At 43.9% G+C, this 41993-nt stretch carries 37 protein-coding genes (1 of these 37 only partly in view); 21 read left to right on the forward strand and 16 right to left on the reverse strand.

The window, feature by feature from the left end; genetic code table 11:
- The 8 genes from WHS38_09490 to WHS38_09525 all read left to right on the forward strand — a co-directional run.
- Positions 1-9, forward strand: the final stretch of a protein-coding gene (locus tag WHS38_09490; GenBank protein ID MEJ5301207.1) for a regulator of G-protein signaling domain-containing protein. The gene continues 1707 nt to the left of window position 1, outside the view; the window shows 9 of its 1716 coding nt (coding positions 1708-1716); the start codon falls outside the window, past its left edge; it ends in the stop codon at positions 7-9.
- Positions 6-407, forward strand: coding sequence for a type III secretion system chaperone (locus tag WHS38_09495; protein ID MEJ5301208.1), 402 nt, complete (start codon positions 6-8; stop codon positions 405-407). Before WHS38_09490 ends, WHS38_09495 begins: the two co-directional genes overlap by 4 nt.
- A 26-nt stretch (positions 408-433) precedes the next feature.
- Positions 434-1564 carry a type III secretion system translocon subunit SctE gene (sctE, locus tag WHS38_09500; protein MEJ5301209.1) on the forward strand — a complete coding sequence of 377 codons (1131 nt, stop codon included), beginning with the start codon at positions 434-436 and terminating at the stop codon, positions 1562-1564.
- Between the two features lie 22 nt (positions 1565-1586).
- Positions 1587-2036: a type III secretion system chaperone gene (locus WHS38_09505; protein MEJ5301210.1), complete on the forward strand. Its 450-nt coding sequence runs from the start codon at positions 1587-1589 to the stop codon at positions 2034-2036.
- 21 nt (positions 2037-2057) lie between these two features.
- On the forward strand, positions 2058-4568 hold the full coding sequence (locus tag WHS38_09510; protein MEJ5301211.1) for a hypothetical protein: 2511 nt from the start codon (positions 2058-2060) through the stop codon (positions 4566-4568).
- A gap of 83 nt (positions 4569-4651) precedes the next feature.
- Positions 4652-4780: a hypothetical protein gene (locus WHS38_09515; GenBank protein MEJ5301212.1), complete on the forward strand. Its 129-nt coding sequence runs from the start codon at positions 4652-4654 to the stop codon at positions 4778-4780.
- A gap of 83 nt (positions 4781-4863) precedes the next feature.
- Complete coding sequence (locus WHS38_09520; protein MEJ5301213.1) at positions 4864-5313, forward strand: type III secretion system chaperone; 450 nt, start codon at positions 4864-4866, stop codon at positions 5311-5313.
- 21 nt (positions 5314-5334) lie between these two features.
- Complete coding sequence (locus tag WHS38_09525; GenBank protein MEJ5301214.1) at positions 5335-7788, forward strand: hypothetical protein; 2454 nt, start codon at positions 5335-5337, stop codon at positions 7786-7788.
- Between the two features lie 77 nt (positions 7789-7865).
- Here WHS38_09525 and WHS38_09530 read toward each other — a convergent pair whose 3' ends face one another.
- From WHS38_09530 to WHS38_09545, 4 genes are all read right to left on the reverse strand, one after another.
- Entirely contained in the window at positions 7866-8615 is a 750-nt protein-coding gene (locus tag WHS38_09530; protein ID MEJ5301215.1) for an ABC transporter ATP-binding protein, read from the reverse strand.
- Positions 8612-9604, reverse strand: a complete 993-nt coding sequence (locus WHS38_09535; GenBank protein MEJ5301216.1) for an iron ABC transporter permease — start codon at positions 9602-9604, stop codon at positions 8612-8614. Before WHS38_09535 ends, WHS38_09530 begins: the two co-directional genes overlap by 4 nt.
- On the reverse strand, positions 9601-10611 hold the full coding sequence (locus tag WHS38_09540) for an ABC transporter substrate-binding protein (GenBank protein ID MEJ5301217.1): 1011 nt from the start codon (positions 10609-10611) through the stop codon (positions 9601-9603). Before WHS38_09540 ends, WHS38_09535 begins: the two co-directional genes overlap by 4 nt.
- Positions 10612-10686: 75 nt before the next feature.
- Positions 10687-12720, reverse strand: a complete 2034-nt coding sequence (locus tag WHS38_09545) for a TonB-dependent receptor (protein ID MEJ5301218.1) — start codon at positions 12718-12720, stop codon at positions 10687-10689.
- A 721-nt stretch (positions 12721-13441) separates the two neighbouring features.
- On the opposite strand from WHS38_09545, the gene WHS38_09550 reads away from it, so the two are divergent.
- The 3 genes from WHS38_09550 (at position 13442) to WHS38_09560 (ending at position 14665) form a co-directional block, all read left to right on the forward strand.
- The gene (locus tag WHS38_09550; GenBank protein ID MEJ5301219.1) at positions 13442-14056 is read left to right on the forward strand and encodes a hypothetical protein; all 615 of its coding nucleotides are present in this window, start codon (positions 13442-13444) and stop codon (positions 14054-14056) included.
- Between the two features lie 12 nt (positions 14057-14068).
- Entirely contained in the window at positions 14069-14440 is a 372-nt protein-coding gene (locus WHS38_09555) for a pyridoxamine 5'-phosphate oxidase family protein (GenBank protein MEJ5301220.1), read from the forward strand.
- Positions 14441-14506: 66 nt separating this feature from the next.
- Positions 14507-14665: a hypothetical protein gene (locus WHS38_09560; protein ID MEJ5301221.1), complete on the forward strand. Its 159-nt coding sequence runs from the start codon at positions 14507-14509 to the stop codon at positions 14663-14665.
- An 87-nt stretch (positions 14666-14752) separates the two neighbouring features.
- Here WHS38_09560 and WHS38_09565 read toward each other — a convergent pair whose 3' ends face one another.
- The 3 genes from WHS38_09565 to WHS38_09575 are packed head-to-tail and all read right to left on the reverse strand — an operon-like array spanning position 14753 to position 19607.
- Entirely contained in the window at positions 14753-17581 is a 2829-nt protein-coding gene (locus tag WHS38_09565; GenBank protein ID MEJ5301222.1) for an HD domain-containing protein, read from the reverse strand.
- Positions 17571-17909 carry a P-II family nitrogen regulator gene (locus WHS38_09570; GenBank protein MEJ5301223.1) on the reverse strand — a complete coding sequence of 113 codons (339 nt, stop codon included), beginning with the start codon at positions 17907-17909 and terminating at the stop codon, positions 17571-17573. Before WHS38_09570 ends, WHS38_09565 begins: the two co-directional genes overlap by 11 nt.
- 48 nt (positions 17910-17957) lie before the next feature.
- Positions 17958-19607, reverse strand: coding sequence for an NAD+ synthase (locus tag WHS38_09575; GenBank protein MEJ5301224.1), 1650 nt, complete (start codon positions 19605-19607; stop codon positions 17958-17960).
- A 209-nt stretch (positions 19608-19816) separates the two neighbouring features.
- Here WHS38_09575 and WHS38_09580 point away from each other — a divergent pair, with 209 nt between their 5' ends.
- The gene (locus WHS38_09580; protein MEJ5301225.1) at positions 19817-21307 is read left to right on the forward strand and encodes a cation diffusion facilitator family transporter; all 1491 of its coding nucleotides are present in this window, start codon (positions 19817-19819) and stop codon (positions 21305-21307) included.
- Here the strand turns inward: WHS38_09580 and WHS38_09585 are convergent.
- Complete coding sequence (locus WHS38_09585; GenBank protein MEJ5301226.1) at positions 21273-22325, reverse strand: radical SAM/SPASM domain-containing protein; 1053 nt, start codon at positions 22323-22325, stop codon at positions 21273-21275. The two genes, WHS38_09580 and WHS38_09585, sit on opposite strands and share 35 nt — an antisense overlap.
- Before the next feature lie 512 nt (positions 22326-22837).
- On the opposite strand from WHS38_09585, the gene WHS38_09590 reads away from it, so the two are divergent.
- Together WHS38_09590 and WHS38_09595 are read left to right on the forward strand one after the other, a co-directional pair.
- Positions 22838-24817: a hydantoinase/oxoprolinase family protein gene (locus tag WHS38_09590; protein ID MEJ5301227.1), complete on the forward strand. Its 1980-nt coding sequence runs from the start codon at positions 22838-22840 to the stop codon at positions 24815-24817.
- Positions 24817-26391 (forward strand): hydantoinase B/oxoprolinase family protein, encoded by a 1575-nt coding sequence (locus WHS38_09595; GenBank protein MEJ5301228.1) that lies wholly within the window; start codon positions 24817-24819, stop codon positions 26389-26391. Before WHS38_09590 ends, WHS38_09595 begins: the two co-directional genes overlap by 1 nt.
- A 66-nt stretch (positions 26392-26457) precedes the next feature.
- On the opposite strand, the gene WHS38_09600 is transcribed toward WHS38_09595, so the two are convergent.
- The gene (locus WHS38_09600; protein ID MEJ5301229.1) at positions 26458-27300 is read right to left on the reverse strand and encodes a hypothetical protein; all 843 of its coding nucleotides are present in this window, start codon (positions 27298-27300) and stop codon (positions 26458-26460) included.
- On the opposite strand from WHS38_09600, the gene WHS38_09605 reads away from it, so the two are divergent.
- Positions 27267-29435, forward strand: a complete 2169-nt coding sequence (locus WHS38_09605) for a transglutaminase-like domain-containing protein (GenBank protein ID MEJ5301230.1) — start codon at positions 27267-27269, stop codon at positions 29433-29435. The genes WHS38_09600 and WHS38_09605 overlap by 34 nt on opposite strands.
- A 70-nt stretch (positions 29436-29505) precedes the next feature.
- Here WHS38_09605 and WHS38_09610 read toward each other — a convergent pair whose 3' ends face one another.
- From WHS38_09610 to WHS38_09620, 3 genes are read right to left on the reverse strand one after another with little or no spacing between them, the layout of a single operon-like run.
- Positions 29506-30336: an energy transducer TonB gene (locus WHS38_09610; protein MEJ5301231.1), complete on the reverse strand. Its 831-nt coding sequence runs from the start codon at positions 30334-30336 to the stop codon at positions 29506-29508.
- Positions 30311-30703 (reverse strand): biopolymer transporter ExbD, encoded by a 393-nt coding sequence (locus WHS38_09615; GenBank protein MEJ5301232.1) that lies wholly within the window; start codon positions 30701-30703, stop codon positions 30311-30313. The genes WHS38_09610 and WHS38_09615 overlap by 26 nt, the downstream gene beginning before the upstream one ends.
- Complete coding sequence (locus WHS38_09620) at positions 30700-31317, reverse strand: MotA/TolQ/ExbB proton channel family protein (GenBank protein ID MEJ5301233.1); 618 nt, start codon at positions 31315-31317, stop codon at positions 30700-30702. The genes WHS38_09615 and WHS38_09620 overlap by 4 nt, the downstream gene beginning before the upstream one ends.
- A 355-nt stretch (positions 31318-31672) precedes the next feature.
- Between WHS38_09620 and WHS38_09625 the strand changes: the two genes are divergently transcribed.
- From WHS38_09625 to WHS38_09650, 6 genes are read left to right on the forward strand one after another with little or no spacing between them, the layout of a single operon-like run.
- Positions 31673-32452 (forward strand): ParA family protein, encoded by a 780-nt coding sequence (locus WHS38_09625; GenBank protein ID MEJ5301234.1) that lies wholly within the window; start codon positions 31673-31675, stop codon positions 32450-32452.
- 2 nt (positions 32453-32454) lie between these two features.
- Positions 32455-33399: a ParB/RepB/Spo0J family partition protein gene (locus tag WHS38_09630; protein ID MEJ5301235.1), complete on the forward strand. Its 945-nt coding sequence runs from the start codon at positions 32455-32457 to the stop codon at positions 33397-33399.
- Positions 33380-33823, forward strand: a complete 444-nt coding sequence (locus WHS38_09635) for a DUF3842 family protein (protein ID MEJ5301236.1) — start codon at positions 33380-33382, stop codon at positions 33821-33823. Before WHS38_09630 ends, WHS38_09635 begins: the two co-directional genes overlap by 20 nt.
- Complete coding sequence (gene cobU, locus WHS38_09640) at positions 33816-34406, forward strand: bifunctional adenosylcobinamide kinase/adenosylcobinamide-phosphate guanylyltransferase (protein ID MEJ5301237.1); 591 nt, start codon at positions 33816-33818, stop codon at positions 34404-34406. Before WHS38_09635 ends, cobU begins: the two co-directional genes overlap by 8 nt.
- Positions 34407-34409: 3 nt before the next feature.
- A complete protein-coding gene (cobS, locus tag WHS38_09645; protein MEJ5301238.1) occupies positions 34410-35153 on the forward strand; it encodes an adenosylcobinamide-GDP ribazoletransferase in 744 nt (247 codons plus the stop codon).
- A 23-nt stretch (positions 35154-35176) separates the two neighbouring features.
- The gene (locus WHS38_09650) at positions 35177-36175 is read left to right on the forward strand and encodes a biotin--[acetyl-CoA-carboxylase] ligase (protein ID MEJ5301239.1); all 999 of its coding nucleotides are present in this window, start codon (positions 35177-35179) and stop codon (positions 36173-36175) included.
- A 4-nt stretch (positions 36176-36179) separates the two neighbouring features.
- On the opposite strand, the gene dksA is transcribed toward WHS38_09650, so the two are convergent.
- The 4 genes from dksA to WHS38_09670 all read right to left on the reverse strand — a co-directional run bounded on the left by dksA (position 36180) and on the right by WHS38_09670 (position 41699).
- Positions 36180-36542, reverse strand: coding sequence for an RNA polymerase-binding protein DksA (gene dksA, locus WHS38_09655; protein MEJ5301240.1), 363 nt, complete (start codon positions 36540-36542; stop codon positions 36180-36182).
- A 113-nt stretch (positions 36543-36655) separates the two neighbouring features.
- A complete protein-coding gene (gene moaC, locus WHS38_09660; GenBank protein MEJ5301241.1) occupies positions 36656-37147 on the reverse strand; it encodes a cyclic pyranopterin monophosphate synthase MoaC in 492 nt (163 codons plus the stop codon).
- 77 nt (positions 37148-37224) lie between these two features.
- Entirely contained in the window at positions 37225-39303 is a 2079-nt protein-coding gene (locus WHS38_09665) for an ATP-dependent DNA helicase (protein ID MEJ5301242.1), read from the reverse strand.
- A complete protein-coding gene (locus WHS38_09670) occupies positions 39303-41699 on the reverse strand; it encodes a PBP1A family penicillin-binding protein (GenBank protein MEJ5301243.1) in 2397 nt (798 codons plus the stop codon). Before WHS38_09670 ends, WHS38_09665 begins: the two co-directional genes overlap by 1 nt.
- Positions 41700-41993 lie beyond the last annotated feature (294 nt).

Raw genomic sequence — 41993 nt, forward strand, 5'->3', positions numbered from 1 at the left:
CATCAATGATTGCGGAAAGAACAGGTGGAGTCCTGAAGGAATTTGGCGAAGAGGCAGGCATCGAGGGGTTAAGTCTGGACGAAAGAGGATATTGCTGTCTTTTCATCAACGATACGGGCATAAACCTTGAGATAGACGAAGAAAGGGAAACCCTTTTTCTATACGCTTACCTGGGAGATCTACCTGGAGAAGGAGAAAGGCTTTCTCTTTACGAAACCCTTCTTGAGGCCAACACGGTAAATTTCGCCCCTGGAGGAGGAACCATCGGTATTGACACGGAGCAAAATGTAATTGTTCTCTCAATGGCAATGCCGGCAGTAGATTTGAATATCAACTCCTTCAGCAGGACAATGGAGGAAATCGTTCATCAGGTCCAGCAATGGCGAGAAAGACTTAATAACTTATAAACCAAAGCAAGAAAGGACAAAAAGCAATGGTAGATAATGTAAAAGGTGCCTCCATAGGAAGCACCACCATGACAACGGAAGCCACAGAATATGATAGCTATGTGGCAGAGGCATCGAAAAAACTTCTCACTTTAATTGATCAGGACCCTTCAATAGGAGCTGGCACTGGAAGTGACGAGACGGACAAACCGTCTCTCACCCTGCCGGGGGTTTCTGTCCTCGATGTGGCAAACATGCTTGCAAGCATAAAAAGTCAAATAAATGAATCCCTTACGGGCATTGCAAAAACAAACATCGAGAAAAACAGGGCCGATCAGCAGCAAAAAACTCAGGAAAGAATTAAACAGTTGGAAGAAGCCGCTGAAGCCATGCACAAGGCCAATACCTGGGGCACTATAGGGAAAATACTTGGCTGGGCCATTCCAGCTTTGATGGTTGTTACTGGAGCAGCCCTCGCCATAGCAGGTGCAGTGGTCCTTGCCACCGGTGTGGGAGCTGCCGCAGGTATTGCCCTTCTGAGTATTGGAGCCTCCCTCATTGCCGGAGGTGTTGTAGGGCTCGTGGCGCAGACCCTTCAAGAAACAGGAGCTGCAAAGGCTATCATGGACTGGATGGCTAGCAAGTTCGAAGAGATGGGCATGAGCAAGGAAGCGGCCATGTGGACATCTCTTATCGTCTATCAGGTAGTTGTTATGGCTATCATGATAGCCGCCAGTGCTGGAGCCGGTCTTGCTGTAGGATTTATCGGAGGACTTGTAGGTGGTGGCGTTGGCGCTGCTTCCTCCGCTGTAGGAGCAGGAGCCCAGGCAGCCGCTACGGCCGCTTCAACAGGAGCCCAGGTAGCGTCAACATCTGCTCAAACAGCAGCAAATTTTGCAATAAATGCGATCAGGGTAGGTATTGCCGTTGCTCAGGGTCTTGCACAGGTTGGCCAGGCAGGTGTATCCTTAGGACAGGCTATTAACGAAAAGGACGCCGCCGATCACGAAGCCAATGCGCAAACAATCAATGCCTTTCTGAAAAAACTTCAGCAAAAGCTGGAGGAACAGGAAGACGATCTCAAGGAAATCATGGAAGCATACCAGAGAGGTATTGATGTCATTATGAACATTATACAAACCCAGGACCAGATGGCTCATCAGGCCATCCATGTTTAAACAGACAAAGAAAGGATATGAAATGGACATCAGAGAAAATGCTCAAGAGATCCTTAACCACATTGACAAAGCTATAGGAGGAAAGGGGCTGAGTTTTGATGAGAGTAATGTGGCATCCTTTGTGGTAGAAAAGGATGTTATTTGTACCTTCTTCGTCTCTGAAGAAGATAGTGCCCTTCTTGTGACTATCTACATGGGCCCCATTGATAAATCCAACACAGAACTGCTTTATGAAATGCTCTGTGGCAATTACATGGGATCTTATACGGGAGGTGGCACCTTATCTATAGATCCTGAGGAAAACCTGGTGGCTCTTTTCCAGTTTTTCCCTCTTCCCGTTGAAAACCCCGCCTGGATAGAAGAACCTCTGGAAAATCTCATAAATGCCGCCCTTTACTGGAGAGATAGAATGGGACAATTTCAGCCTGAAGACGGCGAGGGGGATAGTAACAATCCCTTGTTTCGAGTCTGAAGGGGAAAGGGAGGATAAATCATGAAGATTCTAGGGAGAGAAACAGTTGGTGCTCAACAGACTGCTGTGGAGGAAACAGGTCCTGCATCAACATCGCAGGCTACCTCCCATCCCCTTGATCCCCTGAGGACCCAAGGTCAGCAGGCCATAGGACAGCGGAGCCTCCGGACCCTGGGTGATCTCATCTCCACTGCCAGGGAGGCTCATGAGGAGGTGATCAGCCGATGGGAGCAGAGACTTGCTGCAAAGCCCCTGGTGCCACGAACATTAGCCGCCATGATACCACCTTCTGAGAGATCCATTGAAATTGACTTCAGAATGGTAGAGCAGGAACTGAAAGACATCCCCAGAAGCCGGCGGGCGGAAGCCACAAGGAATATGCCCCTTATAATCCAGGATCGCATTAACAAAGGCTATGAACTCTGGAAAGGGATCCAGGAGGGAACGATACATAGAAATGCCACCCCTGAGGATGTAAGAAACCTCATGACTTTTCTCATGGCAAAGGCTATGGAAAAAGGGCCGGGATTTTCTGAAGGGGCCTTTAGCATCGAAGATCCTGAGCACAAGCTCAAAAATTTTCTTACCTCATGTCCGGAGGTTTATCACCGGAGATCCTCTCACATAACGGAATTTCAGCAAGCCAGTGGGGGCGGTCACTTCGGCATAGATCTTCCCCTTCCCTACGGTAATAGAACTCTTCTTTTTGGAGAGATGACAGGTCTAGGTCTTTTGAGAGATCGTCTCTTTCTCAAGATGGAAACTTCGGGCTGTCGCTTGTTTAATTTTGGCGCCAACAGAAGTGAAGCCCCCGTAAGAGATCGTCCATTGAGGTGGAGAGATGCGGGACAATTTCTGAGTCATGCTAGCGGCTACCTCAAGACCTTCTTGAGAAAACGCTCCAGGGGTTTCTTGTTTGCAAACAGCAGCGAATCAAGAAAAGAAAGAATACCTACGGAAGTAAGTAACAGCTTCAAAAAACTTATATCTCAACTTAGACAAGATGGAAAGACAGAACTTGCAGACACTCTCGAGCGTGACAACCCCCTTTCTTCGTCTCGGGGTATAAGAACGATTGTTTATAATATAGGGCAAGCCCTTCAGGATCCTCTTATTGACGAAAACACAGAGAACCTTCTCAAGAAATTTATAGCTCACCTTGAGTTTAGGTATGATCATTTGGATGTCAGAATAGGTCAGGAAATTGTCCTTAACAGAGATGAGATTGTGGAGAGTGAGCCTGGTACACAGGAGGATAGAGCTTCCACCGAAAGGCTTGCAAGGAGTATCATGAAAGAAGCTTTTGCCTCTTTGCTGGCAGTTCGAAACCCCAAAAAACCGTCTCAGCATGATGTAGTAGACTTTTTAAGACACCTTACTAGGCTATCCTTGACGACGGCACGAAAAATTGTTGATGTCGACGATTACTCGAGTATCTACCATGAGGCCATAGAAGATACCCTAAGACTGGCTTCAGAAGAACAAAAAGAACGGTTAAAGCTTGTACTTTCCTCACCCCCCTTTAGACGGATGTTTCAAGCTGTTAATGAAACATTAATGAATCCCCCGGAAATCAGTGAAAATAAAACGGAGTGGGAGACTTCGGGAAGTACTATATCTAAAATGTATGCTCTTGTTGACATGCTGTACGAAAAAAGTGGTGTTCAAGTTCCCAATGAAAAACCGGATAAGCGATCTCTTAACCTCCTTAAACTCGTTGGAACCATTGCTGCCAACACAGGAATAAATGTAGCCACCAACATAAGCGGCATTAAATACGCTCGTTTAAGAGAATATGAGAATCAGCTTCTGGGTTTTAGAAGCCTGGAAGATATAAGAAAGGATATAGGTGAAAACATATTCATCCTGGGAGAACCGATCTCCAGTATGCTTCCATCTGAAAGACCCATAAATCTTGAAGGCATTAAGAGTAAGATTCATAGTGAATTGAAGAAAGATCTAGCGAATGAGGAAGGAGAAAGTAATTCTGAAGATATCCTTCAAAGCCTTAACCGATGGTTTATTGCTGACTTTGAGAGGCCCCCCGGTTATGTCGTAAACGGTCAACACTTTGGTGGTAACCTCCCCTCAGGAACACCAGACGAGGTAAGGAGGAGAGAACTGCAGCGATTTATTGATGCCGTCGGCGGACTGGAAAAAGCAAAACAGATTGCCCGGGTGTCTCACCAGGGAGCATTCGGTATTTTTCGGGAGGCTATAAAGTCGCAAGTAGGTGATGAACTTGCTCCACGCTTACTTGGCCATATGGGACACCAATTAATAACCAGCGAAGATGGAACGGCCCGTCCTTCGCAGGAGAGAATCATTACAGTGGACCAGGAAGGAATTCACATATCCTTTAAGTTTGCTTCTCAGCTATCATCTTATGTGGAACCATATAACCTGGGGGAACATCTGTCTCTTGATTTTACAATAGTTGCCCCTGGATCGAAAAATCCGGATATTCGAATTGACCGCTGTGATTTCCTCTACAGTGCCTCTCCTTCTGAAGAAACAACCCAAACAGCTTAATTGAAGGCCTGGAGGTGTTTTCCTGAGGATTTCCTATCCCGATACCTCAGGAAACCACCTTACCTCCAGGGAAGGAAGCGGCCATGGGGGCATCTCTTATCGTCTATCAGGTAGTTGTTATGGCTATCATGATAGCCGCCAGTGCTGGAGCCGGTCTTGCTGTAGGAGCTATCGGAGGGCTTGTAGATGGAAGCATACCAGAGAGGTATTGATGTCATTATGAACATTATACAAACCCAGGACCAGATGGCTCATCAGGCCATCCATGTTTAAACAGACAAAGAAAGGATATGAAATGGACATCAGAGAAAATGCTCAAGAGATCCTTAACCACATTGACAAAGCTATAGGAGGAAAGGGGCTGAGTTTTGATGAGAGTAATGTGGTATCCTTTGTGGTAGAAAAGGATGTTATTTGTACCTTCTTCGTCTCTGAAGAAGATAGTGCCCTTCTTGTGACTATCTACATGGGCCCCATTGATAAATCCAACACAGAACTGCCTTATGAAATGCTCTGTGGCAATTACATGGGATCTTATACGGGAGGTGGCACCTTATCTATAGATCCTGAGGAAAACCTGGTGGCTCTTTTCCAGTTTTTCCCTCTTCCCGTTGAAAACCCCGCCTGGATAGAAGAACCTCTGGAAAATCTCATAAATGCCGCCCTTTACTGGAGAGATAGAATGGGACAATTTCAGCCTGAAGACGGCCAGGGGGATAGTAACAATCCCTTGTTTCGAGTCTGAAGGGGAAATGGAGGATAAATCATGAAGACTTCTTGGATAAAATTTTGGACAGGAACAGGTAATATTCCACAGACTGCTGTGGGTGAATCCAGCACAAGAGGTCCTGCATCAACATCGCAGGCCCCTCCTCCCCTTGAGCAACTGGGGACCCAGGGGCAGCAGGCAATAGGACGCCGGAAAATCCAGACTATGGCTACTGCCAGGGAGGCTCACGAGCGGGTGGTCAGACTATGGGAGGAAAGGCTTCCTGCAAGGTCCCCCGTGCCTCGAACATTCGGCGCCGTGATACCACCTTCTAAGAGATTCATTGAGATTGACTTCAGAATGGTAGAGCAGGAACTGAAAGACATCCCCAGAAGCCGGCGGGCGGAAGCCACAAGGAATATGCCCCTTATAATCCAGGATCGCATTAACAAAGGCTATGAACTCTGGAAAGGGATCCAGGAGGGAACGATACATAGAAATGCCACCCCTGAGGATGTAAGAAACCTCATGACTTTTCTCATGGCAAAGGCTATGGAAAAAGGGCCGGGATTTTCTGAAGGGGCCTTCAGTATCGAAGATCCTGAGCACAAACTCAAAAATTTTCTTACTTCATGTCCGGATTCCCGAATATCCTCCCACATAACGGAATTTCAGCAAGCCAGTGAGGGCGGTCACTTCCGTCGTATAGATCTTCCCCTTCCTTACGGTAATAGAACTCTTCTTTTTGGAGAGATGACAGGTCTCGGAGATCGTCTCTTTCTCAAGATGGAAACTGGGGGCTCCCGCCTGTTTAATTTTGGCGCCAACAGAAGTGAAGCCCCCGTAAGAGATCGTCCATTGAGGTGGAGAGATGTGGGACAATTTCTGAGTCATGCTCGCGGTTACATTGGAACTCATTTGAGAGAATTCTCCGACTTCTTGTTTGCAAACAGCAGCGAATCAAGAAAAGAAAGAATACCTACGGAAGTAAGTAAGAGTTTCAGAAGGCTTATATCTCAATTTAGACAAGAGGGAAAGACACAACTTGCAGACACTCTCGAGCGTGACAACCCTCTTTCTTCGTCCCGGGGTATAAGAACGATTGTTGCTAATATAGATGAAGCCCTTAAGAACCCTTCTATTGACCAAAAAACAATGGATCTTCTCAAGCAATTTGAAAATCACCTTAAGTTGAGGTATGATCATTTGGATGTCAGAATAGGTCAGGAAATCGTCCTTAACGAAGATGAAATTGTAGAGGGTGAAGCCGGCACACAGGAGGATAGAGCTTCCACCGAAAGGCTCGCAAGAAGTATCATGAAAGAAGCTCTTGCCTCTTTACTGGCAGTTCGAAACCCCCAAAAACCATCTCAGCATGATGTAGTAGACTTTTTAAGACATCTTACCAGGCTATCCTTGGCGACAGAACGAAAAGGTGATGCCCCAACTTTAGGCGAGATCTACGCAGAGGCCGTGGATTATGCTTTAAAGCTGACTTCGGAAGAACAAAAAAAACAGTTAAAGCTTTTACTCTCCTCACATCCCTTTGGCCGGATGCGTCAAGCTTTTACTGAAATGTTACTAAATCCCCCGGACATCAGTGAAAATGAAACGGCGTGGGCTGCTTCGGCAAGTACTATACGTAGAATGCATACCATTATTGAACTTCTCTGCCAAACAATTGATGTCAGTGATTCCAGGGAAAAACTGGATAAGAAATATCTTGAGCTCATTGGAACCATTGCTACCAACACAGGAATAAATGTATCCGCCAGCATAAGCGGCAGTGAATATTATGCTCATTTGAGAAAATATAGTCACCAGCTTCTGAGTTTTAGAAGGCTGGAAGATATAAGAAGGGATATAGGTGAAAACATATTCATCCTGGGAGAACCGATCTCCAGTATGTTCCCACCTGAAAGAACCATAAATCTTGAGGACATTAAGAGTAAGATTCATAGTAAATTGAAGGAAGATCTAACGAATGGGGAAGGAGAAATTAATTCTAAAGATATCCTTCAAAGCCTTAACCAATCGTTTATTCGTGACTTTGAGAGGCCTTCCGGTTATGTCGTAAACGGTCAACATTTTGGTGGTATCCCCTCAGAAATAGCACCCGAGATAAGGAGGAGAGAACTGCAGCGATTTATTGATGCCGTCGGCGGACTGGAAACAGCAAAACAGATTGCCCGGGTGGCTCACCAGGAAGCATTCGGTATTTTTCGGGATGCTATAAAGCTGCAAGTAGGTGATGAACTTGTTCCATTCTTATTTCCCCATTCAGAATACCAAGAAAAATTCCATCGTTTACAGGAGAAAATCATTACAATGGACCAGGAAGGAATCCACATATCCCTTAAGTTTTCTTATCAGCTATCACTTTATTCGGAACCATATAACCTGGGGGAACACCTGTCTCTTGATTTTACAATAGTTGCCCCTGGATCGGACAAGCCGGATATTCGAATTGACCGCTGTGATTTCCTCTACAGTGCCTCTCCTCCTAGATAAACAACACAAACAGTTTAATTGAAGGCCTGGAGGTGTTTTCCTGAGGATTTCCTATCACGATACCTCAGGAAATCACCTTACCTCCAGGCATAAGCAGCACTTTCCTTCAGGTTAAAGGAAATATCGTATAAATCCTTCAGAAAAACATCCATTGGGATGTGAGCGCTCTTTTCCAGGATCGCTCCATCTTTCATAAAGATAAAAAAATCGCCCCAGTGGAAAGCAAGAAAAGGATCATGAATGACCGAAAGAATCGTTAGTCCCTTATTCCTGTTAAGGTTTTTCAGGAGTTCCATGATCTTTATCTGATTGGGAAAATCCAGGTGAGAAAGAGGTTCATCGAGAAGAAGGATCTTCGGTTCCTGAGCAAGAACACGAGCAATCATAACAAGCTGCCTTTCACCTCCCGAAAGATTCGAATAGGGTTTTTCTTTGAATTTATCTATCCCGAGTTCTTCAATGAGAATTCTTACCTTAAGAACATCATCCTTTTTCGGAACGGTCCAGACAAAGGGGGTCCGCCCCGTAAGAATAACTTCCTCAACAGTAAAAGGAAAAGCGGGAGCATGAAACTGCGGAAGATAGCCCATAAGTTTCGCCTTCTTTCGCCTTGAGAGCTTCTTCAGTTCCATTCCGTAAAGAAGAATGTTTCCTTCGCTGTAGGGAAGTATCCGAGCAAGAATTTTAATGAGGGTGGATTTGCCGCTTCCGTTTTTTCCCAGGATGAACCCAAAGGCTCCCTGAGGCAAATCAAAAGAGATGTTTTTTAACAGGGCATTCCCCTTATCGTAACCAAAGCAAAGATTTTTAACAGAGATGGCAATCATAGGTCGGAACTCATAACCATAATTTTTTGTTTTTTCAAAAGATAGACAAACAAAGGAGTCCCTATGAGGGTGGTAAAAATACCCACGGGAAGTTCGAAGTCGGTAACGCTTCTTGAAAAAATGTCCACCAGGAGCAAAAAGCAGCCTCCCAGGATGAAGCAGCTCGGTTGAACCTTCCTGTTGTCAGCTCCTTCCAGAAGTCTTACCATGTGGGGAACCGCAAGCCCCACCATGCCTATAATCCCTGCCACAGAAACGGAAGAAGCAGCTGCGACAGTAGAAAAAATCACAATTAAAAGTTTTTCAATGGTGGGGTTCAGACCGACGCTTTCAGCTTCTTCATCACCGAGGGCAAGCCCGTTCAGGTGCCACCGTTTAAGATAAAGAAAGAGAGAGCCAAGAGCTATCCAGGGAACAGAAGCCCATACCTTCGGCCAATTAGAATTGTGAAGGTTTCCCATGGTCCAGTGAACTATGGTTTGAAGCCTGAAAGGATCGGTAAGAAACTGAACAAAAGTAAGGCCTGCCGTGAATAAGCCCGATACGATAATGCCTCCCAGAATGAGAGACATGGTTGAAAAGTGTTTTCCATAAAGAGCTATGAAGTAACTCAGGGCTACAGCCCCAAGACCGAATAGAAAAGCAAAGATTGTGGGATGAAACCCTGTGGCAAGAGCAAGAGCGGCGCCAAAGGCTGCTCCTGAAGAAAGCCCTAAAACATAAGGGCATACGAGGGGATTCTTGAAGATATTCTGCAAGGAATTGCCCGATATGGAAAGGGCTGCCCCTGTAAAAAAAGCTATTATCGCCCGGGGCAGTCGAATATCCACAACTATGGTTTTTATGGACTCCCCTGTGACTGGATCAACGGAAGAAGGCTTAAAAGCCCATCGGATAACATCCCAGGGAGTAAACAAATCGGAAGGACCGATAAGAAGTGCTCCAAGGAAAGAAAAAAAGCAGAGAAGAAAAAGCCATACCTTTTTCATGGCAGTTTATCATTTTCTCGAAGGTCGTAGAGAAACCGAAATATACGATTTCTTTCTTCTTCTAAAGTCTTACCAGACTGCTGAAACGCTTCGGGATGAAGCCAGGAAAACATGAGCTTTGCCGCATAAATAAATTTGAGAGTCCACAGATCTACATTGAATATCTCGGGTAGTTCGTAAACCCTTCGGGTCTTTACAGCCTTTATGTTTTGCCATTGAGGATCCGACAATAGATCTTCCGGGTTGAGGCGGCTGTTGGACCACATAACTATGACATCGGGATTTGCCGATATGATCGTCTCAAGATTTAAAACCACATGTTCCTGTTTTATTCCGGCACATATATTAACACCGCCTGCCAGTTCAATAAGATCGTTTACGGTGCTTCCGCCACAGGAAGTTTCCGTTTTGCCCTGAGCCCACATAAAGTAAACCCTGGGTCTTTCGGGAAGGCGAGAAACTTCTTCCACCATTTTACGCCGTTCTTCTTTAACGAACGCCAGCAGTTCCCTGGCTCTTTCTTCGCTACCCGTAAGCTTTCCCAGGCTTTCTATTTCTCTGTAAATGTCTTCTTCGCTCTGAAGAAATACTCCAAAAACAGGAATACCCTTTTCCTCTAGAAGCGAAATGGATTCAAGCTGCTGAGCCCAGATAATCACAAGATCGGGCTTAAGGGCTACAACACTTTCAATGTTAACAAAATCCCAGTTGCCGGGTGCAGGAATAGCTCTTTTCTTTATTCGATCGTCGAGATGGGCATAATAAAGAAAGGTCGGATTTTCATAAACATTTCTGGAAACACCCACCACAAGATCCTGCTTTTTTAACATGTAAAGTCCACTGAGAGCACTTTCAATAAGGCAGACTATTCTCTGAGGCGGTTTCGGAAGGGTTATCTTTTTGCCTCTAAAGTCTTCTACAGAAAGGGAGCCTTCCACTTCCGCAAGGGAAATACCAGAAATCAGCCAGAATGAAAACAGCACTGGAAGGAAAAATTTCTTCAACATAGGAAATTTCCTTATCACAGGGAACGGAAGGAGCTGGTTTTACCCCTTGCGTTCCCTTTATTGCAAAAAATTAAACTAAAATTTTATTTCTATCCTGGCGAGGGTGTTGAAACCGGGATCCTTAAACTGCCAGGGCATTTCATACTTATTGTTGGTTATGTTGTTGAAATCAAGAGAAAGATTCATCTGCCAGGATGAGGCCTTAACAAGCCCCTTTTCTATGTGGATGTTTATAAGCTCCTGGGAACCGAACTTTTGCCTGCTGGATTTGTCGGTGCTGTCGTAGTATTTGCCGAAGACATGAATGTAAGGAGCCACCTTGAGATCCCAGGGAAGGTAAAAGACAAAACCGATGTTTCCAGAGTGATCGGGCACAAAGGGTATATTTGAATCATCCTGCAGAGGATCCATGTCGTTTTCAACGGTGGTATTTATGTAGGTATAGTTCACAAAAACTTCCATAAAGTCGGTGAAAAAGTATCGAGCCTCCGCTTCTATACCGTAAGATTTTGCCGTTCCCGCATTAACGGACTGGCTTTGGGAGGGATCTCGGCTTACCACATTTTCCACTATGGCGTCATCTATGCTGTTGTAAAAACCTCTGAAACCCAGGGATAAACCTTTCATGGGTTTCAAATCAACTCCACCGTCAACACCAAGTCCTTTCTCGGGCTTAAGATCAGGGTTGGGAAGCTGGCCGTTCTTGCCGGGGACTCCTCTGTCGGAAGCCTTAAGGGTTCCACCAACGGATTTACCAGAAGGCGCCATAAAGCTTGTGCCGGCATTACTGTAAAGGGACACCATCTCTGAAAGATTGTATCTCACTCCCACATTCCAGAGAAAGCGATCCCAGGACTTGTCGTCAATTTCTGGTTTTACGCCACCCAGAAGATCATAATTGTGCTCAATGTTACTGTATCTTCCGCCAGCTTTAAAGACCCAGTCGCCAAGAACATATTTTTCCTGGGCGTAGAAACCGTAGGAGTATGCCTTCATGTCGTTACCTTTGGACTCGATACCTTTGCTTTCAGAATAGGTTTTGTATGATCCCCACTGGCCATCACCTCCAAGGGAAAGAAGGCCTCCCTCACCATGCTTAAGATGAAAAACTGCATCGAGAGGGATTATTTCCTGCTTCACTCCATCGTGGGATCTCAGTTCCAGATTGGGATACATGTCTTCATCCCAGCTTCTATCGTATCTTCTGAAGCCGCCTTTCAGGGCAAAGTCCATGGAGGAATTTATGACATTAGAATAGGTAAGGTTAATCGTGTCGTAGGTGTGTTCGTAGTCTCTATTGGGCCTTCCCACATCACCGTTGTGTTGAGTGTGATGAGCAAAAAGGGATACCTTATGTCCTTCGTCCCCCTGGATATAGTAGGTGGCTTTCATGTAAAGTTTGATTTTTTCGTAATCGGGATCATCTAAAATGTGGAGCCAGGAATTTGATGTTCCGTAGTTTGTGTAGTCGGATTTTTCGTAATTTCCGCCGAAGAAGTAGTTGAAATCGCCAGCGGCTCCTTGATGATAAGCCTGTCCCGTAATGGTATTCCAGGAGCCGTAGCCGGCGCTTATGCGGGTTTCGGGCTTTGAGATTTTTTCCTTAAGAACCAGGTTGGTTATTCCTGAAAGAGGCGACTGATTTCCTGCAAAGTCCATAGAAAGGAAATTTGAATACATCGTAGAGGGTCCTCTATGAACCTCTGCTCTTTCTATAATTATGGGATCGAGGCTCATTAAATCAGCAAAGGAATCAATGGGAAGACCATCCAGAAGATAGACGCTGTATTTAGGACCCAGCCCCCCGTAGGAACCCCAGTTAGCGTCGTTTCTTGAAAGGGGATTAACAAAGGTGCCCGGCTGATACCGAAAGATTTCGGCAATGTTTCTCTGAATAAACGGGGTCATTTCTATCTGATCTATCGTGATTACATCAATCTTCTGGGTTACATCTCTAGGAGACTGCTCTATCTTTGACTCGGTGACAACTATTTCTTCAAGCTCCCCCGAGGACTTAACCTGCGAGGTTTCCTGATCGGCAAAAACGAAGCTACAACTAAAAGCCACAAAAAGTGGCACTATCGCCAGAAAAATCCAGCACTTTCTCATAAACTCCCTCCTCCCCATAGTGATAGAATAAAATAATGGTGTATTAATGACACGAAGAAAACCTTCAGGTTTTGAAACCCTTCATGGGCTGGATTGTTCTTTTGATAGCAAAGTTAGTTTATAGAGTCAATCAAGCTATGAGGGTGTTTTAAAAAGTGTAAGGACAACCGACCGGTCGCTCCCGCATGTTCCTTAACCGCACAGCCGCCAAATTTACGCCATTTCGCCTTGATTACGAAATATTCGTGGATTCTTGCCCGCTCGCTCTGCTCCGCACTTCCTCCCCGTTGACGGGGAGGGCTGGGGAGGGGTCCGGTTTTTGTCCATCGCCTCGCAGTACGGCGAGGACGCCGTCCCTCCCGAAACTCTTCACACTCGGTCACCCTCGTGCAGTCGCGCTTCCCTTCGCTCGCTGTGATCAGCTCACGGGAGGACTTTCACCTCCAGGAGCACGCCCATGCCGGGCGCACCGATTGTAGGGGCACGGCATGCCGTGCCCCTACAGTTATGTGGTGAATAGTATATTGAGGTCTTTTTTAGCTACCTGAGTCCGGGAAGGTTTTCCAGGCTGAGTTTCGTCCCTGCTTTTCTATGTTTCGCCACCCCATAAGAGAGATTTTAGAACACTCCCCATCCACTGGTGACATAGTTTTAAAAGTGATTATCAAACATAAAAATGGTTCACGAGAAACAAAATAAATAACGTAAGGGAGGTAGCAAAATGAACTACACCGTGGCTTGTGTAACCGAAAAAGGAATAATCATAGGAAATGATGAAAAAACTCTAAGTTTTTCAGAAGGAGAACTAAAATATTTGGACTATGATAGATTTTTCAAGGTAGGCGATAAAGCCCTTATAGCTTCCGGTGGATTTTTAGAAGCGGCCAACCTTGCATCAAAGGCTGCAAGCTTCCTTGAGGAAGAAAAAATCGACGATGTAAAGGAGATGTATCAAGCCGCAATAGCCTACCTTTCGGGAGAATACGATAGATTCATGCGAAAACATTGCGAAATTATGCCCATAGATCCCACTCACTACATGACTTTTATCCTCGGAGGATATTCTCCCAGGGATTCGAAGTATCATCTGTATCTTATCTGGAACAGGAAAAAGCTCCCCCAGCTTGATGGAGAGGAAATAGGCAGTGTGTTCACAATACCAAGACTTGTAAGTCTGGAATTGACGGTATCAAAGATAATAGCCGAAGGAAAAAATATGGATGAAATACTGGCAGTATTAAAAGATAGACTGGAAAAAATAGGAGACAAAGAGGATTACACCCCCAGATGGAACTATGCCATTTTGGATGAATCGGGCATCAGATTCTTAAAATAAAAGGAGAATACCATGAAAGAACTTAAAGATTACTTCGAAAATCACAAAGGCATTGGTGTATTGGCTACTGCGGATGATAAGGGAGTGGTTAATGTGGCTATCTTTGCGAGACCTCACTTCTTTGAAGACGACACCCTGGGGTTTATAATGCCAGACCGACTTACTCACAACAATCTTCAAAAGAACCCACATGCTGCCTACCTGTTCATGGAGGAAGGTCCGGGATACAAAGGTAAACGTCTCATTCTTAAAAAGGTTTCCGAGGTGACGGATAAGGAAACCATACTGGCAATCAAGAGAAAATTCTACCCAGACGACTTTGATAAAGAGTTATTTTTGGTAAAATTCGAAGTGACAAAAGTTCTTCCTTTAGTAGGCGTATAAAATTCACAAAGCTTCCCGGGTAGTTTAACTAACCCGCGGAAGCTTTTTAATATTAGGAATGATCAAATGAAAGAATCTCAAAAACCATCATTTAGAGCCTACATCAATAATCTGAAAACTCCTGGTTCTATCCCAAAAAAACTTTTTACTGTTCTCAGAAACTTATTTATCCGCCTTGTAACATTCAAAAACTGCTGCGGACATCCAGGAGAACCAGGATGCTGAAAATAAAATAAAACCCTAGGAAGGGGTTCTTTCAATTTTATGCGTATTAAAAAGGGCGGATACCCATATTGAATAACTATGTCGCCTTTAGTTGGACGGAATTTCAACGAGTCGAGCAAGAATACGTTCCCGAACGTGCTCGTGAAATTCCGGGTTCATAAGCTTAGATCCATCCAGTGTAGTAACGTAAAAAACATCAGCCACCTGAGCACCTGGTGTAGTAATTTTTGCTAGCTGTATAGATAACTCCAGGCGAAACAGTTCATCAGCAATAGCATACAGGACTCCAGGACGATCCCAGGTGTAAACTTCTACGATGGTGTAAAAGTCCGACGATTCTTCATCAATTACCACCCTGTCAGGTCTTACTGGAGGAATGGTTCGCCTTAGACGGTAGGAGCTGACTCGGTTCTGGATAAGCTGATCAAGGTAGGATCTATCCTGTAGAGACCTTTCCATATCCCGCTTAAAGCGATCCCAAAGTTCTTCTGTCCGTAACGGATCAGGAAGCTGGTTAACAAGGAGCACGTCAAGCGCTATTCCAGAACTTCTTGTAAAAATATCTGCTGAAAGAATGTTGACACCACAGCACCACAAAACTCCCGTAATAAGAGCAAAAAGCCCTGGACGATCGTAAGTGGCAACAGTGACCTGCCAGATGTCCCCGCCCTTATCACTTTGTTCGGATAAATCCTGCCGTGCTCCGCCTTCGAAGGATAAAACCGGCTCGGTTCGCACCACAAGAGCGGATTTTAGAGCATCCTTGTATTCAGAAGACGCGGATATTTCGGATAACTGCTTCTCCATAAAGTAATGTTCAACGATCGCTTCAGGCGGTTGGCTCAAAAGATAGCGATGAGAAAGAGTCTCACACCAGGCAGTTATCCTGCCGACTTCATCTGTTTCTGATAGAGCCATTTTTTCACGGAAAAGTTCCAGCACTCGAGACTGAACCGCTTTAATTCGTTGTCCAACATCGGTTTGCCAATCACGCCCTGAAAGCACTCGCCTTACCTTCCCGTAAAGCTCTCGAAGCAAGGACGCTCGCCAGGTGTTCCACGCACTTGGTCCCGTGGCTTTTGAATCAGCTATGGTGAGCAAATAAAGCATATCGAGACGATCCACATCTTCGACTACCGTGGCGCATCTAACAATGGGCTTTTCGTCAGAAAGATCTCTTTTGAGAGCAGTTTCGGCAAGAACTAGATGATGTCTAATCAAGAACTTTACAAGTTCCCGCTCTTCCACATGAATCCCTAAACGTTCACATATTGCATCAGACACTGCCGCACCCCGCTCAGCGTGGTTCTTTCCATGTCCTTTTCCGATGTCATGAAGAAGAGCGGCAAGAAAAAGACACTTGTGCTGAGAATGGGTCAATCTTCTAATTATATCTGGAGCTTTCATGCGCTCGACCGATGGATCCGGGCTGGTTTCTATAAGGTGAAGTTCTCTCACGGTTCTGAGAAGATGCTCATCGACCGTGTATAAGTGATACGCATCGTATTGGACTCGATACCTGACATGTTGAAATTCGGGGATGAATGTCTGGAGAAAACCGGTTTCCATCATCATTTTAAGCACATTAAAGGCATGATTAGAATTAAGAAGTATCTCGAAAAAATGCTCTATTACGCCAGCATCACATCGCACATCGTCAGTCAAAAAAGGGAGGTGAGCACGTATAATCTGACCGGTTCTATGATGGAAGTGGGATCCTCGCAGGGCTGCTTCTCTAAAGAGGGCCATCATAATAGAAGGGCGTTTAGCAATATCTGAAGGATTGGCAAAACGAATGTGGTTTCCTTCCAGTAAGAAGAGCCCGTCTGCTACAGGCTCTCCTTTTGGAATATAAGCAAAAAACCTTCTTTCATCTGCGGTTTTTTCCATCACCATGTATTTGAATCGTTCAAAAAGAAAGGTGGAGATTCTTCTGATTCTCGACGTATGCTGATAGTAATTTCGCATAAAAGCTTCGACGGTTTCTCTGATATCGCCTTCGCTCTGTTTTTTATCTTTATCATCCAGGTGGGTGTTTTTATAAACTTGAGATGGATTGCGTCGGTGCTCAAGTGATGAATAGGCACCAATAAATTCACCAAGAGCTGAAGCAACCAGCTTTTCCAGGTCGGTAAAGTATATCTGATCCTGCCGTCTTCCTCTCATTGCGTGCAACTGAAGCCGAACCTGCCACAAGAAATTTTCTGCTTCTATAAGCCACAGTTTTTCGTCGCGAGAAAGCACATCGTCTGGAAGACTTTCATAGTCGGTTGTTCCGTAGATTACCCAGCATATCCATCTTACAATGTGGACATCTCTAAGCCCGCCGATTCCCTCCTTAACGTGGGGTTCTAACAGGTAAGAGCTGTCACCGTAGCGATCCAGCCTTGAGCGAAGATATTTTTTGAGTTCTTGCAAGAAAACTCTTTTTCCTTTAGAACCAACGAGTCTTCGAAGGCGCTGCCGCCATTCGGAATAAAGCCCCAAATCTCCGGCAATAAACTTTGATGTTATGTGGCTTGTAAAAACCGAAAAATTTTCCTTCGCAAGAACAATAGCCCCTGTTAATGAAAGAGTATTATGACCGATTTCCACTCCAACATCCCAAAGGGAATAGGTAAAGGTTTGGATGAATTCGTGGAAGGTCTTTTCTAGCCCCGAGCGGTAGAGAAAGAGAACATCGATATCAGACAGAAAACTGAGTTCGCCTCGCCCCAATCCTCCAACTCCAATAACCGCCCAGGGATAGCGACTTTTCATCGTCGAGAAGAAATCACCAATTATTCCGGCAATCCTATTGCCAAAAGATCTGGCTTCTTCAATACCTGGAAGACTCTGGCGACAGAGTTCGTAAAATTCCTGTTTAGCCTCCCGAATCAACTCTGAAAGTGCAGGCGTCGTATCCTTAAAGGGCATCTTCCCCCCATTCTCCAGTTCTAATTCGCATACAGTTTTCTAAGGGCAGGATAAAAATCTTCCCATCACCAATCTTTCCAGTTCTTGCCGCTTCATGTATGGCTTCTACGATCTCCATAACTCTATGGTCTTCACAGGCGATCTCTATCTTAATTTTGGGAATAAAATCCACCACATATTCAGCCCCACGGTAAATTTCCGTCCGTCCCTTTTGACGTCCGAAGCCCTTCACTTCCGTAATGGTCATTCCTTTAACGCCAATTTCAGAAAGACGCTCTTTGACATCGTCAAGTTTGAAGGGTTTAATGATAGCCGAAATAAGCTTCATGCATTGCACCTCCAGCGATCAATGTAGGACACTCTTCTGAGTGCGTCTCTACACTTCCTTATAACCGTGAGCAATCGGCATACGACGCCCTGAACCAAACGCCTTGGTTGTTACTTTCAGCACAGGGGGAGCCTGCCGTCGTTTGTATTCATTCTTTATAACCATACGAATCACCTGTTCGACAACATCTCGGTCAAATCCACGCTTTACAATCTCTTCAAAAGACATGTTTTCGCTTATATAAAGCTCAAGTATATCATCCAAGATGTCGTAAGGGGGCAGTGTATCCTGATCCCGTTGATTTGGTCTCAGTTCAGCCGATGGAGGTTTTTCGATAATACGGCGTGGTATCCTGTCATATCGTTCATTAAGCCGCTCTGCAATCTTATAAACAAGAGTCTTGGGCACATCGCCTATAACGGCAAGTCCTCCATTCATGTCTCCGTACAAAGTGCAGTAACCAACGGCAAGTTCGGATTTATTGCCGGTCGAAAGAAGAAGCAATCCGAATTTATTGGATATTGCCATGAGAACAAGCCCTCTAAGGCGTGCCTGAATGTTTTCTTCCGTAACATCGGGAGAAAGCCCTTTAAACAGATCGGAAAGAGCTCCACAGGTTGAATTAAACATCTCAACTATAGGCACAAGGTGAAACCGAATTCCAAGGCGTTCAGAGAGTTCCTTTGCATCTTCAAAGCTTTCAGGCGAACTGTAAGGACCCGGCATAGCAATGCCCCACACTCGATCTGCCCCAAGACTCAGAGTAGCCAGAGCTGCAGTTACGGCGGAGTCTATACCGCCGCTAAGACCCATCACAACGCCAGGAAAACCGCATTTTTTCACGTAATCCCTTATACCAAGACAGAGAGCATCAATGAGTTGATCGACCGAGCTGGAATAATCCTGCCTGACTTCGCCGGACATGCTGTTAAGATCGAAAAGCACCAGATCTTCTTTAAAAGATGCTCCTCGGCAAACAACTTCTCCAGCGGGAGTGACCACCATGCTATGACCTTGAAAAATCAGTTCGTCGTTTCCTCCCACCTGGTTCACGTAAATAACAGGGGTATTCAATTCTCGAGCGACTCTGGAAAGAAGCGGGACTATCACCTGTTCAATTTTTCCAACAAAATAAGGCGAAGCGGCTATGTTTACGATTGCCGATAGTTTCCTGGCCTTGCCCTTGAGTTCCTCCACCGGGTCTACAGGGTAAAACTTCCTGGGAAGTATGCCTTCTCGATTCCAGATGTCTTCACAGATAGTCAAGGCAAAGTTAAATCCCTGCCAGGCTACAACAGGAGTTTCATCCCCAGGTTCAAAATATCGTTCTTCATCAAAAACATCGTAAAAAGGCAAAAGCCTTTTGTGTGCTTTAGCGATTATTTCACCCCTGTGCATGAAAATAGCAGTATTGCGATAGGGTTTCCCCATAGAACGATCATTTCGAGTAATAAGCCCAAAGATTATTGCTATATCGTGGCTCATGTGCTCAATTGCAGGAAGAACCTGACAACTTGCTTCAAAAAAAGCCGGTCTATCTAGAAAATCTCTAGGGGGATATCCAACAACTGACAATTCCGGGAAAATAACGATTTGGCAGCCTTTTTTGCGGGCTTCATCAACCATTCTGGACATACGTTCGACATTTCCAGAAAAATCCCCAATGAGCGAGTTAATTTGAGCCAAGCCGATTTTCATAACATCCACCTTTTCCTGCTTTCGCGTTGTTTACCGTGTTATTTGGCGCTTTCTATTTCATCCTATAAGAAAAACCGCCGAATTGGCAAATCTCAAATGGCGGTTTTAGATATAAGCCTGTCAGTGTTGACCAAAAAATTTAGCTTTGATAGGGTTTAATAGGCAGAAAAACACTGCAATATTATTTCCCTTGGGGGTAACATTGGAATATGGAAAAAGTCTGTCATCACAGTATCCATCAATCCGGAAACGAAATTAAGCTAGCTGGGCGAGTGTTATTAATATCCATCGTTATAAATCTTATGATCCCGGTTGTTCAGATCGTGGGGGGAATTTACGCCAATAGTATGGCGATAATATCCGACGCTCTTCATAATCTGGGTGATGTACTGACTCTCGGGCTTACCTATGCCGCATTTCTTTTAGCCAGAAAAACAGCAACATCGACTCATACTTTTGGATATAAACGAGCCGAAGTAATCGCCGCCTTTTTTAATGCGATCGTCATAATGGGGGCTTCTGCCGTCATACTAAAAGAAGCCATTGGAAAATTGATCCATCCTGAGCCAGTATCAGGCAAACTGGTGGTGGGGCTTGCGGTTGTGGGCATGATCGGAAATGGTTTGTCAGCGTGGTTTCTCCATCACCATTCAACTCAAAACGTCAATATAAGAAGCGCTTTCATCCATTTAATTGGGGACTTTCTGACGTCCTTTGCGGTATTCGTGGGCGGTATAGTACTTATATTCAAGCCATGGCACTGGATTGATCCCATACTTTCTTTAATTATCGTAGTTTTTATTGCAAAAGGATGCTGGGAGATATTCCGTGATACTCTGAGAATACTTATGGAAGCAACCCCTCCGCACGTAAATCTTCAAAAAGTCAAGGAATCTATTGAAAACATTCAGGGAGTTTTGGGAGCTCATTATTTGCACGCCTGGATGGTGCATCCTTCCAATGTTGCCTTTTCCTGCCATGTAGTAGTGGAAGATCAACCATTAAGTAGGCTTGCCGAACTTCGCAAAAATATTGAAAATTTGCTCGAAAGCCAGTTCAAAATAAATCACCCTGTCCTTCAGTTTGAAACTGCACCTTGTGGCAACGGGGGGTTGCTGTGTGAACTCTTCTGTTCTCATAACACCAATATATCACACGATGTTTCTGCTCACTTTCAAAAGACAGACTCTACGTCTTCATTTATTTCTTCCGATAATAAACGACCATCATTCATAAAATCCGGTTTATTCAACAAGTATAGGGAGTTTTGCTTTGTTGTATTGCGAGTTATTTTTGGAGGGATTTTCATTTTTGCAAGCATAGATAAAATTCTTCATCCAAAAGCTTTTGCCGAGATTGTTTTTAATTATCAACTTCTACCCGACATTCTGATAAATCTGGTTGCTCTATGCCTTCCATGGATTGAAGCCATATGCGGTCTGTTTATAATAATTGGGCGTGGAGTTTTAGGGGGATTAGCTATATTAAATTGTCTTCTTGTTATTTTCACAGCATCAATCATTCTAAACATCATAAGAGGTATAGACATAACCTGTGGTTGTTTTTCCACCGAAATTACCACTGCATCAGCGCTTACCATGTGGCTTGAAGTAATAAGAGACCTGGTTTTGCTTGGTGTAGGAGTAACCCTGCTAAGGCACTACATCAGGAAACGCCTTGGTAAGTCGTCCCACGCCTAGCGCATCTTGAGCAGGGAAAGGGCAGACTGCCTTGTTCAAAGCTTTCTCTAAAAACCTGGTAGCTTGGTCTGTGTAAGATATTTTCAGCATCGGAAACATTCGCCAGAGATCCAAAGTTCATCTGAAACATATCTACGGGAGCTCTCCTTACGGGAAGGCATAAAAAAACGCAGGGCGACACTTTCCCGTCAGATCCTATGAACAGACTATCCCAGGGACGTTCAGGACACTGTATGGGCTTCGTTTTTTTGTAATGAAATTTCTTTGTTTCTAAATCCACTTCGATTTTTCCAGCCCAATTAGAAGCTTCTTTCAAAATATGCTCCTTTACGAGATCTTGAAGTTCTTTGCTTTCCTCTTCCCACATTGTTTCAGAAGTAAAGAAAGCTTCTCCAGTAAGACTTGGATCTGGGATCAGTGAAAGGGTGCTGATTACTATTTTCTCTGCACCGGCATCTGCTGCAATCGAGGGTAATTTTTCAAGTTCGGACGCTAGGGATCGCAAAAAAAGATAAGCAATATGAATCCTAGGTGTTGGGCTCATCCGCCGCTCTCGTTCTTCTCTCACCCATTCTATTGCTTTCAAAACATGATTAATCGATGTGCCGCATCTAACCAGGTCGTTTTTTAGGGAGCTCCCGGCAAGAGAAAAAGAAATAATGTCGAGTCCAGAATCGACGAGTTGCTTTGCTATATCCCGGTTTACAAGCATACCGTTTGTTGTTGTGCCCACCATGGAGCCATGTTGTTTAGCAATTCTTATGAAATCAAAAAATTGAGGATGAAGAAGAGGCTCGCCCCACCCCTGAAGAAAGACCAAATCTGAATGAGTAAACACTGAGGTAAGTTTTGAGAATAGAGCTTCCGGGAATAATCTTCCTAACCACAATTTCCTGTAAGCTGTGTGAGGACAGTAAATACAGGATGCCTGGCACAGAGAGCTAACCTCTATTTGAATCCACTTTAGCCGAAAATTTGTTTCTGCCGTAGAATTGTTAAGGTATCTCGTTGATAGCATTGGAACAAAATCTCCAACATGATTTTAGAACCTGTTGCACTATTTTTATAGTTCCCCCATCTATAAACATTTATTTCATACACATGGGGTTTGGGAACTGGGGATTGGGAACTGGATCCCTAATCCCTAATTCCTAATTCCTGATCTCTAATTCCCACAGCTCCCGGGGAGCACTATCACACCCCTTGTATCTCTCAGCATACTCCTAAATTTCATTCCAGGCTAATCTTACATTTTCCACCGGCTGTTAACATTATCATTATGTATCCACCTGAATAAAAACAGTACCAAAAAAGGCTCATTTTCCGATTAAAAAGGAGAACGTCATAAAACTTGGAAATACAGTCCTGAGCTTGATTCTGAACGCAGGTTGTAGTTTTGCATGTGAAGACTTTTGTGTATGAATTACTGGGCGTTACTAGAGTACCATGGTCACGGCTGAGAAAAAGGAAAAGGCGGTTCTTTGATGTTTTTGGTAAGTCCAGCGAAAGCTCTGCAAAAGGGGGCTAGAGATGATCGTGGTTGGAGTGGATACCGGTGGAACTTTTACGGATTTCATATTCCTGCGCGATGATGGAAGTTGGGGAATTTACAAGGTTCTTTCTACTCCCCATAATCCTGCAGAAGCGGTATTGAAGGGTCTTGAGTATATCACACAAGGCAAGCCGGCTCATGTGGTTCATGGATCAACGGTCGCAACAAACGCAATTCTCGAAAGAAAGGGAGCTCGCACCGCCCTTATAACCAATCGAAATTTCGAAGACATTATAGAAATCGGTCGCCAGAACCGTCACGTCCTTTATGATCTTAAATATCGCAGGAGATCTACTCTAATTCCACCAGAACTGAGGTTCGGCATTTCCGGGCGTGTTGATTCTAAAGGTCGGGTTTTAGAGGAAATCGATCCCGGTGAAATAGAAAGTCTTACTAGCCGGCTTCTGGAAGAAAGGGTTGAATCAGTTGCCGTATGTCTTCTCTTTTCTTTTCTTCACCCCGATCACGAAAAAACTCTTGGTAAAGCGCTGGAAAAAAGAGGTTTTTCCTATTCTCTTTCTTCGGAAGTTCTTCCGGAATTTCGAGAATACGAGCGGATGTCAACCACAGTTATAAACGCTTATGTTTCTCCAAAGATGACGCGTTACCTGAAAGACATAAAAAAACATCTTCCTGAAAAAAGCACTTTAAGAATAATGCAATCCAATGGTGGTAGTATTTCTGCCGAAACGGCTATGAAAGAGTCTGTAAGGACCATTCTTTCTGGACCCGCAGGTGGTGTAGTGGGAGCTTTTGAAATAGGAAAACTTGCGGGATTTGATCGCCTCATAACCTTTGACATGGGAGGAACAAGCACTGACGTTGCTCTTATCGATGGAAGGCTACCTTTGACGGTTGAATCAATTATAGATGGCTTTCCAGTAAAGGTTCCCATGATCGATATCCATACCGTGGGAGCTGGAGGTGGATCAATCGCTTATGAGGATAAGGGTGGGGCGCTGAGAGTCGGTCCAGTAAGCGCTGGAGCCGATCCTGGCCCCATATGCTACGGAAAGGGTGATAAAATAACCGTTACGGACGCCAATCTATTTTTAGGTCGACTCGTTCCTGAATTCTTCCTTGGCGGCACAATGCGTCTTCACGAAGAAAGACTCAAACCTTACTTCCAGGAAATGGCTTCTCGCTTAGGTATAAGCCCTTTGAAGCTTGCTGAAGGGATACTGAGCGTGGCAAATACAACCATGGAACGCGCCATAAGAGTAATATCGGTAGAAAGGGGTTATGATCCCAGGGAGTTTACTCTCTTTTCTTTTGGTGGGGCAGGAGGACTGCATGCTGCCTTCCTTGCGGAACTACTTAACATACCAAGAATTTTGATTCCCAAAGATCCGGGTATCATGTCTGCCGTAGGTATGTTGCTTGCGGACGTAATAAAAGATTACTCTCAGACCATAATGATTCGAGTGGCTCACGACATTGAAACTACCGTAGAAAGTGTTTTTTCTAAGCTTTTGCAACAAGCCATGGATGATCTTGCGAAAGAAGGTTTTTCGAAAGATCAGATAATTATAGAAAAATATCTGGACATGAGATACGTTGGACAATCATATGAACTCATGATCCCCTGGGGATCTGACGCTGTCGATAGATTTAACAAAGAGCATCAAAAGACATATGGTTATGCTCACAGTGATAAGCCTGTTGAAATTGTCAACCTTAGATTAAGAGCTATCGGTTCTCTTTTAAAACCATTTCCCAAACCTGAAACGGAATACCGAGCTGAGATAAACAGTGAAGCTCTTGTCGGGAAGAGAAACGTGGTCTTTGGTGGACAGATCATGTCCACGCAGGTTGTCCGAAGGGACCTGCTTTCGTTTGGGAATTCCATCCATGGGCCAGCTATTATTGTTGAATATTCCGGAACGACCGTGATACCCCCTGGATGGAAGGTTCGTGTTGACCAATACAAAAATCTCATTATGGAACGGGAGAAATAATGACGAGCAAAGAAATAGATCCTGTGCTCCTTGAGGTCTTTAAGAACCGTTTTGCATCAATTGCCGAGGAAATGGGAGTAACGTTAAATCGGACGGCCTATTCACCCAACATTAAGGAGCGTCGAGATTTCTCATGCGCTATTTTTAACTCCTCCGGGCAAATGGTGGCACAAGCAGCTCACATTCCGGTCCACCTGGGATCAATGCCTCTTTCTGTGAAATCCGCTATAGAAACATGCACCTTTTTCCCTGGTGACATGGTTATGCTGAATGACCCATACAAAGGTGGAACGCATCTTCCGGATGTTACCATAGTTGCACCTGTTTTTGCTGGAAGTGATAAACCTGTTTTCTTCGTAGCAAATCGGGCACATCATGCAGATATAGGGGGCATTAGCTCAGGTTCTATGCCGCTTTCTCGCTCTCTCTACCAGGAAGGCATTATCATTCCACCCATTAAGATTGTTGAACAAGGAAGGCTGGATAAAAAACTTATGACCTTTTTTCTCAATAATGTTCGCACACCTGAAGAACGGGAAGGAGATCTATACGCTCAGATAATGGCAAACATGACAGGCATAAAGCGCCTGGAAGAACTGATTACCAAATACGGTCTGGAAGTTTGTCGGACTTACGCGGAAGCGCTTATGGATTACACCGAAAGAGTGATGCGAAGGGTCATAAGAGAGATACCCGATGGGGTATATCACTTTACCGATTTTATGGACGATGATGGGGTTGACAGAGAAGATATTGCAATCCGGCTCAAACTCGAAATAAAGGGTGATGAGGCTATACTTGATTTCACAGAAAGCGACCTTCAGGTTTCCGGGAGTATAAACGCTGTTTATGCAATTACACTTTCCGCAGTTTTGTATGTATTCAGGTGTTTGAGCGATGAGGATGTCCCGACCAATGAGGGCTTAAGCAGACCAATTAAAGTCATTACTCGTAAGGGAACTATCGTGGACGCCGAGTTCCCCGCTCCCGTCGCTGGAGGTAATGTCGAAACATCTCAAAGGATAGTGGACGTGATTCTAGGTGCTCTTGCACAGGCTATACCTGAAAAAGTGCCGGCAGCCAGCCAGGGCACGATGAACAACGTGGCAATTGGTGGAGTGAATCCTCAAACAGGAACTTCATTTGCCTATTATGAAACTATCGGTGGGGGAATGGGCGCAAGTTCGGATGGGGACGGTGAATCTGCCGTGCATAGTCACATGACGAACACCCTGAACACGCCTGTGGAAGCCTTAGAATATTCGTATCCTCTGATGGTAACGCAATACTCCATAAGAAAAGGATCGGGAGGGAGAGGGAAATTCAGGGGAGGAGATGGAATTATTCGAGAGATTAAGCTTCTAGCTGATTCTGAAGTAACGATTCTTTCTGAACGTCGTCGTAGAGCACCCTACGGGCTTTCCGGCGGGGAAGCTGGCAGAAAAGGTCGCAATGTGGTAATAATAAACGGTGTTGAGAATGAAATCGGGGGCAAGTTTCACGGTTACTTGAAAGCTGGTGATGTGCTGAGGATAGAAACGCCCGGAGGCGGTGGGTTCGGATCTGTCGATTAAGACATAGATACAGTTCCCTGACTGGAATTTAAGAATCAGGGTTTATCGATTATTGCCGTTCGACTTTCAATCCCGAGTTCCTATTTCGCACACAGCATGCACAACCGATGTAAGAACACCAAGCAGTAAAATTCCTTCTACAGGTGCCATAATATGATACTTTATTCCACTGCCAGTGTAACGCCAAAATGGTTCAAAATGCTGAAAGGAAAGAATAAAGTGCCCATTTTGTATAGCTCGAGCAGGATCGGCCAGGGGATTTTCCAGTTCAACTATGCCAGTTAAAATTCCGACAGTAAACAAAGCAACAACAGCAAAAATTAATCCATAGCCAACGTTAAAAATCCAATGATCTCTACGTAGAAATGCTTTCTGCGTTACCGCATGGTAAAAAGCAACCCCCACAATGGCTCCACAAAAATTAAGCACCATGTCGTTAAAGTCCAGGTAAGGAGTAAACCGGGGATGTAAGATATAGTTAACTGTCTCATCCAATATTCCCAAGAATGTAACTATAGAAACGGCTTTTGCTGTGTCTCCAATAAGAACAATACCCCAAAGGGCAAGCAATGCGTATTGAGGAAAATGAACGATTTCCACCATGGAACAAATCAGCAAACTGTAAGCTACAAAACATAACAGGATGGAAACAAACCAAAAACCAAGAGTTTTTAGTGTCCGAGAGAGCTTTTCAGAAGATTTTAGGGAACCCACAGCAATCCAAATCGTTAAGGAAAAAAAGCCAAAAACAGCAATAATCACAAGAAGTCTTTCTACATTCTTTCTTCCCCATGATAAGACAATTCCTTCGTAGAATTTCGATATTCGTTGATGACCAAGCACATTGAACATAAAGAAGGAGAAGAATAAAGCCCATGAGAAAAGTTGTTTTACTTTTGTGGCTAACATGGCTTTTTGTAATTTTCTACTATGGAGTTCCGCGTAATGCTCACTGTGCTCCATCTTCTACAAACTTTACACCCTTATCATCCTTATCGAGAGAAAAAATATTTGTAGAGCTAACAAAAACCTTCAAACTATCTCGTTCAGAGCAAGAGGGTGTTAAGTTTATAGTCGAACATCTAAGCGATACGGACATAATCCGTGCTGATATTAAGGATATTGCTGATCATGTTCATTACTCCTACATAGCAAAAGACATTATGCCCTGGGGACGTAGCATTCCGGAGCCGGTATTTCTAAACTTTGTACTTTTTCATCGAGCCGCTCAAGAACCGTTCGAAGCTTACAAACCCAGGTTTTTCAGCCTGCTTGCACCGAAAGTCTTCCAGGCAAAAACCATACGTGAAGCCGCTTTGATAGTCAATAAGTGGTGTGGAGAACAGGTTTTTTTCAGACCCACCAGTGGATGGGACATTGGGCCCATCAGTCTCCTTAAAAGAGGTTTCGGACGATGCGAAGAACTGGCTGTTCTTCTTGTGTCAGCTCTTCGTAGCGTTTCAATCCCTGCCCGCATCGCCTGGACTCCAGCGTGGAGACATGCAGACGGAAATCATGCCTGGGTAGAAGTCTATCTCGACGACGGAAAATGGCATTTTCTTGATGCTACATCTCCTCAGGAAGACTTCGACAATCCCTGGTTCAAACCTTTGCTAAAATATGCTTCCACTATCTGGACTACATCGCTTACGGGCGACTCCTGTAACGATCCTTATCCCTACGCTGGAGTGTTTCTCTGTAACGAAACCGAGCGATATACTTCTACGCAGCAAATACGAGTCTTAGTGCAAGATGCCCAAACGGGCTTTTCCACAAAGGCTTCCGTAAGGCTTCTTCTGTGGAACAGCGGAAGACTCAGAGCGGTGGCAACTAAAACTACTGATGATACCGGCTCGGCAACCTTCAAAGTTGGACATGGAGGATATTTTATCGAAGCCATAACTCAAGAGGGCAAAAAGAAAGGCTTTCTGTGTTATCAAGCAGATGATAATGAAACCATTTCCATAAATGTTAGTGATGATCTTCCGGAATCTTTTGATTGCAGATTAAATCCTCCAGAAGATGTTAACTCTTATTCCTCTTCTTCAACATTTCCACCAATCGATCCATCAAGGTCTGAAACCGCTATAGACTCCATGAGAAAACTGGTTTCTTCATGGCGTAAAGATATAAATCAAGATATTGTAAATCGCCTTGCTGAGATAGGCCCAAATGCCTTTTCACTACTTGCTCTTATGGATATTCTCACACATCCAGAAATTGAAGCATTGAAATACATTCTTACTTCAACTGATCCTAAAGGACTTGCTTTAGCAACCCCCTTAGAAATGAGACAGCACATCGCTCACAAACTGAAAACCAGATCAGAAAGAATCCAGGGTGGGATTAGATACAATGATGAAATCTTCTGGGACTATGTTTTGGCTCCCCGCATTTATGATGAGCCTCCTTTTTGGCAGTCTCCCAGGCTGGCAAAACTTCTTGACCTAAATCCCAATGCGACACTGTCTCAGATAGCCAAGAAAGTTTTAAAATTCAGTAACCAAATTCGCCAGATTCCTCCAAAATTTCATAGTGACTCATTAAATCCGGAAGAAATCTTGACCTATAGAATTTCGCACTCACACAAAGAGACTCTTATCACCCTTGGAAGTCTTTTTAGATCAGTCGGTATAGCTGTTTTATACGATGAGGTCGAGAACACTATTTTGATCCACGATGGTAAAAAATGGTTAAGGTTCAACCCTGAAGCTAGATCATATAAAGAGGCATTCCTTTATACATTGCCCCTTGGGGAATTAATTATCAAAATCGGAGGACAGGAATCCCCTTGTCCAGAAAATTATCCGTCCTACGGTGTTGATTTTTCCCTCACAAAACTCGATGGTGACAAAAGAATATTCGTTAAAAAACCTCAAATACACCGGGATGATAGAACATGTAGTCTACGTATTGCAGTTCCTCCGGGATATTATGAATTAACTACGGGACGAAGGTTTAATTCGGCAGAAACAGATGTTTTTATAAAATGGCTCAAGATTGGAAGCGGGGAGCAATTAAGAACTGATCTTCCAGCAAATTAATAGTGTAGATGATCGGGGCACATCATAACGTGCCCCGAAATTACAAAACGGGAGCCCAAATTTTTCGGTCTCACCGCTGAACAAGCTGGAATCTTATAGGAATTTTGACGTAACAAGGTATAGGCACGCCCTTTTCTCTGGCTGGATAAAAAGTGGATCTTTTAATTGCCTCAAGGGCTGCCTCATCAAAAGCTCTTCCTGCACTTTTTACTACCTCAGCTTTTTTTACTCGCCCTGTTTCATCAACAAGAACCTTAAGGAGCACATAGCCTTCCTGTCCTAACCTTCTTGCAAATTCAGGGTATTCTGGTTTAACCATGTTTTTGAAAGAAGGCCCCTGGTTACTTCCAAAAGCCACTTCTTTAATCATTCCTGATGTATCTTCATCTGCCCCTGTGCCTTTCCCTAGCATTTTACCCATAACTGGCTCGGGTATAACCGCAGGAGGAGCATTTTCTAGCTTTTGATCTGCTGGAACCGGTGGAACCGTCATTCCTTCGAGATCGGGTTTATCATATTGCTTAGCGATAAGCGGTGAAATACGGGGAGTATGTCCTTTCTTTTCGGCGACAGGTGCCTTTTTAGCTTCTTTCTTTGGAGGAGGTGGTGGAAGCGGACGAGAGACGGTCTTTTCCAACTCCTTTTCTGCCACAGGCTCAGAAGGATTTTCTTTAGGTGGTGGAGGTTCAGGTTCCTCAATTTTGGGTGGTGGCACTTCCTGAACAGGTTCCTCCTTTTTGACAGCAACCAACTCTATGGGAACCGGTTCTTTTTGAATTCCTCCATTCCGCCAGCCTTTATTAATCCCGACAACGCCAAAAACCAAGCTGTGAAGGCTAAAAGAAATAATGAATGCTAATATACTAACATTCCTTTCATTTAGGTTGAACCTGAAGAGCAAGCCTCTTCACCCCCTCTCCTCTTAAAATGTCCAAAATTCTTACGGCATCGCCGTAGTAAACCCGCTCATCAGCGGAAACAATCACCTGAAGGTCTTCGTTTTCTTCTCGAAACTTTTTTATGCTTTCTATAAGTTCTTCCTTTGTAACACCGTAACCATTAAGGGCAAGTTGACCTTCTTGATTTATCCAGACGGTAACGGGCGACATTTTGGATGCATCGGCGTTATCCGCTTCCGGGAGTTTAACCTTAAAAACGGATGGGCCCATAATCTGAGCCACAAGAAGAAAGATAATGAGGATGACGAGAACGATATCGACAAGAGGGATAACGTTGATTTCAGTTATTAATTCTTCATCTCTTTTCATTGTTGCACCTCTTTAAGGATTAGATAACTCATGGCGTCGGCATAAGCTAAAAGGTTGCTTTCCTTTTTTTTGAAGTAGTTATAAGCGAGAGTGCAAGGGATAGCTACGAACAGGCCAAGAGCGGTAGCGACGAGAGCTTCTGCGATAGCTGCCATAATTTGGGCACCCCCGTGACCCGTGGTGCCGAGAACTCTGAAGGCATGAACAATGCCCATAACAGTTCCAAAAAGGCCAATAAAGGGAGCGTTCGAGCCAAGAGTTCCAAGGAAAGACAAACGTTTGTCAAGGGCAAGTTTAAGGAGAACTTTTTCAGCTTCCAGAGCGCCTTCAATTTTTTTGAAACCAAAGGGCAAAGCCTGAAAAGCAACGGTTATAAGATTAACGAGAGGGGTTTGAATATTAGAAGAGGTTCGCTGAATATCTTCAATTTTACGGTCACAAAGACAACGATTGAAAGCCTGCCAAAGTTTCTGTGTTTCTCGTTCCCATTTAGAAAAAAGAATATATCGCTCAATAATGAAAGCTATAGAAATACAGCTTAAAATCAAAAGTAGCAAAAGAATCCAGTCTCCTCCGACAACTGCACAGGTAACAAGGAAATTGGTAACATTCATAGTATCTCCCCCTACGACTTTGATTTTATTGGGTTTTGCCTACAAATAAATAAAGCCATGAAGACTCATCAAGAAGCCTTCATGGCTTTATTTTCAGGGCTTTTTATACTCCCAACGCATGCCAAGTCAAGGGGGAAATGAAGACATTCGAAAAATAAACATTCACGAAAGAATTCTTTTACTTTGCCATTTCAGCATGAGAACCACTAAGATAGCAAAAAGTTGTGAGTTAAATTTAATACCATCATACTAATTGAACGGAAGCGGAATAAGTGGTATTAAAAACCGACTTTAAAATGTTTCACGTGAAACACTTTAATGGATCATGAACAAAACCTTAAGGAGTGTTGAGGGGTTGTCAAAACAAGCTTTTGTTGTTTCCATAGCAAACCAGAAAGGTGGAGTCGGAAAAACTACCACAGCCGTGAATCTATCAGTAGGGGTAGCAAAGCTCGGGTATCGAGTCCTCTTAATTGACGCTGATCCCCAAGCTAACGCTTCAAGCGGTTTTGGGCTTAGAATAAACAGCAAAGATCCTTCCTTTGCCGATTTTTTTACGGGTGAAATAAGTAACCTGCCCATCATGCGCCCCTTTGTAAACATCGATCTCTGGGTTAGCCCTTCTCATAGAAAACTTGCTTCTGTCGAATGGACATCTGGAAAATCCTCATTCCAAAATGAAAAATTTTTATCCCAAGCAATTCAAGAAATTCGTAAAGATTTCGACATAATCTTTTTCGACTGCCCACCATCACTTGGATTGATTACCGTAAACTGTATAGTCGGAAGTGATGCCGTGCTAATCCCACTCCAGTGTGAATACTACGCTCTTGAAGGCTTATCATTCCTGTTAGATACAATTCGCAGAATTAAAACCCGCTGGAACCCCTTTCTGCGCATAAACGGTATTGTCTTTACTATGTTCGATCGCCGAAATAACCTGTCTCATCAAGTTGTTCAGGAAATTCAATCAGCATCCCCATTCTACGTTTACAAAACCACAATTCCAAGAAACGTCCGCCTTGGAGAAGCTCCAAGCCACGGTTTGCCAGCCGTAATTTATGATCCTCATTGCCCGGGATCTAAAGCATATCTAGAACTTTCCAAAGAATTCACAAAACGTCTAGGAGCATAGCCGTGGAAAAGAAAAAAGGGTTAGGAAAATCCTTCAAAGATGTCCTTTCTTCACCCGCAGATTGGATGTTTCGAGAAGATTTTCAAGTTTTCTTCTGCCCAGTGGAAAACCTTGAACCGAATCCTCATCAGCCCAGATCTGTTATAGAAGATCAGGATCTTGAAGAACTAGCAGCATCCATAGCCGAAAAAGGCGTGCTCCAGCCTTTAATTGTAACTCGCTCTGAAGAGCCGGGTCATTACAGAATTATCGCCGGAGAACGCCGATGGCGGGCAGCTCAAAAAGTCGGGATCAAGGAAGTCCCGGTCATACTCAAAGACGCTACGCCTTCTGATCTTCTGGAAATCGCTCTCATAGAAAACATACAACGGAAAGATCTCTCTTGCATCGAAGAAGCCCTGGCATACGCCAAACTCCAGAAAGAATTCGGGCTTTCTCAACAAGAAATTGCTCGCCGAGTGGGTAAAAGCCGATCTGCAGTTGCTAATACCCTTCGTCTCCTTTCCCTACCCCAACCTATCCAGGAAGACATTCTCAACGGGCGACTCTCTATGGGACATGCTCGAGCGATAATGGCAATCCCATCCGAACAGGAACAATTAGCCATGCGAGATAAAATCATCCGACAGGGGCTTTCCGTTAGAGCAGTAGAAAATATGGTTTATCAACAGTTCGGGGAAACTACTGAGGAAGAAAACAATAAAAGCGATGCGGAAATTTTCACCCATGCGGATGACATACTGTTGGAACAGGAAAATCGTATGGCTTATCTGGAAAAACGCTTAAGATCCATTCTCGGTATGAATGTGCGCATACGAAAGCGCGGAAAGACCTCAGGACAGGTCTTGATATTCTTTCGGTCAGAAGAAGAGTTAAACCGACTTATCGAACGCCTGCAGACAATTCAGGTTGAACAAGGAGATCACAATGAAAATAGCAGTAATTGATGGACAGGGTGGTGGAATCGGATCGGTCATTATTAAAAAAATCAAGGAAATATACGGCGAAAAGGTTGAAGTTTGGGCTTTAGGCACAAACGCTATTGCTACATCTCAAATGCTAAAAGCTGGTGCAAACAAAGGTGCAACAGGATCCCACGCCATATGTTATTGCGCTCCAAAGGCTGATATTATCATCGGTCCCATATCCATTATTATTGCTCATGCCATGATGGGTGAAGTTACTCCAGAGATCGCTCTGGCTATAGGTTCATCTTCGGCCCATAAACTCCTTTTACCTCTTACACAGGAACCAGTTTCTATCATTGGCGCCATAAGAGAACCTCTCCCACACCTTGTAGATCGCCTTGTAACAGAGTATCTGGGATCTCTTTTTGCTGAAACTCAAGGTGAAGGAGGAATTCGTGAGTGAGCTTCATCTCGTTCTTGGAGGTGCTAAAAGCGGGAAAAGCTTCTACGCTGAGCAAATAATAACTGCTGCACATCCCCCTTACATTTATATTGCTACGGCTGAAGTGTTAGATGAAGAAATGGCCGAACGAGTAAAGCATCATAAGGAGCGACGTGGTAAAGACTGGATAACTTACGAAGAGCCTCTAAAGCTTACCGAACTGCTAGAAAGCTTACTCCCAAACCAGCTACCAATTCTTGTGGATTGCATTACTCTGTGGCTCTCAAACCTTCTCATTGCAGAAAAAGCACCAAAAGAAGCTGTGGAACGTCTATGTTCTGTCTTAAATCATCCACGTTCTGCTCCTATAGTTCTTGTTTCCAATGAAGTGGGCTGGGGAATTGTGCCAGATAACGCATTGGCAAGAAAATTCCGAGATGTCGCCGGTTGGGCAAATCAAAAATTAGCCGCTGTTTGCACTCATGTTAGCTGGATGATTGCTGGCATTCCGATACTCATCAAACACCCACAAAGCGGGATGGTATTTAATCCACATGTATTAAACACAAAATCTAGTCCACATACTCCCAAAAGGCTTGATTAGCCAATGTTAAGAGATTTTTTACTGGCTCTTAGCTTCCTAACGCGCTGCCCGGTTCCACAACGAATATTTGAGTCAAATCAGTTGCAATTTTCTCGAGCCTTTGTGTTCTTTCCCCTGATAGGTGCTTTACTTGGAACAGTAATAGCCGGGTTCTTAGCTGTGAGTCGCTACCTATTCCCCACATTTATTTCTGGTTTTCTAGCAACAGGTCTCATCCTTTGGCTTACTAGAGCTCTCCATCTCGATGGCTTCGCCGATTGGATAGATGGCTTGGGAGGTGGTTACACCCCCGAAAAACGCCGGGAAATTATGAAGGACAGTCGCATAGGCACCTTTGGAGCTGCATCTATCACGATTATTATCGGAATTAAGGCTTTTTCTATGGGCGTTCTTCAGCAGGCTGGAGCCTGGCAGGGAATTATAATAGCGCCGGTTTGCGGACGATTCGCAATGGGACTTTTAGCATGGCGAGCACAGGGGAACAATCAAGGCCTGGGAGCAAAGTTTATCGAAGGATTTTCCTGGAAAATTCTTGTCCTATCTTTTATGTGGTTTTTGCCCTTTTTATTCTGGCATCCTGTTTTCGCCATTGTTGCCATGGTCACTTCTATAAGTGAAGTGCTACTGTTAAAGCGTGGTTATATTGCATCCTTTGGAGCTATTACGGGCGACCTTTTCGGCGCCACCTGCGAAATTGTAGAAACGACCATTTTTCTTCTCGGGGTGGCGTTCTTTAGAATTCCTTAGAATTGCAGAAGGAAGCAACAACCATGAGTGACCAGTCTCTTATAGAGATTCTACGCATATTTAAATCTTCGCCTGATAAGGAACTTTCAGGCGAAGAACTGGCATTAAGGTTTGGCATCACAAGAACGGCTGTTTGGAAAAAAATACAGAAACTCGAAGAACTGGGCTATGTTTTTGAGAAAAAACCTAAACAGGGTTATCAACTAATTTCAGTGCCCGATTTGCTACATCCCGTAGAGATACTAAGTGAACTTAAAACATCATGGTTTGCTAAACGTTACTTTTACTACAGAGAAATCGATTCTACAAATACTGAAGCAATGAAGCTAGCTATGGAAGAAGGTCCTGAAGGAATAGCGGTCGTAGCAGAAAGCCAGACAGCAGGACGAGGCAGGCTTGGTAGAAGTTGGGTTTCTCAGCCTAAAAAAGGTCTTTACTTTTCTTTCGTGTTGCGTCCTTCCATAGAACCCCGTGAAGCTTCACAACTCACTCTCCTGACGGCTCTCGCTCTTGTTGAAACATTACAGAGCCTCTATAAAATTCCCGCCATGGTAAAATGGCCTAATGATATAGTTGTTGAAGGCAAAAAAATCGCCGGAATTCTTGCAGAAGCTCACATGGAACCTCAGAAACTAAAATTCGTTGTTGTAGGAGTTGGGGTCAACGTTTTTTACAGCCAGGAAGATTTTGTCGGCAACTTCAGATATACTCCTACCTCCATATCTATAGAACTCAAGAACTCCCCCGCATTTATAAGAAGGCAGGATATTCTTGTCAGTTTCGGAAAAACATTCGAAGAATTTTACGAAACCTTTCTTATTTCAGGCTGGCAACCCTGGATAGAAAAACTACGGAAGGCTTCCATGCTTCTGGGAAAGTTTGTAACCATCAACACAGGACGTGAAAAAATTTCTGGAACTGCTGTTGATTTTTCAACCACCGGAGGACTCATTCTTAAACTTCCTTCCGGTGGAGTTCAAGAAATATGGATCGGGGATGTGGAACAGGTAACATGGGAATAAAAATCTATTCGCCTCTTATTTTCTCTAATGCCTCTTGCTTACGTTTGCATTCAATACAAAGAGTTGTCACAGGACGGGCTTTAAGTCTTTCAATATCAATGTCATCACCACATTGTTCGCAAATTCCAAAGGTGCCATTTTCGATTCGCTCAAGAGCCTCACGGATCTTCCCAATAAGCTTTCTTTCCCGTTCCCTAATTCGAAGCAAGAAACTTCTTTCAGCTTCTGCTGATGCTCGATCAGCCGGATCAGGGAAAAAAGTTCCGTTATCGCTCATGTCTTGAACAGTCTTTTCCGCCTCTTCCAAAAGTTCTCGCAGCCGATCCTGCAAGAGTTTTTTGAAGTAAAGCAAATCTTCTTGTTTCATAGGGATCTACTCCTCGCAATCGAGATTATCTTCTTCAACCACTGTTTGCGGCTATCAACATCCCAAAAGCATAGGAAAAGATGCCGCTTGAGCGGTTTTTAGCAAAAGGATCATTAATAGGAGCGATTGAACACACCACTTTTCCCGCCAGATTTATAAACAAGTCGTATTTGGTCTATAGTCATCATTTTGTCAAGAGCTTTGCACATGTCATAGATAGTCAAAGCAGCAATAGAGACAGCGGTAAGGGCTTCCATTTCTACCCCAGTTTTATCAGTCGCTTTTACAACGGAAAATATGGCAATAGCTGGAGGCTCCCATTCTATTTCAAAATCAATATTGACAGACGTTAGCGCTAACTGATGGCAAAGCGGTATAAGTTCCCATGTTTTTTTAGCTCCCATAATTCCTGCTATCCGAGCGGCTTCCAGAACATTCCCCTTGGGTGCATCTCCACTGAGAATAGCCTCTAAGACCTCACGTGACATTTTAACTTTACCTTCTGCTCTGGCCTCCCTCAAAGTTGGGAACTTTTCAGTAACATCCACCATTCTGACCTGACCCTTTTCATCAAGATGAGTAAAAGAGCTGTTTGTTGAACTCATGAATAACCTCTTTTTTCTTCTTCCTTATAAAAGAGCATAGCGGTAGTGATCACTTCTTCCACAAAAACAGACAATTATTATACTACCATAAACTTAAATAACTCTTCAAAATTCTCAACAACCTTACATGATGGCAAATTAGCAAAAACCCAGCGACCATAACCTTTGGTCCTTATTCTTATATCAAATATGCCCACCACACCACAGTCGCGAGATGATCGTATCAGCCGTCCTATGCCCTGCCGCAAACCAAGAATCATTTTCGGAACATAATAGTCCATGAAAGGATCTCCACCAGACATAGTGATATACTGAGAACGACCTTCAACAAGAGGATCAGAAGGCGAAGGAAAAGGAAGTTTATCAATCAAAAGAACTTGAAGACTTTCCCCGGGAACGTCAATTCCTTCCCAAAAAGTGCCTGTGGCAATAAGTATAGAACCGGTTTTAACACGAAATTCTTCAAGCACATGAGATCGCGATCCTTCACCTTGAACAAGTATTAAGCGGTCGGGCAGTTCTTTTCGAAGACCATCTGCAATAAGCTTCATATTACGGTAGCTGGTGCACAAAAATAGTGTTCCCCCAGGAAAAGATTTAACTATAGGGACAGTATATTGGAGAACAGCGTCTATGAAGCCTGGATCATCAGGCATTGGAAAATGAATCGGAGGTATGAAACACATCATTTGATCTTCGTAAGAGTAAGGAGAACCAATAGTTAAGGTTTTGGTTGATGGATCAAGACCTACGTGAGTCTTAAAATAATCAAAATTCGATCCGCCACCAGAATTTGCCACAGCAATGGTGGCAGATGTGAAAATAACGGAAGAATATGATCCAAAAAGTGATTCGGAAACTGAAGTTGAAGCGTTGAGAGGCGTGAGATAGAGAGAAAAGCCGTGATCGTTCATTTCGAACCATATGAAACTGTCGGGGGATTGGTTATCAGCTAGTTGAGAAAGAACGCTTTGACATCCATCAGCCATGGTAATGGATGTCAGGTGATCTTCTTTGGTTTCGTCCAAAATAAGCCTTATACTATGGTAGCCATCAGCAATAGCTTTAACAATATCCATAAACTTGGACATCTCGGAACTATCACGTAAAACTTTTTGAAGGTTCGCTCTCATTTCTCCTGGTGATACTGTTGATAAATCACCTGACTTGCTTACATATGCCTGATTTATAATACCAAGCAGGATGTCATGGTAATCAATAATCTTTTGTTCTATCTTTGTGTATTCTTTCCAGACTTCTCCTTTTCTTCCAGTAGCAAAGCCCAACTCTTCTGCGAGTTTTGCTAAGTAAGAAGAGTGATAAGAAACCGTAAAAGCGCGAGTAATCACGTCGGGTAGGTGATGAGCTTCGTCGATGATGAGCACATCAGCTGAAGGGATAACTTCAAAAGCCTGGAAAGCCTTTCCGGCAAGATCTGTGCAGAGAAGGTAATGATTAACAACTATGAGTTTTGCGGATGAAGCTTTTTTTCTGGCGTTCATAACAAAACAGGAACCAAAGAAGGCACAGCGCGGTCCGGGACACTGTTCAGGGGAAGCACCTAGAACATATCCCAGCATCTCTTCCCAATTAGGTTTTTTGTATGTAGCAGAAAGTTTCGCTTGACTTGCCAACTCGATAGAGAGTTCGGAAAGTTCTCCTGTGGAGGTTTTCCTGAGCCATCGCCTAAAAATCTTGATAAATTCCCCTAATCCGTCGTAATTTCCAAAGACTTGAGCCAGTTGCCCTCTCATGATTTCCTGTTCAAGCCTTCCAAGTCTCCTTTTGCAAAGATAATTCAATCTACCTTTGAGAAGACACACACTATTCTTGTCTTTGAAATGATTGGGAGCTACCTTTTCCAAAAGAAAAGGAATATCTTTTCGAACAAGTTGATGCTGAAGGGTTTTCGTAGCGGTTGAAATAACAGCCCTTTTCCCGGAAGCAAAGATAGGAGTGAGATAAGCAAGGGTTTTCCCTACCCCCGTTCCGGCCTCTACAATAATATGTTCTTTCTTTTCTATAGCATCAGCTATGGCTAAAGCCATTTCTAACTGTTGTTTACGATATTCATAATAAGGAAACAATTTGGCAAAGAGACCTTCTTTTTCCGGAGATCCAAACCACTCTTGGAGAGTTTTTGTTATGTCTGTCATCAGAATAGTCCTGACTTGTAAATCGATTCTCCCGTATCTCCCACGTCTTCTGGAATTTCTTTATCATCCACAGTAGTACTTTCTTCTTCCGTAGTAGTAGAAGGTTCCAAACTGGCTTTGTAGGAAGAAACCGTATCGGCTTTAAAAGGCACATAAGCTATTTTTTCTCCTTCAGATGAAGGGGCTTTCACGAAGACAACTTCTGGGGGAGGCGTAAAGGGCTTTATGGGCTTGTCGGTAAGCCATTCTTTCATGAAAGTCGTCCATATGGGGCATGCAACCTTCCCTCCAGCTTCGCCCGCACCAAGGGATTTAGTATTATCGTCATAACCGACCCATACGCCCGCAATGTAATCAGGTGTGTAACCAATAAACCAGGCGTCTCTAAATTCGTTACTTGTGCCTGTCTTCCCTGCAACAGGTCTTCCAAGAGCTTTTGCAGCTTTACCTGTGCCTTCCTGAACAACGGCCGTGAGCATATCCGTGATGATGTAGGCGGTATCGGGAGAGATAGCTTTTTTCTGTATTATGGGAAATTCTTCCATCACATTTCCGTTTCGATCTAGGACTTTAGTAACAAATCGGAAAGGAACAAGGACACCATTATTGGCAAAAACGGAATAGGCTTGAGTCAGTTCAATGACAGGAAGTCCAGAAGCACCAAGAGAAAGAGCTAAAGTAGGGGTTAAGGGTGATTCTATACCAAGCTTTCGAGCCATATCTATTACTTCATCAATACCTACAGCATTAGCGAGTTTTACCGCCACAACGTTTCTGGACAAAGCCAGAGCTTTTCTCAAGGTCATAGGACCCATGAAAGAACCATCGTAATTTCCGGGTGTCCATAGCCTGCCACTACCGCCCTTGAAAACAACGGGAGAATCAACCACTGTTGTAAGTTCGGTAAAACCATGATCTACAGCAGCGGCATAAACTATGGGCTTGAAAGCCGAGCCGGGTTGACGACGAGCCTGAGTAGCTCGGTTAAATTGACTGGAACGGAAATCGCGCCCACCCGCGAGAGCAAGAACATCACCTGTTTTAAGGTCGGCAAGTATAAAGGCGCCTTCTACTTCAAGGCTTTGCTCCAGCATTAATGTTTTTGATGGTTGAGACGCCTCATAGCTTTCCTTTTTTGATTTTCTTGGTTTTTCTAAAATATTTTTCACAGAAACTTTGATAACCGATCCCGGCTGCAGGAGGGATTTCATGGTGTAATAACTTTTCCCTGTCCATTCCCAACCGGTTCGTTCAAGGAAAAGTTCTTTAGGGCCAAGTGATACCAGAAAAGCCTTTTTTCTGTCATCACTTCCAATTACCAGACCTTCTAAGACCTGCCCTTCAGAAATATTGGGCTGTCGTTCCCTTAATTCTCGTATAAAGTTTTTCCATTGGCTTTTAGGAACCACTCGAATAACACCCTTAAAACCGTGACGTTTTTCATATTCTGAAAGTCCATTCAACAAAGCCTTTTCAGCTAGAAGTTGAGCTTTAGGATCATAGGTGGTGTAAATTTGCAGCCCTTCTTCATAAAAGGTTTTCTCTCCGTAGCGATCTATCATTCGACGCCTAACTTCTTCAATGAAATGATTCATTTCTTTCAGGGACCTTCCTCTTTGTCCCTTTAATTCAATGGGGTATTGTCGTGCTGCTTCTGCATCTTTGTGAGAAATGAAATGCTCCTCTTCCATTCGACTAATAACGAATAGCTGTCTTCTTCTTGCCTCATCAAAATTATCGTAAGGGTTAAACTTAGAAGGAGCCTTTGGAAGTCCTGCAATGAGAGCCGCTTCAGCTATTGTAAGATCCTGAACATGTTTTCGGAAAAAGGTTCTTGCTGCTGCTTCCACTCCGTAGGCACCCGCTCCAAAGTAAACCTGATTAAGGTAAAGCTCCAGGATTTCATCTTTAGAAAGGAACTTGTCTATTTTGTAAGCCAGTATGGCTTCACGAATTTTCCTTTGCCAGGTTCGTTCTGGGGAAAGGAGAAGAGATTTAACCACCTGTTGAGTGATTGTGCTTCCACCTTGAACTATAGTTCCGGCTTTAATGTTAGCAAGAGCAGCCCGAAATACGCTCCATATATCTATACCGGGGTGTTCGTAAAATCGAGCATCCTCCACAGCCAGAAAAGCTTTGATGACGTGAGAGGGCACATCCTGAATTCGCACAAGATAACGCCTTTCGTGATAGAATTCAGCTATAGGCGTTCCATCAGCGGCATACAGGGTCGTGACTATGGGAGGACGATAGTTTTTAAGAGAACTAACGGATGGAAGTCCTTCAGTAATGTGGTTGTAAAGCGAGACACCCACTCCAACCGCAAAAGCAAGAAAGGATATAGGGACCACCAATAATATTATGATCCAAAAAGATAAGGCGCCTTTTCGGTTCATTTGATGTTGTTTTCTCCCTTTTTGTTAGAAAATTTTAGTTTCGGCACTAGCCAATACGCTGGTAGTTCTAGAACATGGAAATGTTAGTGTAAAGCGGATTTTCCTAAGTAAACCATCTCGGTAAGAGATCATCTCTTGGCTCATGTACAAACCTGGTGCAATAGAGTATACTATACTGGACTTTTTCTCCTGGAGTTGATGTATGGAGTTTCCGATTGTTGACCTTTTAGATGATGAACTCAGTGAACAGTGGCTGATGAAATACTTCCATCCCAATGGGTTGAAGTGCCCAGG

This window comes from Thermodesulforhabdaceae bacterium, from assembly GCA_037482015.1.
Taxonomy (GTDB): domain Bacteria; phylum Desulfobacterota; class Syntrophobacteria; order Syntrophobacterales; family Thermodesulforhabdaceae; genus JAOACS01.

Bases quoted from the DNA above. Each gene is read 5' to 3' on its own strand.
- WHS38_09540 (MEJ5301217.1), bottom strand. From the start codon at position 10,611: ATGTTGAAGAAATTTTTCCTTCCAGTGCTGTTTTCATTCTGGCTGATT.
- WHS38_09535 (MEJ5301216.1), bottom strand. From the start codon at position 9,604: ATGAAAAAGGTATGGCTTTTTCTTCTCTGCTTTTTTTCTTTCCTTGGA.
- WHS38_09665 (MEJ5301242.1), bottom strand. From the start codon at position 39,303: ATGACAGACATAACAAAAACTCTCCAAGAGTGGTTTGGATCTCCGGAA.
- cobS (MEJ5301238.1), top strand. From the start codon at position 34,410: ATGTTAAGAGATTTTTTACTGGCTCTTAGCTTCCTAACGCGCTGCCCG.
- WHS38_09575 (MEJ5301224.1), bottom strand. From the start codon at position 19,607: ATGAAAATCGGCTTGGCTCAAATTAACTCGCTCATTGGGGATTTTTCT.
- WHS38_09530 (MEJ5301215.1), bottom strand. From the start codon at position 8,615: ATGATTGCCATCTCTGTTAAAAATCTTTGCTTTGGTTACGATAAGGGG.
- WHS38_09545 (MEJ5301218.1), bottom strand. From the start codon at position 12,720: ATGAGAAAGTGCTGGATTTTTCTGGCGATAGTGCCACTTTTTGTGGCT.
- WHS38_09495 (MEJ5301208.1), top strand. From the start codon at position 6: ATGATTGCGGAAAGAACAGGTGGAGTCCTGAAGGAATTTGGCGAAGAG.
- sctE (MEJ5301209.1), top strand. From the start codon at position 434: ATGGTAGATAATGTAAAAGGTGCCTCCATAGGAAGCACCACCATGACA.
- WHS38_09550 (MEJ5301219.1), top strand. From the start codon at position 13,442: ATGAACTACACCGTGGCTTGTGTAACCGAAAAAGGAATAATCATAGGA.
- WHS38_09585 (MEJ5301226.1), bottom strand. From the start codon at position 22,325: ATGCTATCAACGAGATACCTTAACAATTCTACGGCAGAAACAAATTTT.
- WHS38_09555 (MEJ5301220.1), top strand. From the start codon at position 14,069: ATGAAAGAACTTAAAGATTACTTCGAAAATCACAAAGGCATTGGTGTA.
- WHS38_09615 (MEJ5301232.1), bottom strand. From the start codon at position 30,703: ATGAAAAGAGATGAAGAATTAATAACTGAAATCAACGTTATCCCTCTT.
- WHS38_09520 (MEJ5301213.1), top strand. From the start codon at position 4,864: ATGGACATCAGAGAAAATGCTCAAGAGATCCTTAACCACATTGACAAA.
- WHS38_09510 (MEJ5301211.1), top strand. From the start codon at position 2,058: ATGAAGATTCTAGGGAGAGAAACAGTTGGTGCTCAACAGACTGCTGTG.
- WHS38_09620 (MEJ5301233.1), bottom strand. From the start codon at position 31,317: ATGAATGTTACCAATTTCCTTGTTACCTGTGCAGTTGTCGGAGGAGAC.
- WHS38_09590 (MEJ5301227.1), top strand. From the start codon at position 22,838: ATGATCGTGGTTGGAGTGGATACCGGTGGAACTTTTACGGATTTCATA.
- WHS38_09570 (MEJ5301223.1), bottom strand. From the start codon at position 17,909: ATGAAGCTTATTTCGGCTATCATTAAACCCTTCAAACTTGACGATGTC.
- WHS38_09600 (MEJ5301229.1), bottom strand. From the start codon at position 27,300: ATGTTAGCCACAAAAGTAAAACAACTTTTCTCATGGGCTTTATTCTTC.
- WHS38_09560 (MEJ5301221.1), top strand. From the start codon at position 14,507: ATGAAAGAATCTCAAAAACCATCATTTAGAGCCTACATCAATAATCTG.
- WHS38_09595 (MEJ5301228.1), top strand. From the start codon at position 24,817: ATGACGAGCAAAGAAATAGATCCTGTGCTCCTTGAGGTCTTTAAGAAC.
- WHS38_09525 (MEJ5301214.1), top strand. From the start codon at position 5,335: ATGAAGACTTCTTGGATAAAATTTTGGACAGGAACAGGTAATATTCCA.
- WHS38_09505 (MEJ5301210.1), top strand. From the start codon at position 1,587: ATGGACATCAGAGAAAATGCTCAAGAGATCCTTAACCACATTGACAAA.
- WHS38_09515 (MEJ5301212.1), top strand. From the start codon at position 4,652: ATGGGGGCATCTCTTATCGTCTATCAGGTAGTTGTTATGGCTATCATG.
- WHS38_09650 (MEJ5301239.1), top strand. From the start codon at position 35,177: ATGAGTGACCAGTCTCTTATAGAGATTCTACGCATATTTAAATCTTCG.
- WHS38_09635 (MEJ5301236.1), top strand. From the start codon at position 33,380: ATGAAAATAGCAGTAATTGATGGACAGGGTGGTGGAATCGGATCGGTC.
- moaC (MEJ5301241.1), bottom strand. From the start codon at position 37,147: ATGAGTTCAACAAACAGCTCTTTTACTCATCTTGATGAAAAGGGTCAG.
- WHS38_09565 (MEJ5301222.1), bottom strand. From the start codon at position 17,581: ATGCCCTTTAAGGATACGACGCCTGCACTTTCAGAGTTGATTCGGGAG.
- WHS38_09670 (MEJ5301243.1), bottom strand. From the start codon at position 41,699: ATGAACCGAAAAGGCGCCTTATCTTTTTGGATCATAATATTATTGGTG.
- WHS38_09580 (MEJ5301225.1), top strand. From the start codon at position 19,817: ATGGAAAAAGTCTGTCATCACAGTATCCATCAATCCGGAAACGAAATT.
- WHS38_09605 (MEJ5301230.1), top strand. From the start codon at position 27,267: ATGAGAAAAGTTGTTTTACTTTTGTGGCTAACATGGCTTTTTGTAATT.
- dksA (MEJ5301240.1), bottom strand. From the start codon at position 36,542: ATGAAACAAGAAGATTTGCTTTACTTCAAAAAACTCTTGCAGGATCGG.